This window comes from Deltaproteobacteria bacterium HGW-Deltaproteobacteria-2, assembly GCA_002840505.1.
GTDB lineage: Bacteria > Desulfobacterota > Syntrophia > Syntrophales > Smithellaceae > Smithella.
This window is the reverse complement of record PHBC01000002.1, coordinates 173,014-230,684: the sequence shown is the minus strand read 5'-3', so window position 1 is coordinate 230,684 and position 57,671 is coordinate 173,014. Positions and strand designations below refer to the sequence as shown.

Annotated in this window: 61 protein-coding genes and 1 tRNA gene (2 of these 62 only partly in view); 38 read left to right on the top strand and 24 right to left on the bottom strand. The window is 41.5% G+C overall.

The genetic code is table 11. The annotated features are described in order from the left end of the window. The 7 genes from CVU62_05370 to CVU62_05340 form a co-directional block, all read left to right on the top strand. A protein-coding gene (locus CVU62_05370; protein ID PKN38290.1) for a valine--tRNA ligase crosses the window boundary here: on the top strand, positions 1-1,826 show its 3' portion. Its footprint begins 832 nt before the window's first position; only the last 1,826 of its 2,658 coding nucleotides appear in the window; its start codon lies off the left edge, out of view; the stop codon is at positions 1,824-1,826. Positions 1,827-1,888: 62 nt separating this feature from the next. Next, on the top strand, positions 1,889-2,716 hold the full coding sequence (gene nadC / locus CVU62_05365) for a nicotinate-nucleotide diphosphorylase (carboxylating) (protein ID PKN38289.1): 828 nt from the start codon (positions 1,889-1,891) through the stop codon (positions 2,714-2,716). A gap of 70 nt (positions 2,717-2,786) precedes the next feature. After that, on the top strand, positions 2,787-3,575 hold the full coding sequence (locus CVU62_05360) for a biotin--[acetyl-CoA-carboxylase] ligase (protein ID PKN38288.1): 789 nt from the start codon (positions 2,787-2,789) through the stop codon (positions 3,573-3,575). A 5-nt stretch (positions 3,576-3,580) separates the two neighbouring features. Next, on the top strand, positions 3,581-4,363 hold the full coding sequence (locus tag CVU62_05355; GenBank protein PKN38287.1) for a pantothenate kinase: 783 nt from the start codon (positions 3,581-3,583) through the stop codon (positions 4,361-4,363). Then, complete coding sequence (locus CVU62_05350) at positions 4,357-4,974, top strand: dephospho-CoA kinase (GenBank protein ID PKN38286.1); 618 nt, start codon at positions 4,357-4,359, stop codon at positions 4,972-4,974. The genes CVU62_05355 and CVU62_05350 overlap by 7 nt, the downstream gene beginning before the upstream one ends. A gap of 43 nt (positions 4,975-5,017) precedes the next feature. Then, entirely contained in the window at positions 5,018-5,635 is a 618-nt protein-coding gene (locus CVU62_05345; protein PKN38285.1) for a carbonic anhydrase, read from the top strand. A gap of 10 nt (positions 5,636-5,645) precedes the next feature. Continuing rightward, positions 5,646-6,386 (top strand): molecular chaperone DnaJ, encoded by a 741-nt coding sequence (locus tag CVU62_05340; protein ID PKN38284.1) that lies wholly within the window; start codon positions 5,646-5,648, stop codon positions 6,384-6,386. A gap of 35 nt (positions 6,387-6,421) precedes the next feature. On the opposite strand, the gene CVU62_05335 is transcribed toward CVU62_05340, so the two are convergent. From CVU62_05335 to CVU62_05270, 14 genes are all read right to left on the bottom strand, one after another. Next, positions 6,422-7,837 carry a multidrug transporter gene (locus tag CVU62_05335; GenBank protein PKN38283.1) on the bottom strand — a complete coding sequence of 472 codons (1,416 nt, stop codon included), beginning with the start codon at positions 7,835-7,837 and terminating at the stop codon, positions 6,422-6,424. Between the two features lies 1 nt (position 7,838). Further along, positions 7,839-11,012, bottom strand: a complete 3,174-nt coding sequence (locus tag CVU62_05330) for a hydrophobe/amphiphile efflux-1 family RND transporter (protein ID PKN38282.1) — start codon at positions 11,010-11,012, stop codon at positions 7,839-7,841. Positions 11,013-11,024: 12 nt separating this feature from the next. Next, positions 11,025-12,224: an efflux transporter periplasmic adaptor subunit gene (locus CVU62_05325; protein PKN38281.1), complete on the bottom strand. Its 1,200-nt coding sequence runs from the start codon at positions 12,222-12,224 to the stop codon at positions 11,025-11,027. A 113-nt stretch (positions 12,225-12,337) separates the two neighbouring features. Further along, the gene (locus tag CVU62_05320; GenBank protein ID PKN38280.1) at positions 12,338-12,925 is read right to left on the bottom strand and encodes a TetR family transcriptional regulator; all 588 of its coding nucleotides are present in this window, start codon (positions 12,923-12,925) and stop codon (positions 12,338-12,340) included. 89 nt (positions 12,926-13,014) lie between these two features. Beyond that, positions 13,015-13,611, bottom strand: coding sequence for a molybdenum cofactor guanylyltransferase (locus tag CVU62_05315; GenBank protein ID PKN38279.1), 597 nt, complete (start codon positions 13,609-13,611; stop codon positions 13,015-13,017). A gap of 26 nt (positions 13,612-13,637) precedes the next feature. After that, positions 13,638-17,906, bottom strand: a complete 4,269-nt coding sequence (locus tag CVU62_05310) for an activase (GenBank protein PKN38278.1) — start codon at positions 17,904-17,906, stop codon at positions 13,638-13,640. Positions 17,907-18,147: 241 nt separating this feature from the next. Continuing rightward, positions 18,148-18,801 (bottom strand): ATP synthase F0 subunit A, encoded by a 654-nt coding sequence (gene atpB, locus CVU62_05305; protein PKN38277.1) that lies wholly within the window; start codon positions 18,799-18,801, stop codon positions 18,148-18,150. A 3-nt stretch (positions 18,802-18,804) separates the two neighbouring features. Continuing rightward, positions 18,805-19,203 carry a hypothetical protein gene (locus CVU62_05300; GenBank protein ID PKN38276.1) on the bottom strand — a complete coding sequence of 133 codons (399 nt, stop codon included), beginning with the start codon at positions 19,201-19,203 and terminating at the stop codon, positions 18,805-18,807. Beyond that, positions 19,163-19,447, bottom strand: a complete 285-nt coding sequence (locus tag CVU62_05295; GenBank protein ID PKN38275.1) for a F0F1 ATP synthase subunit — start codon at positions 19,445-19,447, stop codon at positions 19,163-19,165. Before CVU62_05295 ends, CVU62_05300 begins: the two co-directional genes overlap by 41 nt. A gap of 59 nt (positions 19,448-19,506) precedes the next feature. Continuing rightward, positions 19,507-20,454, bottom strand: coding sequence for a GDP-fucose synthetase (locus CVU62_05290; GenBank protein PKN38569.1), 948 nt, complete (start codon positions 20,452-20,454; stop codon positions 19,507-19,509). A gap of 19 nt (positions 20,455-20,473) precedes the next feature. After that, positions 20,474-21,505, bottom strand: a complete 1,032-nt coding sequence (gene gmd / locus CVU62_05285) for a GDP-mannose 4,6-dehydratase (protein PKN38274.1) — start codon at positions 21,503-21,505, stop codon at positions 20,474-20,476. A gap of 27 nt (positions 21,506-21,532) precedes the next feature. Then, positions 21,533-22,852, bottom strand: coding sequence for a nucleotide sugar dehydrogenase (locus tag CVU62_05280; GenBank protein PKN38273.1), 1,320 nt, complete (start codon positions 22,850-22,852; stop codon positions 21,533-21,535). Between the two features lie 78 nt (positions 22,853-22,930). Beyond that, positions 22,931-24,208, bottom strand: coding sequence for a glutamate-1-semialdehyde-2,1-aminomutase (gene hemL, locus CVU62_05275; GenBank protein PKN38272.1), 1,278 nt, complete (start codon positions 24,206-24,208; stop codon positions 22,931-22,933). Continuing rightward, positions 24,205-24,675, bottom strand: coding sequence for an Lrp/AsnC family transcriptional regulator (locus CVU62_05270; protein PKN38271.1), 471 nt, complete (start codon positions 24,673-24,675; stop codon positions 24,205-24,207). Before CVU62_05270 ends, hemL begins: the two co-directional genes overlap by 4 nt. A gap of 193 nt (positions 24,676-24,868) precedes the next feature. On the opposite strand from CVU62_05270, the gene CVU62_05265 reads away from it, so the two are divergent. Continuing rightward, positions 24,869-25,243, top strand: coding sequence for an ATP synthase F0 subunit C (locus tag CVU62_05265; protein PKN38270.1), 375 nt, complete (start codon positions 24,869-24,871; stop codon positions 25,241-25,243). Positions 25,244-25,479: 236 nt separating this feature from the next. Here the strand turns inward: CVU62_05265 and CVU62_05260 are convergent, their stop codons facing one another. The 7 genes from CVU62_05260 to CVU62_05230 all read right to left on the bottom strand — a co-directional run bounded on the left by CVU62_05260 (position 25,480) and on the right by CVU62_05230 (position 29,609). After that, positions 25,480-25,890 carry a peptide chain release factor-like protein gene (locus CVU62_05260; GenBank protein ID PKN38269.1) on the bottom strand — a complete coding sequence of 137 codons (411 nt, stop codon included), beginning with the start codon at positions 25,888-25,890 and terminating at the stop codon, positions 25,480-25,482. Positions 25,891-25,907: 17 nt separating this feature from the next. Then, complete coding sequence (locus tag CVU62_05255) at positions 25,908-26,339, bottom strand: hypothetical protein (protein ID PKN38268.1); 432 nt, start codon at positions 26,337-26,339, stop codon at positions 25,908-25,910. Positions 26,340-26,352: 13 nt separating this feature from the next. Then, positions 26,353-26,892: a 2-oxoacid:ferredoxin oxidoreductase subunit gamma gene (locus CVU62_05250; protein PKN38267.1), complete on the bottom strand. Its 540-nt coding sequence runs from the start codon at positions 26,890-26,892 to the stop codon at positions 26,353-26,355. Next, positions 26,889-27,662 (bottom strand): 2-oxoglutarate oxidoreductase, encoded by a 774-nt coding sequence (locus tag CVU62_05245; protein ID PKN38266.1) that lies wholly within the window; start codon positions 27,660-27,662, stop codon positions 26,889-26,891. Before CVU62_05245 ends, CVU62_05250 begins: the two co-directional genes overlap by 4 nt. Positions 27,663-27,678: 16 nt before the next feature. Further along, positions 27,679-28,740 carry a 3-methyl-2-oxobutanoate dehydrogenase subunit VorB gene (locus tag CVU62_05240; GenBank protein ID PKN38265.1) on the bottom strand — a complete coding sequence of 354 codons (1,062 nt, stop codon included), beginning with the start codon at positions 28,738-28,740 and terminating at the stop codon, positions 27,679-27,681. Next, a complete protein-coding gene (locus CVU62_05235) occupies positions 28,733-28,942 on the bottom strand; it encodes a tungsten formylmethanofuran dehydrogenase (GenBank protein PKN38264.1) in 210 nt (69 codons plus the stop codon). The genes CVU62_05240 and CVU62_05235 overlap by 8 nt, the downstream gene beginning before the upstream one ends. Before the next feature lie 163 nt (positions 28,943-29,105). Next, complete coding sequence (locus CVU62_05230) at positions 29,106-29,609, bottom strand: antitermination protein NusG (GenBank protein PKN38263.1); 504 nt, start codon at positions 29,607-29,609, stop codon at positions 29,106-29,108. Positions 29,610-29,683: 74 nt separating this feature from the next. On the opposite strand from CVU62_05230, the gene CVU62_05225 reads away from it, so the two are divergent. Beyond that, a complete protein-coding gene (locus CVU62_05225; protein PKN38262.1) occupies positions 29,684-31,279 on the top strand; it encodes a hypothetical protein in 1,596 nt (531 codons plus the stop codon). Positions 31,280-31,307: 28 nt separating this feature from the next. Here the strand turns inward: CVU62_05225 and ribD are convergent, their stop codons facing one another. Next, on the bottom strand, positions 31,308-32,393 hold the full coding sequence (ribD, locus tag CVU62_05220) for a riboflavin biosynthesis protein RibD (GenBank protein ID PKN38261.1): 1,086 nt from the start codon (positions 32,391-32,393) through the stop codon (positions 31,308-31,310). Between the two features lie 118 nt (positions 32,394-32,511). Here ribD and CVU62_05215 point away from each other — a divergent pair, with 118 nt between their 5' ends. The 20 genes from CVU62_05215 to CVU62_05120 all read left to right on the top strand — a co-directional run bounded on the left by CVU62_05215 (position 32,512) and on the right by CVU62_05120 (position 50,236). Next, positions 32,512-33,240 (top strand): spore coat protein, encoded by a 729-nt coding sequence (locus tag CVU62_05215; GenBank protein ID PKN38260.1) that lies wholly within the window; start codon positions 32,512-32,514, stop codon positions 33,238-33,240. Further along, positions 33,237-33,692 carry a dTDP-4-dehydrorhamnose 3,5-epimerase gene (locus CVU62_05210; GenBank protein ID PKN38259.1) on the top strand — a complete coding sequence of 152 codons (456 nt, stop codon included), beginning with the start codon at positions 33,237-33,239 and terminating at the stop codon, positions 33,690-33,692. Before CVU62_05215 ends, CVU62_05210 begins: the two co-directional genes overlap by 4 nt. Before the next feature lie 108 nt (positions 33,693-33,800). Next, positions 33,801-34,562: a prepilin peptidase gene (locus CVU62_05205; GenBank protein PKN38258.1), complete on the top strand. Its 762-nt coding sequence runs from the start codon at positions 33,801-33,803 to the stop codon at positions 34,560-34,562. 52 nt (positions 34,563-34,614) lie between these two features. Continuing rightward, positions 34,615-35,454 carry a hypothetical protein gene (locus CVU62_05200; GenBank protein ID PKN38257.1) on the top strand — a complete coding sequence of 280 codons (840 nt, stop codon included), beginning with the start codon at positions 34,615-34,617 and terminating at the stop codon, positions 35,452-35,454. Then, positions 35,441-35,977: a hypothetical protein gene (locus CVU62_05195; GenBank protein PKN38256.1), complete on the top strand. Its 537-nt coding sequence runs from the start codon at positions 35,441-35,443 to the stop codon at positions 35,975-35,977. The genes CVU62_05200 and CVU62_05195 overlap by 14 nt, the downstream gene beginning before the upstream one ends. After that, the gene (locus tag CVU62_05190) at positions 35,955-36,383 is read left to right on the top strand and encodes a hypothetical protein (protein ID PKN38255.1); all 429 of its coding nucleotides are present in this window, start codon (positions 35,955-35,957) and stop codon (positions 36,381-36,383) included. The genes CVU62_05195 and CVU62_05190 overlap by 23 nt, the downstream gene beginning before the upstream one ends. Positions 36,384-36,407: 24 nt before the next feature. Then, on the top strand, positions 36,408-37,130 hold the full coding sequence (locus CVU62_05185; GenBank protein PKN38254.1) for a hypothetical protein: 723 nt from the start codon (positions 36,408-36,410) through the stop codon (positions 37,128-37,130). Between the two features lie 16 nt (positions 37,131-37,146). Continuing rightward, positions 37,147-37,614, top strand: a complete 468-nt coding sequence (locus CVU62_05180) for a hypothetical protein (protein PKN38253.1) — start codon at positions 37,147-37,149, stop codon at positions 37,612-37,614. Beyond that, a complete protein-coding gene (locus CVU62_05175; GenBank protein PKN38252.1) occupies positions 37,520-41,668 on the top strand; it encodes a hypothetical protein in 4,149 nt (1,382 codons plus the stop codon). Before CVU62_05180 ends, CVU62_05175 begins: the two co-directional genes overlap by 95 nt. A gap of 437 nt (positions 41,669-42,105) precedes the next feature. Then, positions 42,106-43,770: an arginine--tRNA ligase gene (locus tag CVU62_05170; GenBank protein PKN38251.1), complete on the top strand. Its 1,665-nt coding sequence runs from the start codon at positions 42,106-42,108 to the stop codon at positions 43,768-43,770. A 308-nt stretch (positions 43,771-44,078) separates the two neighbouring features. Continuing rightward, positions 44,079-44,807, top strand: coding sequence for a hypothetical protein (locus CVU62_05165; GenBank protein ID PKN38250.1), 729 nt, complete (start codon positions 44,079-44,081; stop codon positions 44,805-44,807). 29 nt (positions 44,808-44,836) lie between these two features. Next, entirely contained in the window at positions 44,837-46,168 is a 1,332-nt protein-coding gene (locus CVU62_05160; GenBank protein ID PKN38249.1) for a signal recognition particle protein, read from the top strand. Between the two features lie 69 nt (positions 46,169-46,237). Next, positions 46,238-46,492 carry a 30S ribosomal protein S16 gene (locus CVU62_05155; protein PKN38248.1) on the top strand — a complete coding sequence of 85 codons (255 nt, stop codon included), beginning with the start codon at positions 46,238-46,240 and terminating at the stop codon, positions 46,490-46,492. A gap of 144 nt (positions 46,493-46,636) precedes the next feature. After that, positions 46,637-46,867, top strand: coding sequence for a KH domain-containing protein (locus CVU62_05150; GenBank protein PKN38247.1), 231 nt, complete (start codon positions 46,637-46,639; stop codon positions 46,865-46,867). A 7-nt stretch (positions 46,868-46,874) separates the two neighbouring features. Beyond that, on the top strand, positions 46,875-47,375 hold the full coding sequence (gene rimM / locus CVU62_05145; GenBank protein ID PKN38246.1) for a 16S rRNA processing protein RimM: 501 nt from the start codon (positions 46,875-46,877) through the stop codon (positions 47,373-47,375). Positions 47,376-47,378: 3 nt separating this feature from the next. After that, a complete protein-coding gene (locus CVU62_05140) occupies positions 47,379-48,116 on the top strand; it encodes a tRNA (guanosine(37)-N1)-methyltransferase TrmD (protein PKN38245.1) in 738 nt (245 codons plus the stop codon). 81 nt (positions 48,117-48,197) lie between these two features. Then, the gene (locus CVU62_05135) at positions 48,198-48,749 is read left to right on the top strand and encodes a hypothetical protein (GenBank protein PKN38244.1); all 552 of its coding nucleotides are present in this window, start codon (positions 48,198-48,200) and stop codon (positions 48,747-48,749) included. Positions 48,750-48,791: 42 nt separating this feature from the next. Continuing rightward, entirely contained in the window at positions 48,792-49,139 is a 348-nt protein-coding gene (locus CVU62_05130) for a 50S ribosomal protein L19 (protein PKN38243.1), read from the top strand. Positions 49,140-49,242: 103 nt separating this feature from the next. Beyond that, entirely contained in the window at positions 49,243-49,860 is a 618-nt protein-coding gene (locus tag CVU62_05125; GenBank protein PKN38242.1) for a ribonuclease HII, read from the top strand. A gap of 1 nt (position 49,861) precedes the next feature. Then, complete coding sequence (locus CVU62_05120; protein PKN38241.1) at positions 49,862-50,236, top strand: YraN family protein; 375 nt, start codon at positions 49,862-49,864, stop codon at positions 50,234-50,236. 5 nt (positions 50,237-50,241) lie between these two features. Here CVU62_05120 and CVU62_05115 read toward each other — a convergent pair whose 3' ends face one another. After that, positions 50,242-51,624: a nucleotide sugar dehydrogenase gene (locus tag CVU62_05115; GenBank protein ID PKN38240.1), complete on the bottom strand. Its 1,383-nt coding sequence runs from the start codon at positions 51,622-51,624 to the stop codon at positions 50,242-50,244. A gap of 24 nt (positions 51,625-51,648) precedes the next feature. Then, on the bottom strand, positions 51,649-52,590 hold the full coding sequence (locus tag CVU62_05110; GenBank protein PKN38239.1) for an NAD-dependent dehydratase: 942 nt from the start codon (positions 52,588-52,590) through the stop codon (positions 51,649-51,651). A 209-nt stretch (positions 52,591-52,799) separates the two neighbouring features. On the opposite strand from CVU62_05110, the gene CVU62_05105 reads away from it, so the two are divergent. The 9 genes from CVU62_05105 to CVU62_05065 form a co-directional block, all read left to right on the top strand. Further along, the gene (locus CVU62_05105) at positions 52,800-53,102 is read left to right on the top strand and encodes a hypothetical protein (GenBank protein PKN38238.1); all 303 of its coding nucleotides are present in this window, start codon (positions 52,800-52,802) and stop codon (positions 53,100-53,102) included. 16 nt (positions 53,103-53,118) lie between these two features. Then, positions 53,119-53,721, top strand: a complete 603-nt coding sequence (locus CVU62_05100; protein ID PKN38237.1) for a hypothetical protein — start codon at positions 53,119-53,121, stop codon at positions 53,719-53,721. Between the two features lie 76 nt (positions 53,722-53,797). Beyond that, complete coding sequence (pgsA, locus tag CVU62_05095) at positions 53,798-54,358, top strand: CDP-diacylglycerol--glycerol-3-phosphate 3-phosphatidyltransferase (protein ID PKN38236.1); 561 nt, start codon at positions 53,798-53,800, stop codon at positions 54,356-54,358. A gap of 18 nt (positions 54,359-54,376) precedes the next feature. Next, positions 54,377-54,451, top strand: a tRNA-Val gene (locus CVU62_05090). Between the two features lie 95 nt (positions 54,452-54,546). After that, on the top strand, positions 54,547-56,460 hold the full coding sequence (locus CVU62_05085) for a threonine--tRNA ligase (GenBank protein ID PKN38235.1): 1,914 nt from the start codon (positions 54,547-54,549) through the stop codon (positions 56,458-56,460). Between the two features lie 35 nt (positions 56,461-56,495). Next, positions 56,496-57,005, top strand: a complete 510-nt coding sequence (locus CVU62_05080) for a translation initiation factor IF-3 (GenBank protein PKN38234.1) — start codon at positions 56,496-56,498, stop codon at positions 57,003-57,005. 18 nt (positions 57,006-57,023) lie between these two features. Then, the gene (locus CVU62_05075) at positions 57,024-57,221 is read left to right on the top strand and encodes a 50S ribosomal protein L35 (protein PKN38233.1); all 198 of its coding nucleotides are present in this window, start codon (positions 57,024-57,026) and stop codon (positions 57,219-57,221) included. Positions 57,222-57,264: 43 nt separating this feature from the next. Continuing rightward, positions 57,265-57,615 carry a 50S ribosomal protein L20 gene (locus CVU62_05070; protein PKN38232.1) on the top strand — a complete coding sequence of 117 codons (351 nt, stop codon included), beginning with the start codon at positions 57,265-57,267 and terminating at the stop codon, positions 57,613-57,615. 5 nt (positions 57,616-57,620) lie between these two features. Then, on the top strand, positions 57,621-57,671 hold the beginning of the coding sequence (locus CVU62_05065) for a phenylalanine--tRNA ligase subunit alpha (GenBank protein PKN38231.1). The gene runs 966 nt beyond the window's last position; only the first 51 of its 1,017 coding nucleotides appear in the window; it begins with the start codon at positions 57,621-57,623; the stop codon falls past the right edge of the window.

Below are 57,671 nucleotides of genomic sequence, written 5' to 3'. Positions count from 1 at the left end.
CGGGTTCCGATCCCAACGACTTTGCCATGGCCCAGCGTCATCAGTTGGATATAATCTCCGTAATGGATGGTCACGGCATCATCAATGAATACGGCGGCAAATACAAAGGACAGGATCGCTATGAGGCGCGTAAGAACGTTTTGGCCGATCTGGAGAAGGGTGGTTATCTGGTCGGTACCGAAGCTTACGCACACAATGTCGGTCAGTGTTATCGCTGCAAAACAGATATAGAACCGATGGTATCCAAACAGTGGTTTGTCAAAATCAAGCCTCTGGCCAAGCAGGCCATTGCGGCTGTAGTGAAGGAGAAAACAAGAATTATACCCAAGACATGGGAAGCTACTTATTATGATTGGATGAACAATATTCGCGACTGGTGTATATCCCGGCAATTGTGGTGGGGGCATCGCATTCCAGTCTGGTATTGCGATGACTGCGGCAAAATTATTGTCGCTATGGTAGATCCTAAGGCGTGTCCTGATTGCGGTGGTGTGTCTCTGAAACAGGATGAAGATGTTCTGGATACCTGGTTTAGTTCCGCGCTCTGGCCTTTTTCCACTTTAGGTTGGCCCGATAGAACCGAAGCTCTTAAAACATTCTATCCCACATCACTTTTAATTACCGGTTTTGATATTCTTTTCTTCTGGGTGGCCCGCATGATGATGATGGGTCTTTATGTGATGAAAGACGTTCCCTTTAAAGATGTTTACCTGCATGCTTTGGTGCGCGATGAAAAAGGGGAGAAAATGAGTAAGTCAAAAGGCAACAGTATTGATCCGCTTTTGATGATCGATCAATACGGTACAGACGCGTTTCGTTTCACACTGGCCGCCTACACCGCGCAGGGACGCGACGTGCGCCTCTCTCCGGAACGCATAGAGGGCTACAAATTTTTTGTCAATAAAATCTGGAATGCGTCCAAGCTTACGCTCACTAATCTGGCGGATTTCGATGAATCAGCGCCGGTGAATGCTTCTGGTTCATTGCCCGATAAGTGGATCAAAACAAAGCTGAATGAAGCCATTGAAGGAGTCACCCGCAGTCTGGATGAATATCATTTCAACGATGCCTCCGCAGCTATTTACCACTTCATATGGCATGAATTCTGCGACTGGTATCTGGAATTAAGCAAGCCTGTGTTTTATGGTAAGGCAAGTCCGGAACAAAGGCAAGCAACCCAGCAAACTTTAAATGAAGTATTTAAGACAATGCTGCAACTCTTACATCCCTTTATGCCTTTTGTCACAGAAGAGCTTTGGCAGGCACTGAACGGAAGCGAAGAAAGTTCCATTATGGTCAGTAAATTCCCTGTTGTCAACGCGGAATGGGAAGACAAAGCGGCTGAAAAAGAGATGGAAATGATAATGGACATTATTACCTCTATACGAAACATACGCGGTGAAATGAGGATTCCGCCTTCGAATAAATTAAAGGTTTTAATCTCCGCTGCGGATGAGCAAACAAAAAAAATAATTGAGACCGAAAAAGGTTACGTTTTAAATCTGGCCAATCTTGAATCACTGACCGTCGAAGTAAACCTGGTTGAACCCAAAGGCGTGGCAACCGGTGTTATCGGTGCCACGAGAATTTTCGTTCCTCTGGCCGGTGTTGTGGATATCACCGGGGAGAAAGCCAGGTTAGAAAAGGAATTGGCAAAAGTGTCCAAAGATTTGGAGCAGAGTTCCAGAAAACTTGCCAATCGTGATTTCTGTGCCAAAGCCGCTTCGGAAATTATTCAGAAGGAAGAAGAAAAATTAAAAGACTTTCAGGAAAAATTCAACACTCTGGAAAAGGCGTTCAAGAAACTCAAAGAGATTTCCGGGTGATAATGCAGTTTTCTTTTTGCTCATGTTAAATAGAATATTTTCTGTAAAATAAGAGGAAATAAATGGTTTCGGAACCGATCAAAAAAATTATTAAATATGCGCTGGCCGAAGATATCGGCACCGGTGATATAACTACGCAGGCCACCGTCAGTCCCAAAAAAAAGGGCAGAGCGATTGCTATTGCCAAGGAAGATTTTATTATCGCCGGAATTGATGTTTTTGCTGAAACTTTTCAATTTTTGGATGAAAATACAAAGATTAAGAAATTAATGAATGACGGACGCCGGGCAAAGAAAGGTGATGTCATTGCCGAAGTCTCCGGCAGTTTGTCCAATATCTTACAGGCTGAGCGGGTTGCACTGAATTTGTTTCAACGCATGTGCGGCATTGCCACTCTCACGGCTAAATATGTAAAAGCGGTTCGCGGTACAAAAGTCAAAATTCTGGACACGCGTAAGACAGTGCCGGGATTGCGCATTCTGGATAAAATGGCTGTGCGTATTGGAGGCGGACGCAATCACCGCATCGGTCTGTACGATGGAGTATTGATTAAAGATAATCATATCGAAGCTGCGGGTGACATTACTTCCGCTGTAAAGGCACAAAGAAAAAATCCTTTCATGAAAATTGAAGTCGAAACTAAGAACATCAAAGAAGTAAAAGAAGCCCTGAAGTGCGATGTTGATGTCATCATGCTTGATAACATGGGTGTTCCGGCAATGAAAAAAGCCGTTGATTACGTGAATGGACGCACTCTTCTGGAAGCATCCGGCAATGTCAGCCTAAAGAATGTTGCCGATATCGCCGCCATCGGAGTAGATTTTATTTCGATAGGAGAACTCACTCATTCTGTCCGCGCCGCCGATATTTCACTAAAAATTATAGCGTAAAATAATCTGTGCAACCCAATTTTATTGTGCAACATTTTTTAGTCTTTGAGACCTTATATTCACTATTATTATGGATTGGAATTCAGAAATATTAGAAAAAAGCCTTGCCGGGAAATTTTTCGGCCATAAGTTTTATTATTATCCTGCAACAGGTTCAACCAATGAGGATGCTTTCAGGTTAGGCATTGCCGGCGCACCCGAAGGAACAGTAGTTATCGCTGATAGTCAGACCAAGGGCAGAGGACGATTACAGAGATCATGGCATTCACCCTCAGGCAGTAACATTCATACGACAGTTATTTTACGGCCGCAGATGGATCCAGCCAGAGCGACGCAGATTTCTATATTAGCAGGTGTTGCCGTAGCCGAAGTACTGGAGAGATATTGTCCTGGTAGGGTCAAACTTAAATGGCCCAATGACGTTCTTATTAATGAAAAGAAGGTTTGCGGTATTTTATCCCAGGCGAAAGCTGATGTAAAAGAAGTTGATTTTATCGTATTGGGCATCGGCATTAATGTGAATATCAACTACAATCAATTCCCCCAGGAAATACAAAAATTAGCGACTTCTTTATCCATAGAAACCGGCAGGGGAATTAACCGTCTGGAATTGATAATTAGCCTGTATGAAAATCTGACAAAATGGTATAAACAACTGATCCAGGACGGGTTTGACCGGATCAAAGAAAAATGGTTGAGTTTGTCGATTATGACCGGTAAACCTGTTGAGGTAATTTTTCAGGAAGAGATTGTCAGCGGAGAGGCAACAGGTCTTGATGAGGATGGTTCCCTGATTCTTCTTGCCGGAGATAGAGAAATTAAAGTATCCGCGGGAGACGCAACAATAGTAAAGAGGTGATAGATATGCTTTTAGTCATTGATGTCGGCAACACGAATACAGTTTTGGGGCTTTTTGATGGAGATCGCTTAATCCACGACTGGCGTATTCGGACGGAAAGTGATCACACCGTTGACGAATATGGGGTCCTGATTACCAATCTTTATCAGTCCAGCCGGATGGCCGCTAAAGAAATCAAAGCAGTAACAGCCGTTATAATCTCCTGCGTTGTGCCGCCGATGCTCAATATTCTGGAACCATTGTGTCAGAAATATTTCAAAATCAAACCGATGATTGTGGGACCAGGCATTAAGACAGGGATGCCGATTTTTTACGATAATCCCAAAGAAGTGGGTGCAGACAGAATAGTTAATGCTGTTGCAGCTTATGACAAGTATCGTAAGGAATCAATTATTGTCGATTTTGGTACGGCGACGACTTTTGACTATATTTCTCCGAGGGGTGAATATATGGGAGGTTGCATAGCACCGGGAATAGTGATTTCCACTGAGGCGCTCTTTGCTCGTGCGTCCAAGTTGCCGCGTGTCGAATTCAGCAAGCCTAAAAATATCATTACCAAGGACACTGTTAGTGCCATTCAGGCGGGCATTATGTTCGGTTATGCGGGATTAGTGGACGGTATTGTTGAAAGGATGAAAGCGGAAGCAAAAACAAAACCGTTGGTGATCGCGACTGGAGGGCTGGCGCGAGTTGTAGCACAGGAAGCAAAGAGCATTGATAAAATAGAAGAGATGCTGACGTTGGAAGGTTTGCGTCTTATTTATAACCTCAATAAAAAAACATGTTAAACGTCGGACTAACAGGCGGCATCGCCTGCGGGAAATCTACCGTAGCTCAAATGTTTGTTGCTCTGGGCGCTCATTTAATTGATTTTGACAGGCTTGCTCACTACGTTCAGGAACCGGGAAAACCGGCTTATAAAGAAGTTATTAATCGTTTCGGTAAAGACATTCTTCAACCGGATAAAAAAATAGACCGCATAAAACTGGGGAACATCGTCTTTGCTGATAAAAAGAAACTCCTTGAGCTCAACAACATTGTTCATCCTTTAGTTTATCAAGAGTGGCATATTCGATTGGAGAAAATTAAAAAAAAAGAAAAGCATGCCATTATTCTTTCTGATGTTCCTCTTCTGTTTGAAGGGAAAATGCAACATTTGTTTGATCTCACCATGCTGGTTGTTATTGCTCCGGAAGAACAACTTTGTCGTTTAATAAGACGCAATAAAATGAGCAGAGAAGAGGCGGAAGAAAGATTGAAAAGCCAGATGCCGATTACAGAGAAGATTGCGCTGGCCGATATTGTAATTAATAATGAGGATAGCGTTTCTGAAACCGAAAAGAAAGTTAAGCAAACATGGCAGGAACTGTTGCGGCGGGAAAACAAAATTAAAACTTAGATCGATACGGTCTTAATCAAAATACAAGAAACGGAGGAAGAAAATGATCGAAAAAAATGTGAAAACTGATTTCAGCGCAAAAATATCAGAGCCGGTTATCGGTTCGAACACTTATGTCCATCCGCTGGCGGCAGTGATTGGCAACGTTATTCTGGGCAATAATGTAATGGTAGCGCCGACAGCTTGTGTGCGCGGTGACGAAGGCCAGCCTCTTTATGTCGGCAATGAAACCAATGTGCAGGATGGAGTTGTCATTCATGCTCTGGAGACGGAGTTGGACGGCAAATCTGTGGAAAAAAATCTAATGGAAGTTGACGGCAAAAAATACGCGGTTTATGTGGGCAACCGTGTTTCCCTGGCGCATCAGGTGCAGATTCACGGACCGGCCGTGGTGATGGATGACACCTTTGTCGGAATGAAGGTGCTTGTGTTTAAATCTTTTGTCGGGAATAATTGCGTTATCGAGCCCGGCGTTATTTTAATGGGAGTTAAAGTTGCTGATGGCCGCTTTGTGCCTGTTGGATCGGTCATTAAAACTCAGGCTGAGGCGGATGCTCTGCCCGTGATTACAGCCGATTATCCGCTAAAGGATATGAACAAGGGCGTGCTGCATGTGAATAAAGCGCTGGCAAAGGGATATCTGGCATCTGCCGAAAAATAATGTGAACAGGATGTTATTTTTAAAAGATGTAATTAAAAGTGAATTATCCGCTGCCGATGGAAAACAAAAAGGATGTCTTTCCTGCGGATCAACGAAAAATATTAATAACCGAAAATATTGTTCGATCAGATGCCGCCAGAATCTCAGACAGAAACTCAATATGAGGAGCGGTTTGCTGCAGGCTTTAAACACGCGTTATGCGACTTTTTATTTTTCTGACACAAAAATAAGTCTGGATATTGTTCCTCATGGGATTAAAGAAGTATTCCGTTACGAAAGTAAGCGCACAACCGGAAATAATCCGGCAGCAGATTTCAGTATTATGGCCAATGCGTTGGGAAACGCATGGTGGAAGGAGTCGAAACGGACAAACAAGAATTATCTGGCATCACAGCATGTTTTGAAGTTAGCAAAACGCTGCGCTATTTCGGAAGGGTTGCAGCGTCCCCGATTAATGAGGATACCCAATATAAGAGGAGAAGTCCTGGATTATCTGGAAATAAAAAAGGCCGATCTTCATTCGCGTGAATTAGGAAGAATTATAAAAAATGCTTACCGGCGGCAGGTAAAAATTCACCATCCGGATGCCGGCGGTCAGGCGGTTACTTTTCGTAAAATTCACGATGCTTATAAAGAACTTTTACGCTGGGCAGATAATCCCGTTTTTATAAGACGCCGAGGCTATTTAGACAAATGGTATTATGATGGCGAAAATCAAAAATGGGTGCAGCCTATACCAGTCAGGAAATAACAGTTTTATCCCGGGTAAGTCAGATGCAGTCAATATTAATTTTCTTTACCCCCGCCCAGTGTTTTATAAAGAATGATTTGATTGTTAATTTTAGTCAGCCGCAGGATTGTTAACACCTGTTTTGCGCCATAGAGTGAACGCTGGGCGTCCAGAACAGATAGGTAACTGTCAATCCCCTTGGTATAGCGTGAGTTAGCAAGACGATGGGTTTCTGCAACTGCGTCAACCAATGATTGTTGAGCAGAGAGACGCTGATCAACCATACTTTTTTCTGCAAGAGCGTCGGCAACTTCCCGAAAAGCCGTTTGGATGGCTTTTTCGTATTGGGCTACTGAGATTTCCTTTTCAACTTTTGTTACATCGTATGCCGACCAGGTACGGGCATCGAATATCGGCATAACGATCTGCGGAGCAAAAGTCCATGTGCCCTGGCCTGCTTTAAAAAGGCCTGATAGTTCAGTGCTGGCCGTTCCTATAGTAGTTGTCAAAGCAATGCGGGGGAAAAAGGCCGCACGGGCAGCGCCGATATTGGCGTTAGCGGCTTTAAGCTGATGTTCTGCAGCGAGAATGTCCGGCCGGCGCAAGAGCAGTTCGGATGATAGTCCGGGAGAAATATCCTTGGGTATACCAACGCTTATAAGATCCTGCGGCAGAAATTCCTGTGGAACTGTAGATCCGGTTAGAAGATTCAAAAAGTTTTCATCCTGAACTGTAAGTTGTTTGTAACGAGCGACGTCTCCTCTGGCTGTATCGACCTGGCTTTGTGCCCGCTTCAGATCTATTTCGGAAGCAATTCCTGCATCGCAACGTTTGCGGATTAATTTGTAAGAAGCTTCCTGAGTCTCCAATGTGGAAATTACCATATTTAAATTTTCCTTATCCGCGGCCAGGGTAAGATATGCCTGTGCAACAACTGATATCAGTGAGATTTGCGCGCCGCGGTGTGCCTCTTGAGTAGCCAAATATTGTTCCAGTGCCTTGTCTTTCAGACTGCGTATACGACCGAAGAAATCAATTTCCCAGGAACTGATACCCATATTGACACTATATTTTTCAGTAGTCATGGCGCTTCCGGTTGATGAAAGATCGCCAGGCATTCTTTCTTTATACATACTTCCCGCGGCATTAACCGATGGCAAAAGCTCGGCTCGCGAAATACCATAATACGCTCTTGCTCTTTCGACATTCAAGGCCGCTATTCGCAAGTCACGATTATTTTTCAAGGCCGTTTCTACGATTTTTTGCATTTTTTTATCGGTAATGAATTCACGCCATGAAAGCTCCGCTGCCGTTGGGGCGGCCGTGCCGGTTCTTGTGTCCTGATAAGCAGGACTTTTTGGCAACTGATCAGGAACGGGAGATGCAGGTCTTGTGTATTTAGGAGCGAGTGTGCATCCACCCAGGAGGAAGAATATTATAACAACCGGTAGGAGAACCAATTTTTCTTTCATATTATTTAACCTCGGATGAATTTGTTTTGTCTGTTACAACCGGTTTCTGCTTCTGCTTTCTGCCGAATAATTTTTCAATCAAAACATAAAAAAGAGGAACAAACACGACTACAAGTATAGTAGCCGTAAACATACCACCCAACACACTTGTGCCGATGGCGTTCTGGGCTCCTGCGCCGGCACCGGATGTCAAAACAAGAGGCAGAACTCCGAAACCAAAAGCTAAAGATGTCATAACGATGGGACGGAAGCGCAGTTTTACTCCCTGCAGAGTCGACTCTATAAGCCCCATCCCTTTTTCCACGCCTGATTTGGCAAACTGGACGATAAGAATCGCGTTTTTGGTGGTCAGACCCAGTGTTGTCAGAAGACCTATTTGAAAATATACGTCATTAGCCAGTCCTCTCATGCTTGAAGCGATAATACCACCGATGACACCCAGCGGAAGCACCAGAAGAACGGATATTGGTATGGTCCAGCTTTCATAAAGCGCGGCTAAGCAAAGAAAAATAACGAAAATTGAAAAAGCGTATAGAAGGGGAGCCTGCGTACTGGACATTCGTTCCTGATAAGAGAGTCCGGTCCAGTCAAAACCAAATCCCTTGGGGAGCTTTTCCACAGCTTCCTCCATGGCCTTCATCGCTTCTCCGGAGCTTTTCCCCGGTGCTGGTTCTCCCCATATGTTGATAGAAGGAAAACCGTTGAAGCGTGCAAGTTGTGGAGGACCGGAAGTCCAACGTCCGGTAGCAAATGAAGAGAAGGGGACCATTTTACCCTGCATATTGCGAACATAAAGTTTCTCCAGATTGTTGGGCAGCATCCTATAAGGAGCGTCAGCCTGAATGTAAACGCGTTTAATCCGGCCTCCCTGCATGAAGTCGTTGGCATAAGCACTGCCGAAAGAGGCGGAGATGGTTCTGTGAATGGATGAGATTGGTACGCCAAAAGCGCCGGCCTTCTCCCAGTCCACGTCGATGCGGTACTGTGGCACATCCATCATGCTGTTGGGACGCACCGAGCTAACCCGCGGGTCTTTGGACACAATACCTAAAAGCTGATATTGGGCATTCATCAGCGCCTGATGGCCCAATCCACCTCTGTCCAGTAGCTGGAAGTCAAAACCCTTAGCCATACCCAGTTCCGGAACAGCAGGAGGAGGAAAGGTAAAGATCATGGCGTTGCGGATGCCGGAAAGAGCGCCCATGGCGCGGCCGGCGACGGCTTTGGCAGTAAGATCTTTACGCTTGCGCAAATCCCAGTCTTTGAGTTTTATAAACACCATTCCATTATTTTGGGACCGACCGGAGAACCCGATACCGGAAATGGTCATGGTTGATGCCACTGCTTCTTTTTCATGCTCATTGAAATAAAGCTCTATTTTTTTTGATATCTCTTTGGTCTGCTCCAGCGTGGAGCCGGTAGGCATCATCACTTGAGCGAGCAAAATACCCTGATCTTCATCCGGCAGGTAAGCAGTCGGCATGCGCATAAAAAGTGCCCCCATGACTGCGGAGATTACAAGGAATATAATTATGTAACGTAATTTTCGGGATAAGGAGTGATCAACCAATCCCACACACCAATCTCTGATTTTAAAGAATACGCGGTCAAACCACAGGAAAAAAGGACGAAGAAAAACTATCGCGCTTTCCGCCGGTTCATGTCCTGCCTTGACAGGTTTGAGAAGAGATGCGCAGAGTACTGGTGTAAGAATCAAAGCCACAAAGACAGAAAGAAGCATGGCAGAAATGATGGTAACGGAAAACTGCCGGTAGATGACTCCGGTGGAACCGGGGAAAAATGCCATCGGTCCGAACACTGCCGAAAGAACCAATCCGATACCTATCAGAGCGCTTGTAATTTGTTCCATTGATTTTGCGGTAGCCTCTTTGGGATGGAGACCTTCCTCTGACATTATTCGTTCCACGTTTTCCACGACGACAATGGCATCATCAACCAGAAGACCAATGGCCAAAACCATGGCAAACATGGTCAGCATGTTGATGGAATAACCAAGAAGTCCAAGTATTCCGAATGTTCCAAGAATAACCACCGGAACCGCTATAGTGGGGATAAGAGTCGCTCTGATATTACCCAGAAAAAGCCACATAACCAGAAAGACAAGTAATATGGCTTCAAAAAGTGTTTTTACAACTTCACCGATCGCCACCCTGATAAATGGAGTAGTGTCATGCGGATAGATAATCTTTAAACCGGCGGGAAAGAAGCGGCTCATCTCCTCCAATTTCGCTTTGACGGCATCTGCAGTGTCCAGTGCATTGGCGCCGGCAGCCTGACGGATAGCAATTCCTCCGGCAGCTTTACCATTATATGCGACTTCGATGTCGTATATTTCGCTTCCCAGTTCCGAACGTCCAACATCTCTGAGACGCACAGAGGAACCGTCTGGATTAATGCGCACAGGGATGGCCGCAAACTCTTCGGGAGTTGAAAGCATGTTTTGGACAACGATGGAAGCATTCAAGCGCTGTCCTTTTACAGCCGGTGAACCGCCGAACTGACCGGCGGAAACTTCCACATTGTATGACTTAAGCGCAGCTATCACATCATCCACAGTGAGGTAATAAGCCGTTAATTTATCCGGATCAAGCCAAATACGCATAGAATAGCCACTACCGAAAACTTCCACTTCTCCCACACCGGGTACACGAGCGAGGACTTTTTCCAGATTGGATTTGGCAAAATCTCTCAGGTCCGTGCCGTCCATGCTGCCGTCTTCTGAAATCATGCCCACAATCATAAGATAGTTGCGGGTGGATTTAACTACCTGTACACCCTGGTTCTTTACGACATCGGGAAGGCTGGGCATGGCCGATTGAAGTTTGTTTTGGACTTGTGACCAGGCAAAATCAGGATCTGTTCCCGGAGCAAATGTAAGCTCGAGGCGCGAACCGCCTGCCGAATCGCTGGAGGAGGACATATATATCATGTTTTCCAGGCCGGTCATTTTCTGTTCGATCAGCTGGGTTACGCTGTTTTCCACAGTTTCAGCCGAAGATCCCGGATAGGAGGAGGCAATAGCGATCGAAGGCGGAGCCATCTGCGGATACTGGGAAATGGGCAGATTGTATATGGCAAGAGTTCCGGCAGCCATGATGATAATTGCAATGACCCACGCGAAGACCGGACGTTTGAGAAAAAATTTAGATAACATCAGCTGCCTCCATCATTTTGCTTTTACGGGAGAGACCGAGTTATTATTTTTAGTGCTGTTTTTTTCAACGTTTTCCCAAGGGACAGCTTTGACAGGTATTCCAGGCTTTACCTTTAGCAATCCCTCAACAATCACACGGTCGCCCGGTTCCAGGCCTGATGTAACCAGCCATTCACTACCTATGGCACGATCAAGAGTAAGCTGCTTCTGTTGCACAAATCCGCTTTTGTCTACGATTAACGTGACAGGATTCCCTTTGGGATCTCGTGACACTGCCTGTTGCGGAACCAGAACAGCCTTTTTGTGAATACCTTCCTGTACAACTGCGCGGACAAACATTCCCGGCATCAGAATATCCTTCGGATTGGGAAATACAATTCGTAAAATAACCGATCCTGTTGTGGGATCAACTGTTACATCGCGGAATTTGAGTTCTCCTTTTAAAGGGTATTCAGTTCCGTCGTCTAAAAGTAGTTTTACCTTTTGCTGATCTTTACCATTTTGATCCAGTTGACCTTCCTGTAGTTGACGACGCAAACGAAGGATATCTGCAGTGGACTGGGTTACATCTACATACATCGGATCCATTTTTTGAATGGTAGCTAAAGCTATTGGCTGATGAGCCGTGACCAGAGCACCCTTCGTGATGGTGGATCTGCCAATTCTGCCGGCAATTGGTGCCGTAATAGTAGTGTATTTAAGGTTAATGCGGGCAGTTTCTACAGTAGCCTTGCCATACTGGATGTCAGCCTGAACCTGTTTTAATGCGGCCGAAGCATCATCATAGTCCTGTTGGCTGACTGCTTTTTCGATCAGCAATTCCCGTAATCGATTTACCTTTAACTGGATGGCCGGTAAATTAGCCTCAGATCTGGCAAGCGCAGCCTTGGCGTTATCAAGAGCAGACCAATAAAGGGCAGGGTCAATCTTAAAGAGCATCTGGCCGGCTTTAACATTAGCACCTTCCGTAAATAAACGTTCTTGGATAATACCACTAATCTGGGGTCGAACTTCAGCGATTAAATTGGCAGATGTCCGACCAGTAAGTTCTGTTGTCGTCACAACAGGTTCCGTCTTTATAACAATAAAGGCGACTTCTGGTATGGGTGGAGGACCGCCTGTGTTCTGCTTTCCGCAACCGCTGACGATAAAGACCGCTGCAAAAATAATCGCAACAGTAACCGACCATCTTTTTATGTCATTCTTTTTCATTATATACCTCTGCAATTTATCTTTTTGAATTTAATTACTCATACTCGCTCTTGACTTGTTAAGACGAAAATAACTTTATTGAAAGAAAATATTTTTCATGTACCAAAGTCTTTTTAGATATTTGCACTATTTCTGATTCCATCCCAGCAGGCTTCAGTGGCTTGTTTGATCAGGTTTTCATCCAGATTCACAAAACCCAGAATATGGTCGCGCATCAGTGAGATCAAAGGGCCGAAAGCAAGAGAAAATAACGCGGCTTTCGGGAGCTCTTTGAGAACCTGCTGTTCAATTCCCTCCGCAAAAATATCCATCAGGATATCATGGTTTCCCGACCTGCCCAAAAGTCTGTCCCTGTGAAGAGATATACCGTATGGAGAGTTGAAGTACTGCTCCATGTAACGAAAATGAAGAGGATGTGCTATAAAGTACCGGAGAAGTTCCCTGATCAAATAGAGAAATCTTTCCTTAAGAGGTTGATCTTCAGAATACCCCTGGCGAAGAGATGCACTGATTTTAGCTTCCAGTTCCTGATGCAACTCTGTAATAAGGGCATCTTTGCTTTTGAAATAGCGATAAATAGTTCCAGCTCCCACACCGGCTTTTTTGGCAATCATGGACATGGGCACGCCATGAAAGCCATGTTCCGCAATAAGTTCCAGGGACGCTCGAACTATATCGTCATGCTTGTCTGTTTTTTCCATTGCTCAACTCTTAAACAGATCGGAGTGAATGTTCATTCCTCGCATAATCGTGATTACTTAGTCAAGAACTTTCTACTATAAAGATAAAGCTAGAAAGGTCCTTTTTGTTCCTTTTTTAAATCTTCCGGAGTGTTAATATTGAGGAAAAGGCGTCCGTCTTTATTAAATGGTTTAATGCTTTCTTCAGCAACAGGAAAAAGCCGTACTTCTTTGTAAAAGCCGGCAATTTTGAGTTTGTTCACACTTAACAGTTTATTTATGTGAGAAAGACAATTTTTAGAATAGATGGCGTGCAGAGGCTGAAACCCTTCAGGGAGTTGAGGAACTATAATATCATGTTTGTTATTCGCTTGTCCCGTTAGATAAATAATAAAATCTTCATTTAAAAAAGGCATGTCGCATGCAGCAACAAAAGAGTAATCATATGTAGCATAAAATAAACCGGTGTAAATTCCACCTAAAGCGCCTTTTTCTTTGTAAATATCGGTAACAATAATCGTATCAGAGAATTCTGTGTATGATAAGGGATCATTGGTAACAATAATTATTTCAGAAAATATATTTTGATAGATAGCTAAAATATTATCAATCAGGCGGATTCCATTAATTTCAAGAAAAGCTTTGTTGGTTCCCATGCGGGAATTCTTGCCGCCGGCTAAAATGATTCCAGTCATATCTTTTTTCATACTGAAGCTTTTATCCTTGCTGATTATTATTCTAGCATTGTTTTTGTATCTTCGTTAACTTTAAATCTCTGAACGTTGAGCATAAATATTTCCAGCTTGTTCAGGACATTGGGAGGCAAAAGATTACCATCAATTTCAATGGAGATAATAGGATATTTTTGTTCTCTGGCCCAGGGGGTCAGAACCCCTTCGATAACACGACCGATAAGACAGGCAAAAGGCGAAATATTTACTATCCCGGAATACCCGTCCATCATTGCCGTGGCAGCAACACCGCTGGATATGCTTATTTCTGAATAAAGCTCATGACTAACAAAATGCTTTCCGGTATTTTTCATAATCTCTTCCATATTATGCGGAGAATCCGGAATCAAGTGGGTTACAGCAAGTGTCTCGCGGATATTTTTTCCTACATTATGTTTGTAAGCCTGTTCGATATTCCATTTGATCAGATCCATAAACTCTTGTGAAAAAAAACGACGATACCAGGGAAGCAAATCAAGTCTTTTTTTAAGTTCATGACGCCGTACAAAATCGCAGTAGTAAAACCATTCTGCAACGCTGGATACCTTGCCGATAATTCCGCGTCTGCTCAGATGCTGAATTAATTCACCCACGGCAAAATCGTCGCGACGCACGTATATCTCTCCGACTATGAGCACCTTGGGACATTTCTCCATTTTGTTCTTTAAAGGGATATTGGCAACATCGTGGGATATTTCCTTTAAAACGGGAAGAATCTTAGTTACATCTCTTTCGGCTACGCTGATCATTTTGCGCCAAAGTTTATCGTAATCCGTGATCGCTTTTTCCGGATCAGCCGCGCAGGTTATTAAGGAAGTTTCCAAATCTTTCATATAATCGCCAATAAGAATTCCCCACCAGGTAAATTTGGAAAATTCAGGACCTAGCTCATTGTAGGAGTTGTCTGAGTCCAAGGAAAAGATAACAACATTTTCCAGCCGCAAATCTTTAAAAATATTTTCAAAGAAAACGGAATATTGGCCTGTACGGCATGGTCCTGATGTAGTAGGAACAAATAAAAGATAGATTTCGTCTTTGCGATATTTATCGGAGAAAAAATATTTGAGGGCGCTTCCCAGAACCAGATGCGAAGGCACACATTCCTTGCCGGACGCATGATTACGTGCCAATTGCAGGGTATTTATATCAGGAATGGGCATTGCTTCTGTATTAATTCCTGATGATCTGGCAATTGCCGCCATAAGTTCAGCGGATAGCCTGCCCATACTGGAGAGCAGAACTTTGACGCGCTGATTGTTTTTAATAGGAATCTTTTCTCCAGTAAGAATGTTTTTAATATGAATCTCTTCGCCACGTTTATTAACGAATCGCAGATTGTTGTCATATCTTTCTTCATGAATATCTTTAAATTTTGATCTGTATCCTTCGATAATATCCAGAAAAGCTTCAATGCGCGTATCAACGCCGGCATCGGCCGTGTGTGAGTCCAATTCTAGAATCAAGAAAGGTTTGGTGCCCATTATCCATTTCAGGTAATGCAGCAGGAAAGAATCAGGAGCGCATGAAAAATTGGAAATATAAGTTATATAAATATTATCTTCATTTTTTAAAAGTGCACTGGCTTTCATATCCTCCTGACCGTAATACCAGTACATGTTAGGATAAATTGATGCATCGGTAAAAGGGAGAATGTCAAAGGGAATAACTGAATAACCGCCGGTAGTATATTTTCTGGGAATGTCCATATTGGCATCTGTTGTAAAAGCATTGTAAGGACGGCCCAGAATAGCAATAACCGGTTTTTTAGCGCTTCGTGCTTCAGCCAGTGCTGTTTTCCCGAGATCGGCTGCCTTGGTAAAATATTCCATTTGCTTTCTATATGCGATGGTAAACGCTTTTTTGGAGTCATGTTCGTTAAAACCCAGTTTACAACCCATCTCAATAAATGATTCGCTGGCCTTTTCCACACCGTACATAAAACTGATCACTGGAGCCAAATATTTATCTTCTGGAATTTCTGGAAAAGCCTTCTTAATATAGTAAGGTAAACTTTGAGTGATAGGACAAAAATTTGCCGGATAATTCTTTTCATAACTTTTCATATCCTTGAAGTGGGGCAGAAAGATATAATCCAGATTTCGTTCGAATATATCCTGAACTGCCCCGTGAGCGATTTCCGCGGGAAAACAATAGGCGCTTTCCACTCGTGCTATTCCCTCAGTTGGTATATTCTTTGAGACAAAAATTTCGACTCCTAGAGAATGAAAGAACCAGGAGTAAAGAGGCCAAAGAGTGTAAATGGAAAAACAACGGGGAATACCAATGATGCATTCTTTTTTCTTGATAAAAGTATTGTAATCGGGAGCACATTCATTAAAGAGAAGGTTGTTGCGCTGTTCTATGTAGTCAGATACTTCAGCTTCATTAACGACTTTTTTCTTTCTGATATTGGCATATTTGTTACATCTGCCGCCGAACATATACTTATTATTATTAACTCTGAGCATGCGAATCGAGCAGAAATTATCGCAAGACTTACACTGAAACTCCTTTTCATAAATAATGTCGGTAGCAAGGATTTGATCAAGATTATAGGAAGTCTTGGTCAGAAAGCCTTCCTTTAATTTTTGCAGGGCCAGTAGGGCGACACCGAAACAACCCATGAGTTCGGGATCGGGAGGAACAATTATATTTTTATCGAGTAACATAGCAAAAGCCAAAGGCACCGCTTTATTTTTAGCTACGCCTCCCTGCAGGACGATATTGTTGCCGATGGTTCTGTTGCCGACGACTCTGTTGAGATAGTTGGAGACAATAGAAATGACTATTCCGGCTGTAATGTCTTCACGGGGGGCGCCTTGTTGAATGGCCTTGCGAACGTCAGAATTGATAAACGCCGAACAATGTTCGCCGAACTTAAGCGGTTCCTGTGCCAGAAGGGCTATATCGCCAATTTCCCAGGCATTAGCGATATTCAAATCACCCTGCGCCGATTCTTCTAAAAACGAGCCGGTTCCGGCGGAGCAGGCTTCGTTCATGGCATAGTCTATTGGAACTTTATTTTTTAGAAAAACATACTTGGCGTCTTGTCCGCCGATTTCGAATATTGTATCAATGTTGCGGTTGTAAAAAGTAGTTCCCACGGTATGAGCGATAATCTCATTATATACGGCTGGAGTTTCTAAGAACACTCCAAGAAGTTCTCGCGAAGATCCGGTTGTTGCGGCAATTGTTATATTGATTTTGCCATCATTACCGACATCTTTATTGATTTGTTGTTTCATCTCGGTCAGACAATTCTTTAACGACGTAACCGGATCGCCATATGTACGGCCATAGAAAGATGCTGTAATTTCATTTGTTTCTATATCAATTAAGCAGGCCTTGGTTGTAGTTGATCCTCCATCAACGCCCAGAATATATTCTTTTCCAGCTATAACTTTGGCTTTGGGGGAGGGAAGGTAGGTTACCTTGCCTTCTGCCGTCCGTAAGCTTTTAAATCGATTAAATTGAATTTTGTTGGGTAAAAAAAGATTACTTAGCGAATGTAATGTGCTTCCTGAATTTCTGGCCATAAGCGCGGCCCCGTAAGCCTCAAAATATGATGCCTGATCAGGAATTATGAATTTTATTTCCGGCATACGCTCACGGATAAAGTGAACTATATACTGATTTTGTGTAACACCGCCGACAAGAAGTACCTTGCCCCTCGTTATTTTTGCCCGCTTGACAAAGTCAACCACTTTAGTGGCCATCACATCGGACAATGACAGAACAATATCACCCTTATCAGCTTCGCCTTTATTCAGGCGATGGGTGCAGTCACTTTTCATAAAAACGGAACACCGTGAAGAAAGCTTCAACACTCGTCTCTGTTCCGAGATGGAATTAATATCATTGAGGCTCATATTCATTCGAGCAAGCTGCTGTTTAAAAAATTCGCCGGTGCCCGAAGCGCATTTGTTTCCTGAAAAGCTCTTTATTATCTTGTTATTTTTTCCGATGGTATAAACAACGAAATCTTCGCCGCCAAGGGAGACTATCGCATCAACTTTATAGTGAAGGTGTTGGAGAGCTTCCTCAATACAAAGAGGTTCAATAACGCTGTTAACATTTAAAAGGTGTCTGCCTTCAGTGCCCGTAGCCAGAACGGCGATATCCCTTGGTATATTATGGGACGATAAAATATTTTCGAGAGAATGAAGAAAGTCACCTTCGTGAGGTTCTACTTCACTCCATGAAATATTATTCTCCTCCAGCATGCTGACTTTAACACTGGAGGAACCTATGTTTATACCTAAGCTATACATATAAAATCCGAATGCTGTTAAGATAAATAATAATTTTTACAATTTATAAATATTACTATTAAAGTCTATCGTCAAGAGTAAGATGATGCTCAAAAAATATGTTTCGATGAATTTAAACTTAAAATATTGTGTTAAAGTTTTATTAAAAGGAAATGCTTAATCGATAAAAGAATAACCGCAGCAAGAAATCTTAATTAATATTTCTTGCTGCGGTCTAGATGGTAGATTTATTATTGTAATATTAATGACCTTCTTCCATGGCCCCGGCGATATACATCATAGCCAAGAGCATAAAAACAAGCGTCTGGACTAAAGACGTAAAAATCATCAACACAAAAACAGGTAGTGGAACAAAATACGGAACAAGGAAAAGAACAACCAGCAGAACGATGTCTTCACCTTTGATATTACCGAATAATCGGAAAGTCAAAGAGAGAGGTCGTGACAAATGGCTTATAATTTCAATCGGCAGCATAAGAGGTATAAGCCACCAGACTGGTCCGCAAAATTGCTTAAAGTATTTAAATCCATGTTCCTTAACTCCAACAACATGCGTGGAGAAAAAAACAATCAGAGCCATGGCAAGGTTGGTGTTAATGTTTGCCGTGGGAGATTCAAAGCCGGGGACAATGCCTATAAGATTAGAGGCAAGAATAAATAGTCCCAGGGTCGCAATCAAAGGAAAAAATTTTCTTCCGTTATGTCCCATTATTTCATTAAGCAGAGAATCAAATCCTCCGATAATCACTTCCATTACATTTTGGAACTTGCCGGGATAAACTGCCAAACTTCTTGTGGCCAGTAAAGAAAGCGTAGCCAAAAGGATCCCGACAAACAATGCATACATGACTTGTTCAGGAACATAATGATTTTCTAGGAAAAGCAGTGGATGCATATTCTACTTAATAACCTCCTCAATTAATTTTTTTTTTGCCATAGTGGTGATCAGCGTAATGATAATGTTGATTACTACCACGGAAAGTCCAATAAGTAATCCAATAACATTTACCGTGTCATTGGCAATCAGGAAATATAAAACAACAGCGGTCAGCGCCAGACGAATGTAATATTTAACCATTACAGGAGCTTTTACATTTTTAGAAGTGTTGCTGAAAAGGTCGCGCAAACCGCGTTCCATCCAGAAGAAATTGATAATGCTGATGAATCCGCCCAGAAGTATGCCCAAGGCAAACTTAAAAGGAGTTAAAATTAATGCAGGAATAAAAAGAATAGCCAGAAGAATCCAGTTGACAAATTCAATCTTTTTTTGGAGCGGGTCTTTGACGATGAGGTTCACTTTTTAAACTCTTTATTATCGGTTCTTCATCCGTAAAATTTTTTTTAATCAAAACGTATATGTTTCGAAAACCGGCCGCAATTCCTATCATCATAAAAACAACTGTGAAAACATGACCGGAATCGAATTTACGATCTAAATAACTTCCCAGTAAAAGGCAACCAAAAATAGCCAAGACCATGGCTATACCTATGCTACTGGCTAATGCCATTTGCATAGCATACTTTTGGAGGTCTTTATCCATTTTACGGAGCGCTCCTTAACATGAATTAGACTGCAAGTCAATAAAAATATGACCGGCGTTCATTTTTTCAATAGATGGCGGTTTTCACTATACCATTTAATTGTTTTCATTAGTCCTGTATTAAGGTCAGTGCTCGCCTTAAATCCAAATTCTTTCAATGCCTTGGAAGTATCCAATAAGCGTTTGGGCTGACCATCCGGTTTGGATTTATCCCAAACAATATTTCCTGTAAAACCGGTTAATTTCACAATAAGATTTGTCAGTTCTTTAATGGATATTTCAGAGCCGGTACCGATATTAACAGGTTCACTTTTATTGTACGACAAAGCGGCCAGATAAATGGCTTGGGCCGCATCTTCCACATAAAAAAATTCACGGGTGGCCAAACCTGTTCCCCAGACTTCTATTTTATCATCATGGGCATCGATTGCATCAAAACATTTTTTAATTAAAGCGGGGATAACATGGGATGAACTGGAATCGAAATTATCTCCCGGGCCATAAAGGTTTACCGGAAGTAAAAAGATAGAATTGAAACCATATTGCCGGCGGTAAGCTTGCGATTGTACCAGCATCATTTTCTTGGCTAATCCATAAGGAGCATTGGTTTCTTCCGGATAGCCATTCCAGATATCTTCTTCTTTAAACGGCACGGATGTAAATTTAGGATAGGCACAAATTGTTCCCAAAGCGACAAATTTTTCAATATTACGGAGATAGGCTTCATGAAGTAATTGCGCGCCCATGATTAAATTATCGTAAAAAAGTTCGGCTGGTTTTTCCTGATTAAAACCTATACCGCCAACCTTGGCGGCAAGATGAATAACTATTTGGGGGTTAGTTTCTTCATACATCCGGCGAATATCGGTGATATTGGTCAGATTGTATTCGGGAAGATCAGCAATTTTAATATTAATGCAACCGTGATCTTTTAATTTCTTTAATAAGTGGTGTCCCAAAAATCCTTTGCCGCCGGTAACGGTTATACGTTTATTTTTTAGCAAGATTAATTCCTCTTTGTTTAAATTAAGCAGGATGTCGGTTGTTGGTGCAGGAAAAACCTGCATCCAATAAAGTTTTTTCTTTTTTTGCCAGTTCCATGTCGTTTGCGACCATCATATCAATAAGGCCATCAAAGGTGACCTTCGGTTTCCAACTTAGCATTTTTTTCGCTTTGGATGCGTCTCCCAGTAAGACATCAACTTCTGTAGGACGAAAATAGCGTGGATCAATGAAAACATATTTTTCATAATCCAAGTCAAGCTTGCTAAAAACTTTTTGTGTAAATTCACGAACCGAATGAGTTTCGCCGGTGGCAATTACAAAATCATCCGGTTTATCCTCTTGTAGCATAAGCCACATGGCTTCTACAAAATCTCCTGCAAAACCCCAGTCTCTCTTTGCGTCCAGATTACCGAGATAAAGCTTCTCTTTTAATCCTAATTTAATTTGCGTAGCTGCACGCGTTATCTTTCGAGTTACGAATGTTTCTCCCCGACGCGGTGATTCGTGATTGAAAAGAATACCATTAGTAGCGAAAAGTCCGTATGCATCGCGATAGTTTTGCACAATATGATATGCATAAACTTTAGCAGCAGCATAGGGACTGCGAGGCTGAAAGATGGTTTTTTCATTTTGCGGCGGTGTTGCCGCCCCAAACATTTCACTTGATGATGCCTGATAAAATTTAGCTTTAATTCCGATTTTGCGTATTGCCTCTAAAATCCTCAAAGTTCCTAATCCCGTGACGTCACCGGTGTATTCAGGCATATCAAAACTTACGCGCACATGACTTTGGGCTCCCAAATGGTAAATTTCGGAAGGTTGAATGGAGTGAAGTAGATCCATTAATTGACCGGAAACGCTCAAATCGCCATAGTGAAGGAATAATTTTGTATCCGGTGTATGGAAATCACGATAAAGGTGATTGATGCGTTCGGTATTGAAAGAGCTCGAACGGCGAATCAAACCGTGAACTTCATAGCCTTTATTTAGTAAAAACTCCGTTAAATAAGAACCGTCCTGCCCGGTAATACCGGTAATGAAAGCTTTTTTCATTTCATATCCTTAAGAAGATTAAGTTTGTTATAAGCGCCAGTAATTAATTCCTGATGATCTTGCCTTTTCCGGTTCAAATATAGCCTTGATATCGAGTAAAATAGGAAAGTTTTTACGACAAAGTCCGGCAATACGGGAAAGCCCTATTTCTTTGTAATTGTTATGTGCCACAGCCAGAACAACAGCATCAACATTTTTAATCTTTCTCAGCGAAGTGAGCTCAATGTTATAATGTTGACGAGCTTCATCAGGGTCAGCCAGAGGATCGTGAACTAAAACCTCTACGCCGTAATCATTTAATTCCTTTATTATGTCGATAACCCGCGTGTTACGCAAATCAGGCACGTTTTCTTTAAATGATAGTCCCAAAACAGCTACGCGTGCTTTATTTACCTGAATATCGGATGCAATCATCATCTTAATTGCTTTTTGGGCCACATATTTGCCCATATTGTCGTTGATTCTGCGTCCGGCTAGAATGACTTCCGGACGATAGCCGATACTTTCCGCTTTATAGGTCAGGTAATATGGATCAACTCCGATGCAATGACCGCCGACAAGGCCGGGGCGGAAGGAAAGAAAATTCCATTTTGTTCCGGCTGCCTCTAAAACTTCAAGTGTGTCTATTCCCATTCGATTAAAGATAATGGCCAGTTCGTTCATCAGCGCTATGTTAATATCACGTTGCGTATTTTCAATAACTTTTGCCGCTTCGGCAACCTTTATTGACGAGACACGATGCAGATTGACTTTGACAACAGCGCTATAGATGCCTTCCAGTAAATTCAATGTGGCTGCGTCAGAGGCAGAGATAATCTTTGTGGTGTTGCTAATGGTGTGGATTTTATCACCGGGATTGATACGCTCCGGGGAATAGCCTACCGTAAAATCTCTGCCAAATTTCAATTTGGATTCTCTCTCCAGTATCGGAACGCAAATATCTTCAGTTACACCCGGATATACTGTAGATTCGTAAACCACACAGGAACCGGAGGACATTTGCCTTCCGATGATAGCCGATGCATTTTCGATCGCGCCGAGGTCGGGAACATGAAAATGATCAACCGGTGTCGGAACAGCAACGATAAAAAGCTTACTTGAGGAAAGATCGGATTGTCTTGACGTAAAAATAATTTTTGATTTTTTTAATTCGGTATCGGACAACTCCATCGTACGGTCGTGACTCTTTTTTAATTCCAAAACTATTTCTTCATTAATATCAAATCCGATAACTTTGAAATGTCGCGATAAATGCGCCGCCAAGGGCAATCCCACATATCCAAGACCGATGACAGCGATTTTGTTTTTACCCGCGAAAAAAGTCTGGGCGGTTAAAGTTTGTTTCATAACTGATTCCTTATAAGAATGTTTTTGGAAATTTTAAAAAACTATTACAAAATCGACAGACAGTTGTCAATGAACTGTTCATAGATTCCTTAATGTTTTGGAACAGCCATCAATCGTCTTTTCTATATCTTTCTGCGTATGAGCGAAAGAAAGAAATCCTGACTCAAATTGAGATGGCGCCAACCAGATGCTGTTTTTCAGCATGCCATGGAAAAAACGGGCAAACATTGCTGTATCTGATTTTTGAGCAGTGTTAAAATCGTAAACAGGACCATGATGGAAGAAGATAGTAAACATAGAATGAACTCTGTTTATACAAACGTCAATGCCTTTGGCCGTAAACAGGCGTTGTATCTCCTGACAAAGAATGTTGGTTTTTTCATCCAATAAAGAGTATTTTTTCGTTTTAAGGATGTTTAACGTAGCTAAACCGGCGCTCATGGCCAAAGGATTTCCGGAAAGAGTTCCGGCTTGATAAATATCTCCAAGGGGGGCAAGTTTTTCCATGATTTCTTTTTTCCCGCCAACGGCGCCGACGGGCATTCCTCCGCCGATGATTTTACCCAGGCAAGTCAGGTCCGGTTTAACATCTGTTAAATTCTGATAACCGCCGAAGGTAAAGCGAAAGCCGGTGATGACTTCGTCAAAGATTAAAACTATGCCGTATTTTGCTGTAAGCTTTCTAAGTTTATCCAGGAATCCATTCCGCGGTGGAACAACACCCATGTTGCCCGCCACAGGTTCAACGACTATTGCCGCGAGCCGCGAGCCATAGGTCTCTATTGCTTTTTGAAGTGTACCAACATCATTGTACGGTAAACTTAGCGTCAATCTGGCGAGGTCTACCGGAATTCCCGGAGAACCGGGAATTCCGAAAGTTGCCACACCTGATCCGGCTTTAATCAAAAGTGAGTCACTATGTCCGTGGTAACAGCCGTCAAATTTGGCGATAATATTCCGGCCGGTAAAGCCACGCGCCAGACGGATTGCGGTCATAGTTGCTTCAGTACCGGAGGAGGTCATACGTATAAGTTCCATCGAGGGAATGGCCTCGGAAATTAATTTTGCCATTTGCGTTTCTGCGGGAGTCGGAGCGCCGAAACTGGTTCCCTTTTTGGCTTTGTTACAAACAGCTGTGGTTACTTTCGAATGGGCGTGTCCCAGAATCATCGGCCCCCAGGAAAGAACATAATCAATATATTCTTTACCCGATACGTCAAAAATTTTGCTGCCTTTTGCATGGCTTACAAAAATAGGTCTGCCGCCCACCGATTTCCAGGCTCGAACCGGAGAATTAACTCCGCCGGGGATTACCTTACATGCCTGGGGAAAATAATTTGATCTGTTTTTACTCACGAGAAGTACTCCGGAGATTTTTTTTTGTATTCCTTAATGCTTTCCAATATTAGATATTCATCAATGCCTGTTGCAACTGCCATATCACGGATTAGCGGTAAAATGTTTTCATCCCTAAAATGAAGCATAGTAAAAAGGTTATATTTTCCTTTGAAGGCTGGATTTCTTTCATAACAATGAGAGACAAAGCTATAGGAGGATAAAATATTACCGGATTGTTCTACCTGCCCAGGAGGTATTGACCATACTACTAATGCGTTTTTTGCGTATCCTGCCTTTTGATGACGAAGCAGGGCACCGAACCTGCGAATGATATTTTCATTCAAAAGTTCTTTTGTAATATTCAGGACTTCTTGGCCGCTTAATCCGCAAGATTCACCTGTTTCATCAAATGGGTATTTAACCACGGCCATATCTTTTTGGATCAAACGTGCAACTTTAATTTGTTTTTCTGTCAGTTTTTCCATTTAATAAAGTTTATCCTGCCTGAGAAATAAAATCAAGATGCCTGTTGTATGTGGAAATTTTTCTTGACAATTCCCTCTTGCATCGTTAGAAGTAAACAACTCAAAGTCCAAAAGGCTTTAATAAAAAAGGAGGTGGATAATAAATAATTAAGCAAGAGGTTTTTGAGTATTAATTAAACAAGGAGATTTTTAAATGAAAAAAAGTTTAGTTTATGTTTTGTCGGCGATGGTAATGGTTATAATTAGTGCTTCCTTTGCTTTTGCAGCGCCGGAAGCGGCAGCGGCAGCAGCAGCGGGAACTGTTGATTACACAAAAGCTATTATAATCGGTTGCTCAATAATTGGAGCAGGTCTTGCTATCGCTTTTGGTACAATTGGAACAGGTAATGGTATGGGCGCAGGTTTGAATGGCGCAACCAATGCTGTTGGTAGAAATCCTGAAGCTCAGGGTAAAATTCTTTTAACTATGATGGTCGGTCTTGCTATGATTGAATCTCTGGCCATTTACGCGCTGGTTGTTGCGTTGATCCTGCTTTACGCCAATCCGCTTTTGAAGTTGATTGCCTAAAAGAAGTTATTGCTATTATTATAGGGAGGGGGAGCGTACATCGACTTTCTCTCCCTTTTTTTTTAGTGAGACAAGCTGAAAACGAGCGTAGCGAAGTTTGTCCCTGCCACTTAAAAGAAGCGAGATAATTCGCTCTGAGATTTTTCGATCACTACGTTTCGAAAAATCAAGGCTCATTAAAGCGTAAGACGAACTAACCCGAAACGAAGCGTAGGGGTTAACGAAGCCACCCAAATCTATTCTTCCCCTATAACAACTTTGCCGCGTAAAACTTTTTTTTCTGCTTGCTGATGTTTTGCTGTAAGAATTTTCTCTTTAGCCCGTTTGCTGCGTTTTCTTTTTTGACGACGAATTTTTTCCAGTTTTTCTTTTTCTTGGGCAATAAAACGTATTTGCTGTTTTTCGATTTTATCCAGCAATAATCTTCGGGCCAGAAAACGATTTAACGATTGGGAGCGTTCCCTCTGACATTTGACTGAAAGGCCGGTCGGAATGTGAATTAAATAAACACAGGAAGAACTTTTATTGACTTTTTGTCCGCCGGGACCTGAAGAACGGATAAAAGATTCCTCAAAATCACTTTCCGCTACACCAAGTGTAAGCATCCTGTCCGCAAGTGATTTTGTTTTGTCGGAAGAAACGGGCATGATTTTTTACAAGTAATTTACGGGATAGAGTAAATTTCGTCGCCGATTAAGTGTACCCAGTGTTCCATAAGTATTTCTTTGGCTTCTTCAATCTTATCAACGCCGATAATAACTATAGTTTCTCTGCCAATACGATTGATAGTGGTGTAAAGATAATGAATATTAATTTCTGATTTGGCTAAAGGCTTTAATATGGCGTTCATACCACCGGAATGCAAGGGAACTTCTGCCGCCAAAACGGGAGTTACTTCAATATTTAAATTATAGCTTTCCAAAAGAGCAGCAGCACGGTCAGGATCATTGACTACAAGACGAACTCTGCTGTCTTCAGCGATGCTGGCCGCTGATACCGCTTTTACACTGATATCTTCCGAATCAAGAATATGGGTAAGCGCGGCAAAAGAACCGGGCACATTACCTAAAAGTACGGAAATTTGTTTGACAGACATAAAATCAACCTTATTAATTTTTCAGGTAATCGAATCCGGCAGTAAAAGCTTTGCGGTTAATTTCCGCAAGAGATTTTTTACGGCTGCCCATAATAGATTCCAGAGAGTTTAAATAAATTTCGGGAGAAACAATGCCTGATACTTTTATAAATGCTCCCATCATGATGATATTAACAACTTTGATGTTTCCAAGTTCCTGAGCGATATCGGCGCAAGGAACGCAAATGACATTGACGTCGTGCCGGTGGGGACGATCATTGATTATGGATGAATTCAAAAAAATCGTTCCGTCCGCGATAACTTTATTTTGAAAAGTGAAAAGGGAAGGGGAATTCAAAACTACAAGATAGTTAGGTTCCGAAGCGACGGGAGAAGCGATTTCTTCATCAGCTATCGCTACAGTGCAGTTAGCTGTTCCACCGCGCATTTCCGCGCCGTATGCCGGAAGATAGGTTACGTGAAATCCTTTATTCATCCCGCTGTTGGCCAAACTAATTCCCATCATCATGACTCCCTGGCCGCCAAATCCGGAAAATATCGTTTTGACAATCATGATTCCACCTCCGCAGTTTTTGTTGCCGCGGGAATGTCATCTTTAAAAACGCCGGGGGAAAATTCCTTGCTCATTACTTCGTCAATCCATTTGCAGGAATTGACAGAGCTCATTTTCCAGTTAGTCGGACAAGGCGAAAGAATTTCAATGAGTGAAAAACCATGCCCGTTAATCTGACATTGAAAGGCTTTCTTGATGGCTTTCTTTGTCTTAATTATATTGGCTGGAGAATTTACCATGCATCGCTCCAAATACGTCACGCCTTTTAACTGGGAGAAAATTTCACTTACCTTTATCGGATAACCATCTAATTTATTATTTCTGCCTAAAGGAGAGGTTGTTGTCTTTTGTTCCAGCATTGTTGTCGGTGCCATCTGCCCGCCGGTCATTCCGTAGACTGCGTTATTGATGAATATGATAGTAATATTTTCGCCGCGGTTTGCCGCATGAAAACTTTCCGCGATTCCAATCGCAGCCAGATCACCGTCTCCCTGATATGAGAAGACAACGCGATCCGGTAGAGAACGTTTAATTGCCGAAGCCATTGCCGGACCACGTCCGTGCGGTGCTTCAATCATATCCACATCAAAATAATTATAAGCCAGAACTGCGCAGCCTGCCGGAGGAACACCTATCGTAATACCTCTAATTCCCAACTCATCAATAACTTCAGCCGCAATACGATGAACAATACTATGTCCACAACCGGGGCAATAATGGAAGATCGCTTCTTTTAAGCTTTTCGGCCGTTGGTAAACGATTTTTGACATATCTTAATTACCTTAATTATTTAACCGTTCTTTCGTAAATTCTTGCTATAACATTGGCAAGCTCGGCCGGAGTAGGCACCGCGCCACCGGGTCGGCCGTGAAATCTAATATCAGCATACCCTTGCAGGGCCAGCCGTACATCTTCCAGCATTTGTCCCGTGCTCATTTCAAAAACAAGGAAGTGTTTAATATCTGCCGACAATAATCTCAGTTGTTGTTCAGGGAAAGGCCAGAGGGTTATTGGACGAAAAAGTCCTATATTCAGTCCGTTGCTCTGCAATCGTTTGATAGCTCCTTTAGCTATACGAGCTGCTGTTCCATATGCTACGATGACCATTTTGGCATCGTCAATGTTATATTCTTCATAAAGAGTTTCTTTCTTGGAAATGACTTCATATTTACGTGCCAGTTTCCAGTTATGTTCTTCCATGTCAATAGGATCCAGCAGCAAACCGCGAATGAATTTGCTTTTACCGTTACCGGCTCCTTGAAGCATAAATTTTTTATTGTAAACGCGGGGCTTGGGTTTTTTAAAAATAACAGGTTCCATCATCTGACCCATCATGCCGTCAGCAAGAATCATAACGGGATTACGATATTTATCGGCAAGGTCAAAAGCTTCCATTGTTAAATCAGCTAACTCCTGACAGGTTGCCGGAGCTAAAACAATGGTACGATAGTCTCCGTGTCCGCCGCCGCGCGTTGCCTGAAAATAATCACCTTGCGAAGGACGGATATTACCCAAGCCGGGTCCACCGCGCATAATATTGACAATAACGCCGGGAAGTTCACAGGCAGCCATGGAAGAAATACCTTCCTGTTTCAGGGAAATGCCGGGACTGGATGAAGATGTCATTACTCTAAGACCGGTGGCACTGGCTCCGGCAATCATGTTAATTGCGGCAATTTCGCTTTCCGATTGAATAAAAATGCCGCCTTCGGTTTTGCGTATATGCTCGGCCATATATTCGGGGATCTCATTCTGAGGCGTAATCGGATAGCCTGCATAAAAACGGCATCCAGCCCTTATCGCCGCCTCACAGATGATAAAATTTCCGGACATTAGTACTTTATTCACGGTAAACCTCGATAGCTACCTCCGGACACATGGTAGCGCATATGCCGCAACCGGTGCATTCCTTTTCTTCATTTGTACCGACAGGATGGTAACTATAGAAATTGTATTCTTTAGTGGGAACAATATGACCTTTTGGACAAAAATGGATGCAAAGAAGGCATTCCTTGCAGATTTCTTTATTAATTTTAATATATCCCTTCAAAATCAAACCTCATAAAATTCTCGGACACGGTATCTTGCTCATAATTGTCAGAAAGTCAAGTATTTTTAGCCTCACAACTCTTTTAGAGAAAAAATTTTGACCATTCAAGTGTACGATTTGCGGACAATTGCTCCGCTTAGCTTGTAGGAGCAGAGCCGATTGATCAAATTTTGCTTATTTGAAATCCTTTTAATTGTATTGCCACATATCTTTGTAAAATTTCTATAGAAACAACAAAAAGCTCTTTTTTGACATTACTTTTGACAACTATTCCCTCTATTCCGGCAAGCGGCCCGTCAATTATGCGAGCCGGCTCTCCCTCTCGGGGAAATTGAATTGTAAAAATTTCCGTTTTGGTATTCACAAAACAACGTATAGCGTCAATCTTATTGTCTGGCACCGGAATTGGTTCTGAATTTTCTTTTTTACCTAAGATACACACCACGCCGGCTGTTTTTAAAATGGCCAGTTTTGTTTCATTATCTAAAATAGTGGTTTCGGCAAAAACATATCCGGGAAAAAGGGGAGTAAGTATTTTCTTTCTCCTGTCTTTTTGCTTGCTCCATGATTCTATCTCAGGTAAAAAAGTAGTTAAATTCTTTTGAATAAGGCGGGTGTTTACCTTATATTCATGTCTGCTTCTTGTGTGTACGACGTACCATGGCATGATAATAAACCTTTAAAGAGCTATTCTTAATAAAAAAATTATAATATTTATCAACATTATGCAACGGAGAAATGATGAAATATTTGCGTATCAACGGAATTGAATTAGCTTTGGATGAGAGCGAAGAATTGCTGGCAGCAAAAGTTGCGACGGTTCTGGATATATCCATGGATGATATTGTCGCTATAGACGTCGTTAAGAAAGCATTGGATGCCCGTCGCCACAGATTGCCTCGTTTCGTTTATGCCCTTAGAATCAGCGTTTCCGAATATACGAAGTTACCTACTGAATTTAAGGAGGAAATTCAATCGACGGGAGAGGAATATAAATCGGGAATCCCGACTCTTTCCTTGGTTTCCCCACAGAAACTTCCTGTAGTAGTTATCGGCAGTGGTCCGGCTGGTCTTTTTGCTGCTTATGTTCTTGCCTTAAGAAATATTCCGGTGATCATTTTGGAAAGAGGAGCGCCAATAGAAGAACGCGTTAAAGATGTGAGGATATTCTGGGAACAGGGTATTCTTAATCCCCGGAGCAATGTTCTTTTTGGTGAAGGAGGTGCGGGAACTTTTTCCGATGGAAAACTTACCAGTCGAACAAAGAATCCCTATGCCTTGTGGGTAAAAAAGGTTTTAGTGCAAATGGGTGCATCATCAGAAATTATTGTTGAAGCCAAACCGCACATCGGTACTGATAAACTCCGGCAAATAATTGTGAATTTGAGAAAAACTCTCCTGGAGAGGGGTTGCAAAATTGAATTTAAAGCGCGGGCAACCGACTTATTAATCCATCAAAAAACTATATCGGCGGTTGTGATTAATGAAAAAGAAGAAATCAAAACGGATAATGTTATTTTAGCGATTGGTCAAAGCGCCGATGATACTTATTGGAAACTTTTTGAGCGTGGTGTCAAAATGGAATCCAAACCATTTGCCATGGGATTACGTGTAGAGCATCCTCAGGAATTAATTAATTCCATCCAGTATGGTAAATGGCGTAATCATCCGCAATTACCACCCGCAGAATATTTTTTGACAGCTTCAATTTCTGATTTACATCGTTCTGTATATACTTTTTGCATGTGTCCGGGCGGATCAGTTATTGGCTGCGGCGCTTCTCCCGGTTTTGTTATAACCAATGGCATGAGCAATGCCCGGCGCTCCGGTGAATTTGCCAATAGCGCCATAGTTGTCAATATCCGTGTCGATGACTTTGCATCCGATGATCGGCACCTTAGCGGACTTGATTTTCGTCAAATTTGGGAAAAGAAAGCTTTTATCTCAGGAGGCAGCAATTATCATGCGCCGGCACAGAAGATAACTGATTTTTTGCAGGAGAATCCTGCAGGTGCCGTCGGTAAGACAAGTTTTCTTCCCGGTGTAAAGCCCTCCGCGCTTGAGGATGTGCTGCCGGAATTCGTAACAGTTTCTTTAAGGCAGGGCATCAAGAAATTCGATAAAAAAATGCCCGGATTTATTACCGAAGATGCCCATTTGATCGGAGTAGAAACGAGGACTTCTTCGCCTTTGCGAATTTGTCGCCGCAGTGATGGTCAAAGCGAAAGTATCGGAGGCATTTATCCTTGCGGTGAAGGAGCCGGATATGCCGGAGGAATTGTCAGCTCAGCACTCGACGGAATTAAGGCTGCGCAAAAGCTAATCGATAATTTATAAAGTTAGACATCATCCCCTTTATCGGGGGTCATTTTAATCGGCTGTCGATGATAATATCATTTACGCACCTCGATACCTTTTGGATAGATAATATTTTTGCCAAGCCCAGGTTTCTAATATTGAGATCGCCCACTGCTTCAATGCCTTTGCCGATGATTTTCGGCGCAATAACAGTTACTATCCGGTTGGCTAAATTATTTTTTAATACTGAAGTAATTATCTGAGCGCCGCCTTCAACCAAAACAGATGATATTTTTCTTTCGGCAAGAAATTTAAATAATGCTCTTAAATCAACCCGTCCATCTTTATCGGCTTTGACAGATAAGATTTCCGCACCGGAAGAGGAAAGTTTTTTAAATTTTGGTTCGTCTGATTTTTTAATTGTCGCGATAACGGTTGGAACTCGAGAGGTATTTTGCAAAACTTTAGCCTTGGGAGAAATTTTTAATTCGGAATCAACAATAACGCGCAGAGGATTGCGGCCTTTTACAAGACGTACCGTTAATTCGGGGTTGTCTTTGTCCACTGTTTTCCGGCCGACTAAAATGGCGTCATGTTCCGCTCTTAGCTGGTGAGCGAATTTTAGAGAAGCTGCCGAGCTTATCCATTGGGATTCGCCAGTTGCTGTAGCTATGCGGCCATCCAATGTCTGGGCGTATTTTACTGTGACAAAAGGCAGGCCTGTTTCCATATAATGGAAAAATTTTTCATTGAGTTTACGGCATTCATTCTCCAGAACGCCGGTTTTAACCTCTATGCCACAGCTTTGCAAATAGTTGATGCCCTGGCACGAGACAAGAGGATTAGAATCTATTGCGCCGATAACAACGCGAGCAATTTTATGTTTGATGATGCTGTCTGTGCACGGAGGTGTTTTTCCCTCATGGCAGCAAGGTTCTAAAGTAACATAGAGTGTCGAACCGGCGATATTATTTCCGGCATCGTGGATAGCATTTATCTCGGCATGATTCCTGCCATATCGTTGATGGTAACCTCGTCCAATAATCCTGCCGTTTTTGACTATTACAGCGCCAACCATGGGATTAGGACCAACGTAAAAAAGTCCTTTCCGGGCAAGCGCAATAGCCAGTTTCATAAAATGTTCGTCATTCATAACTTTAAATTAATACCTCATTACCTTTTAAGTTGCAAAGAAATTTATTGTCGACAAAGACTAAGATATGATAAGAAAAAAATCAGTATTCAAAATAAATGCGACTTAAGGAGAAATCATGAAAGGAGTTGTTCTTGCCGGTGGATTAGGCAGCAGGCTTTATCCTCTGACAAAGGTAACTAATAAACATTTGCTTCCGGTTTATAATGAGCCGATGATTTATTATCCCATCAGAATTTTGGTTAATGCCGGAATTGAAGAAATATTAATTGTTACCGGAGGAAATAATGCCGGTGATTTTTTACGTCTGCTGGAAAATGGCAAAGAATTTGGTCTTAAGCATATTAACTATACATATCAGCAAGGTGAAGGTGGCATTGCTGCGGCTTTGAGTCTGGCCGAACATTTTGCCGATAAGGACAAAATAGTCGTAGTATTAGGAGATAATATTATTGAGACAAATATCCGGGCTGCGGCAGAAGAATTTCTTAAGCAGAAAGAGGGCGCCAGAATATTATTGAAGGAAGTGTCCGATCCTCAGAGGTTTGGCGTCCCTGTCTTTGAGGGAAAGAAAATTATTAGTGTGGAAGAAAAACCAGCCAATCCTGCTTCCAACTATGCCGTAATCGGTATCTACATGTATGATTACCGGGTATTTGAATTTATCCGGTCGCTAAAACCTTCAGAGCGCGGAGAGTTGGAGATTACCGATGTGAATAATTTTTACATTAGAGAAGGAAAGATGCAATGGGATGTGCTGGATGGCTGGTGGTCGGATGCAGGAACTTTTGAATCCTTGCAATCCGCCGGTAATATGGTTGCAAAAACAGGAGCGAACAAAATATGATCGATGGCGTAATAGTAAAAAAACTGAAAGTAATTCCTGATGAGCGTGGCCGGTTGATGGAAATCATGCGCGCGGATGATAATTTTTTTCAAAAATTCGGTCAGGTGTATATGACCACAGCCTATCCTGGAGTTGTCAAAGGTTGGCATTATCACAAAAAACAGGCTGATAATATGGCGGTAGTCAAAGGAATGATGAAGATAGTCCTCTACGATAGCCGCAAAGATTCGGCTACGTTTGGTGAGATTAATGAAATATTTGCAGGATGCCATAATCCCGTTTTGGTGCATATTCCGGCTTTTGTTTATCATGGTTTCAAATGCATTTCCGAAGAAGAAGCCATAGTTATTAATACACCGACAGAAGTTTATAATTATAATGAGCCGGATGAGTATCGGCTACCTGCGCATGGCAGTGAAATAAAGTATGATTGGGGGAGAAAAGACGGATAGATTTTAAAAGTAGAATAATGTACCAGAGCCGATTGGCAATTTTCAGCAAATCTGCTTTAAAAAAAATTATAAGTAACAAATTTAACAAGAGGGAATAGGGATAAAACTATGTTCTTAAATGTTTTTGTTTTCATTTTTGGCGCGGCCATTGGAAGCTTTTTAAATGTTTGTATCTTTCGACTACCGGCCAAAATGTCGATTGTAAAACCACGTTCCCAATGTCCCCACTGTCATCATCCTCTTCGTTTCTATGACAACATCCCTATAATCAGTTTCATTTTTCTACAGGGTATATGCCGCTATTGTGATAAACCCATATCCTGGCGTTACCCGCTGGTGGAATTAATTACAGCGCTGCTGGCGGTGCTAATATTTATAAAATTCGGTTTGACATTAAAATTTCTAGTTTTTTTCATTTTTATTGCAGTTTTAATTGTTATTACCTTTATAGATTTGGATCATCAGATTATCCCCGATATTTTAACATTACCGGGAATACCAATATTTACTCTGGCGGCAATTTTTTTAGTAAAGATACCCTGGCTGGAAGCTTTACTTGGCATATTAATCGGCGGCGGCATTCTTTTTGGGATTGCCGTTGTGTATGAATTTATTTCCAAACGTGAAGGAATGGGCGGGGGAGACATTAAGCTCTTGGCTATGATTGGCGGATTTTTAGGATGGAAATCCATAATCTTTATTCTTTTATTCAGTTCTTTTGCCGGAGCATTAATCGGTATATCCGTAATGATTATCAAGAAACAAGACATGAAATATGCGGTACCTTTTGGTCCTTTTTTGGCGGCAGCTGTAGTCGCTTATGTTTTTTGGGGGGAAGCAATTACCAGAACATTCTTTATAAGTTATTAAATTTACGGATGTAAATATTGATGTTTGATTTTAGCAAAAAGATTGTGATGTATTGCCAAAGCAAGAAAAAAAAGAAAGGAGATTTTTTATAAAAAAATCTGAAATTTTCAATATTATTTTTTCGTGTATTTTTCTTTTTGTTTCTATTTATTCAGAAAACTGTCTTGCTGCAGAAAAACCGGAGAATAAAGTAAACAGGGAATGCATCTTCCCGAACATTCAAGAAATTAAAGATATTATCGCAACGAAATTGAATGCTCCGGAAGGAAAATTACTGGACATCAATGAAACACCGGTTAAAGGGCTTTGTGAGATAGTTTTTGACAATAGGGGAAGGACAGGTGTTTTTTATCTTTCCTCCGATAAAAATTATCTGATTTCCGGACCTATGTGGAAAACCACAGACATGTACAATATGACAATGGAGAGAATAACGGCAGTTAAAGATAAAAAGAGAATTGACGTATATAAAATACCTATTGAAAAAAGTATCATCCTTGGGGAAAGTAACGCCAAAAAGAAGGTTATTATCTTTGCCGATCCGGATTGTCCCTATTGCTTTCAGCTTCATCAAACCATGAAGCAAATTGTTGTGAAAAGAAAAGATATCGCCTTTTATATTAATTTTTCCCCACTGAATATACATAAAGATGCTTATTGGAAATCAAAGAGCATATTGTGCAACAAGTCTTTGCAAATGCTGGAAGATAACTTTGCAAGAAAAGTGATATCAAGAACAGACTGCAAGACTGATGAGATCGATAATTCAATAAAACTTGCCGTGTCACTCGGTATTTCGGGAACCCCTGCCATCATATTGCCGGATGGAAGATTAAGAGACGGAGCAATCCCTGAAATTGAGTTGACGGAACTGATAGATGGGAAAAGGTGACATGCAAAGATCAAGAGGTTTTTCACTTTTGGAATTGGTAATTATAATGGGCATTATAGCCATACTGACTTCAATTGCAGTTTTTTCGTGGAGTCGTTATACAGCTAATAATAATTTAAAAGCCGCAACGGCCGAAATGCAAGCGGACTTTTTGCTGATGAGAAAAAAAGCGATGTCCGATTCGGGAATAGGTGGCAGTGTTTATACGATTACCTTTGATATAGATCACAATAATTATACTATGTCAGTCACGACGATGGACACTGCCGGCAATGTTACGGTTAATACAATCGGACCCAAAACACCCGCCTCGTTTGCACCGGATATCAAAATTAAAGAAATAAGTCTTTTTTCTCCTTCTGTTGGGACAATCACCTCCGGTGCGGCAACAATAAATTGTGAGAGAAGAGGTACAATAGACCCTGTAAGTGGACATATACAATTGGGCAACGGATTAAGCTCTGCGTCAAACATAACCTTCAATGTTACGGGAAGAACCTATGTTAAACATTATTTTCGATAAACGCGGCATAACCATTGTCGAGATGCTGGTAGCCGTTCTATTGACAACTACAGCAGTGATTTCAATTACTTTTCTTCAGGATACGTCATGGAAAACAGTGGCCAAATCTGACTATCTGGGCAGAGCGGCAGGAATCTTGTACAGCGAACTGGAGAGACGAGAAGCGATCATCATGAATCCATCAGCTTTAGTCACTGAAGGCACAATGGAAAAAACAGTTTATCCTAGCGGGCAGGAAACGGCCATTGAAGGAGATATACCATTTTTAGTGAATACGACCATTGCCAGCCTGGGAACAGGAACCAATGCCTGGCGGGTGACAATTAATGTCAAGTGGCCGCCCTTGAACAGCACGGGAATAACCGAGAACATGATAGTAACAAGACAGGATAGATATAAATTTTAGTATAAGCAAGGCGGCAGATACTTTATGGGTGATAAAAAGGGCTTTACTCTGATTGAACTGTTGGTAACGATGATTATAGGAACAGTCTTGATTGCGGCAATATATTCAATGATTAACTTAACCCAGAAGTCCAGCGCGGGTATAGAAAGAAGAATAGCCGCCCAGCAGGATGAAAAAACCGCTCTGGACCTGATGGCTATGGAAATACGCATGGCATCTTTTAACCCGTTATACATTCCTGATAGTCAGCTCTGGCTTAATACATATTGCAATGCGGTAGCTGATCATTCTGATTACAGGGGAATTCAGGAAGCAACTAAAAATTCCATAACGATCCAGATGGATATTAATGAAAATGGAAGTGTTGCAGATTCTAACGAAGTTATTAAATACGAATATATTCCTGGTTCCCTTTATATTAGACGGGGAACGAGATGCGGATACGGCTATTCTTTTCTTGGTGCTCCGGCATACAGTGGAACAACAAGAAATGTAAGGGTAATAAATAACAACTTCAATCCGGCTGTTCCCGTATTCAGGTACTATAACGGAGCCGGAGCGGAAATAACTGAAGCGATGGCCAGTGATTACAGCAGTCCCACAACCGGAATACCGGCTATCCGGAGGATTATGATTACACTCGTCGTAGAAGCAGAAAACCCCGATCTTACAACAGGAAAACGGAAAGTAATGGTTTACTCGACAAGTGTAATTGTCCGGAACCATGCACCGAAAGTTAAAATTTAATCAAAGAGAGCTTTTTATGCTGATATCCAACAAAAGATTAATTAAATCTGAAAAAGGATTTGCCCTTGTTCTTGCCCTAATTGCCATCTCTATCCTGATCGCTCTGGGAGCTCTGGTTATCTCGTTGTCCACAGGAGACATCTTGGAAAGTTCGCGGATGCTCGGTGACAAAAAAGCGCTGATCGCGGCGGAAAAAGGCATTAACCGTTTGACACAGAGATTTGATCCCCTCAATCTCGGGGTCATCAATACTATATCTGATGATTCGATTATCGACGCATATTCTAAATATACCGTATATACACCGGGGCCGGCGTCCAAAGGTCCTGAGTTTGTCCCGATAGAAGGCATGGAAGTTATGGGCAGTCAACAACTTGGCTTGGCCAGGTATGATACGAACGTGGTCGGTGAAAACACACAGAGTCGTACGAGAGTCACTATTGGAGTCGGACTCGGTTACGGGCCGGTCCAAATGGGTCCCTAAAATTTTTACATCTCCGGATATTAGAGGTATTATGAAAAATCATAAGTTTTATCTGTTGCTGTTCATGTTTCTGATCACATTTCTTTGTTTCTTTAACGGAGGGATATACGCAACAACAGGCGAGGAAGAACTGCTCAGCTCAACCAATGATCCGGATGCCTTGATTCTTTTAGATCTTTCCGGCTCTATGCTCGCGGATCCGACGAACATTGCAAACTCAAGTGGTACCAAGATAAGATATGGGACCACCAGTTGTTCCGGAACGACTTTTTATAACGATACGAGCCATTCCGGATATACCACGGATTGCCGCAAGGTAACCATTGCCAAGCGCGTGATTCAAGATATTCTAGACGATACCAATAACAGCGTTATTAATTCCGACGACAGAGCCACTCTGGGCGTTAGATTCGGCTACATGAGGTTCTATAACTGCGCGCAAACTTCTGCGGAAGGAACGAAGGTATACGGAGCGACAAGTGATTGTGTACCGAACAAGTCTGCGTGTACCGGCACCGGTTGCGGACGCACCGATGGATTTTGCAACAGCGCTATTACCACAGGAATAAACTACTACTCGGCCAATACAAACTGTACCGCGGACGCCATAAACTGTGCCGGTAGCTCCTGCGGACGCGATGACGGCTTTTGTGACAGTTCCACCGCAGCATTTACCTATTACTCGTCCAGTGCAGCCTGCACTTCAGACACGGTACATTGCACCGGCACCGGTTGCGGAAGAACTGACGGCTTTTGCGACAGCGCCGTCAGCGGCCCGACTTTTTATGCTGCTTCCTCGTGCTCTACCCCCAATCAGGCTTATGGCAACTGTACTGGCGGATACCCAGGCGACTGCAAAGACGGATTCTGCAATAGTTATCATTCTGCCGATACTTATTTTGCCCACGAAGACTGCAGTGTTCCTGACGACGTTCCGTTCGGGTGTAAAGATTTGTTGGGCTTTTGCCGCGGCGGATTCTGCTCCATAGCTATCCCCGGATGCTCAAAAAGATGCCAGTCCCTGGGCTGCACGGTAGCCTGCGCGATTCCCTGCAACAACCCCTGTTACACAACCGGCTGCACCAATTTATGCACGTCACCCAGTTGTGCTGAAGATTGCGGCAGCACCACTACCACGAATGAAAGCTGGCAGACAGGCTGTAATACTCTGATCGCTCCTATCAATACCCTTTACAGTTGTATTTACTGCCGGGATAAAAACTCCTGTCCTTACTCATCTCTTTCGGCGTGCACCAATACTGCCGCCGTGGGCAACGAAACTGCTGTAGGCGGCACGCATCTGGCGGCTGGTCTCAATGAGGCAAAATTGTATCTGGATTACCATAAATCAACGGAAACTGCCCAGCAGCAGCTCTGCCGCAAGAAATTTGTCATTCTGATTTCCGACGGAGACGATACCTTTGGATGTACTGGAACCGGCTATGAAACTCAAAAAGATCAGTATAAGAGAAGAAGGGAATCCGTTGCCAAAGCCAAACTGCTGGCCGACGCCGGCTATAAAGTGTTTGTTATCGGTTTTGGACAAAATATGCAGAGCTGGAGCAAGAATACTCTCAACTGGATGGCTTACTACGGAGGAACGGACAATCCCGATGAAACTAATTCAGGCACGACAACTGGCTACTCTATTGCTTCCGGTTCGTTTTATCCATCAGGAATAACAAGTTGTCAAGCTTCAACGACAAGCCCGGCTTCCAGCTACCCCTGTGATAATAAAACCATCGGTTGTCTTGCCGCGGCGAATGATCCCGGTGGAAACTCACTTGGCGGATATGCCTTTATCGCGGCAGATACCTCCGCCCTGACCGCTGCTATAAAAACGGCTCTGAATATCATTCGCGAATCAACATACTCCTTTACGCAGTCCTCCGTTCAGTTATCAAGAACTGCGGACGAAAATTATATTTATGAGGCTTCCTTTCAACCCATAGCCGATGATCCCTTCTGGCACGGGCATTTAAAAAAGTATGCTATAAACACCGACGGCTCGGTGGGAAGCATGGTAACAAACGGAGATGCCGGTTTAAATCTTCAAATGAAAGACGGCTCCACCCGGACGATTAAAACAATGGCCGGCGGCAACTCACTTATATCTTTCAGTACGAGTATCGATCCCTCATATTTTGGCTATTCGGATACTGCCTCAAGAGATGCCGTGGTTGGCTATATTCAGGGTCTTTCAGCCTACAATCCCGACAGCGAGGCCGGGATGGGCATTTTTAAACTGGGAGATGTTTTTCGTTCCACACCTGTTGCCGTAACAACCCCTTCTGCCTATTTCTTCGACACCCGCGACATTTATAGTTCGGGATGTACTGAGCGAAAATCAACATCGGCATTCACCGAATTTCGCGGCAGCCACTGCCGGGCATCATCATGCAGTTCTTCTGACGATCAGGGTAGACGCCTGATTGTCGTCGGGGCCAATGACGGTCAGCTGCACGCCTTTAAAACCAAGGATATGTCGGAGGCCTGGAGTTTTGTTCCGCCGAATCTTTTGCCTAAATTGAGAATGATCGTCCATAGCAACGATCCTTCCACACTATCCCATCAGCTTTTTGTTGATGGACAAGTGAATGTGCAGAATGTCTGGCTGGGTTCCGGTAACGGAACTTGCAAAAGTTCTTCAGATTGGAAGACAGTGCTGGTATTCGGAGAAGGCAGAGGAACAAACCCCTATACCTGGAGCAACTCTCAGTACTGCGATTCAACTTTTAATTCCGAATACGACAGCACCTATTACCCTTATTATTGCGGATACTATGCTCTCAACATGACGGATCCCTTAAGCCCGTCATTTATGTGGCATCTCACCGGAAGCGGAACTAACGGTGCCATAGAATCATCGCGCGGTCCTTATCTGGGTGACGCCTGGAGCAAAATGGTCATCGGCAAGATAATCGATCACTGGGATACTTCCAAAACACCGGCCACAGCGGTGGAAAAATGGGTTGGTTTTATCGGCGGCGGTTACAATGGTTCGAGCTGTTCGACGACAAGTTGCGCGACATGTGACTGCCGGGGCAAGGGATTCTTCGTCGTCGATTTAAGTAACGGGCAGATTCTCTGGAGCTTCACGTTGGGCAGCAGTGATGCCAACACCACAAACACGAATATGAAATACAGTATTCCCGCCGACCCGGGCATTGCCGACACCGATAACGACGGTTTTATCGACACGGCCTATATTGGTGATCTCGGCGGCAATATGTGGAGATTTAAATTCTGCAAATATTCATCTTCTGCCAGTTGCACCAGCAGTAATTGGAGCGGAGCGCGAATGTTTGACGGAAGCACTATTTCTCCAAGAAAGCCGATTTACTCTTCTCCGTCCGGGGCCTGGGATGGAAAAGAAAATTTCTGGGTTTACTGGGGCACGGGCGATAAAAATGATCCCATGAGTATCCCCAGTGACTCTTCTTTCGATAGATTTTTTGCCGTAAAGGACGACTTCACCACAATGAACACTCTCAGTGGATTGAAAAATGTTACTAATCCGGGTACTAAATATTGCAATTCAGTTACCGATTGTAGCGGAACGATTAGTAGTGAAAAAGGATATTACATTAATTTTAGAGCAGACGGAGAAAAGTCGTTGTCGGAAGCCCTTGTATACGGAGGTGTAGTATATTTCACGACTTACGTGCCGACAAGCAGTTCGGAAACAGCATCCTGCAATCAACAGGGACATGCACTTCTCTATGGAATAAATTTTACAACTGCAGCTCCCGCTTTAAATGGTGGGGCGGCAAGCAGCATGGTAATCGGAACAGGAATTCCTTCCGCGCCTGTCGTTTCCATGAGACCGGGGGGAGTTTCGGCTGCCGATCTTTATATAACAGTAAGCAGCGGATTTTCCCCGGGTGATTATGGTGGCGTAGAAGGAGTTGATACTGACCGCCGTAAAGGAGGAACCCCTGCCGGTGGTGTATGTACAGGTGCGGATTGTAAAAATTCAGGCAAAGCCTTTTCACCCCTCGGACTGGCAAATAAAAATAATGTCCTGTTTTGGAAGGATCGAAGACTGGAATAGTTATTTTTGTAAATATTTATCAAAATTACGGATAATGAAATTTTTAAAAACCGGTTTTGAGAGAAGAAAAGTGAAATTTCTTGACATAAGGATTATATCTCTATAGATATTTTTAAAGAAGTCCGAAAGCCTGACAACTTGATTTTGATTACTTTTTAAGAAAAGGATTTGTTCATGGGTACGGAAAGAAAATATTGCGCTATTTGCGCCTGGAGAGGCAATTGTCAGAAAAGATTCAGTGTCTCGACGGATGCTCAGGGATTTGTTCATTGTCCCGATTATTCCCGCGATATGTCCATTAAGGACAACCAAATCGACGACGCTGTAAGAAAAGACCAGCAAGTTTCATAAATGTTTAACAGTTCAACTTGCAGTGACAAGCAGTAAATGATATTTATAACTGCTTGTCATTTTTTTTATAAGGTGTAAGAAAAATTATGAAAAATGTAATTATTAATATACTGGAAAACGCCCTGAATATTTCCTTCCAAAAAGGACAGCTTCCCGAATTTTCCCTGCCGTATCTGGAAGTGGAACCGACCGGAAATCCCGAACATGGAGATTACGCTACAAATACAGCTATGATTCTGGCGGCGCAAATCAAACAGAATCCGCGTAAAATCGCGCAGATAATTCAGGAAAATCTTCTCGATAAGGGAAGTATTATTGAAAAAACGCAAATAGCCGGTCCCGGCTTTATAAACTTTTTCATCAAAGACGATGTCTGGCAGCAAGCTTTAAAAAATATTGACGATCAAAAAGAAAAATATGGATTTCTCAATTATGGCGCCGGTAAAAAAGTACAGGTGGAATTTGTCAGCGCCAATCCTACCGGACCTTTGCATATCGGTCATGCCCGCGGTGCTGTTGTCGGCGATGTCATTACTAATCTGCTGACAACCGTCGGTTATCGAATTTCCAAAGAATATTATATCAATGATGCCGGCAACCAGATGAATAATTTAGGTAAATCAGTCCTGTTGCGTTATCGGGAATTGCTGGGCGAAAAAATTGAATTTCCGGAGACATGTTATCGCGGCGATTATATCAAAGATATTGCCGGTAAAATTATTAAAGAAGAAGGTGAGAAATATCTGCACTCCACCGAAGAAGCAGCAATAAGCTATTTTACTTCTATTGCCGGACAGATAATTCTGGAAGAAATTAAAATTGATTTGAGAGATTTTGGCGTAGTCTTCGATGAGTATTTCAGCGAAAAAGAATTATATAAAAACGATGGAGTGACTAAACTACTGGATAAATTGAAAAAGCAGGGATTTGTTTATTCCGACGGCGAGACATTGTGGTTTAAAACAACTGATTTCGGTGATGAAAAAGACAGGGTTGTCATCCGTAAAAACGGTGAACCGACATATTTTGCCGCTGACATTGCCTATCATCAGAATAAATTTGCCCGCGGTTTTGATACGGTTATTGATATCTGGGGCGCGGATCATCATGGTTATATGCCGCGTATGTGGGCGGGAATTCAGGCACTGGGTTACAGTAAAGAATCTTTAAAAATAATTCTTGTTCAATTAGTAAATCTTCTTCGGAGCGGAGTGCCTGTGGCAATGTCCACGCGTTCCGGCGAATTTGTAACTCTGCGGGAAGTGCTTGATGAAGTTGGCAGGGACGCCGCCCGCTATAATTTTCTCATGCGCAGATCCGACAGCCATCTTGATTTCGATCTGGAAGTGGCCAAAAAGCAATCCAATGAAAATCCCGTATATTATGTGCAATACGCCCACGCGCGAATTTGCAGCATCTTGAAAATGGCGCAGGAGCGTGGCATTGCTATGCCGGTTTACGCTGATACCGATCTTTCTTTTTTGAGAGAACCGGAAGAAAAAACATTGATCAAAATGCTGGTGCGTTATCCTGAAACTATCTATGGAACCGCTAAATCTTTAGAGCCTCACCGCATTCCTTTTTATTTAAATGAGTTAGCCGGAGTTTTCCATAGCTATTATAACAAAAATAAAGTAATTTCAGAAAATGATGGACTGACCGCGGCGAGATTGTTCCTGATAATGGAAATAAAAATTGTCTTACAGAATGCTTTGAATATTTTAGGTGTGAGCGCACCGGAAAAAATGTAGTGAGCCAAGCTGATAATGAGACCCAAGCTTCAGAAACGTAGTGCGCTGAAGATTGCTGGACGAATTATACCAGGCGCATAGCGCCGTGGTAAAACTAATCCCGATGAGTCGAAATGAAGTTTGAAGCGTAAGGCGTAGTGAGATTCTCTGAAGACAAGCGAAGCGAAGTATGAAGAGTAAGTCGAACTATCCAATCCCGATAACATCGAGATTGGGAACAATCCCCGAAGTGGAGAGGGATACTGAACAGGCGAAGCAATGTGGGGTTTATACTCTTTATTTATTAAAATATATTTAAAGTAGAATCGATGGCTTCCGGAAATATTAAGAACTTTGAATTAAAAGTAGGAAAAGCAGGATTAATCATCATCGTTGTCGGTATGTCCGCTCTTTTATGTACGGCTTTTTTATTCGGCATTGAAGTCGGTAAAAACATTGATGTTTACCCGGAGAAAATCGCTGCCTTTCCTCAAACGGTTTTATCATTGGTTTGGCGACCGGCTAAAATCAAGGCTGCCCCAGGCACATCAGATAATAAAAGCGCGCAGAAGCAGCCTCAATCGCAGGAAAATATTGATCTAACTTTTTACAGCACCCTTACCAATAAAAAAGGTGTTTTAAATGAAGAATCGATTACCGATAAGCAAGCAACATTTTCAGAATCTCAAGTTGGCGATTATAAATTAGATGTTCAGAAACAGGCAGAGGTTGTCGGCGAGAAAAATAAAGAGAAAAGTGAGCCCAAAGGAAAAGAAGTAACTCCTGCTATGGTTTACAGTAAGCAGAAATTCATGATTCAAGTAGTCTCTTTAAAGGAAAAAAATAAAGCCAATAAGATAGGCAAAAAAATAGACTCGTTAGGTTTTACATCACAAGTGGTTAAGATTGAAAATAAGAAAAAAGGAATTTTGTTTCGCGTATTTGTTCCCGGTTTCGAAAATAAAGTTCAGGCACAGGAAGCAGCGCAAAAAATATTTCAAAAAACCGGGCTAAATTGTATCATCAAATCTGTTGATGATGAAGAAAAGAAAAACTAAAATAAATATCAGGTTATGGTTATTTGATTATGTTCGAAAATCTTTCTGAAAAATTAGAGAATATTTTTAAAAAATTAAAAGGCCGCGGAATTCTAAACGAAGAGAATGTGAATGTATCGCTTAAAGAAATCCGTATGGCGCTTTTGGAAGCTGATGTTAATTTTAAGGTAGCTAAAGATTTTATAGAAGACATCCGAATACGGGCAATCGGAAAAGAAGTTCTCGATAGTATTACTCCCGGACAGCAAATAGTCAAAATTGTTCATGAACGTTTGGTTGATCTTATGGGAGGGGTTAGCGCTAATATCAAATTCGGATCCCGAATTCCTGCTCCAATCATGCTCGTTGGATTGCAGGGCTGCGGCAAAACCACAACTGCAGCAAAGCTGGCCCTTTTGCTATCAAAAGAACAAAAAAAGGTTTATCTTGTATCGGCAGATGTTTATCGACCCGCCGCCATTGAACAACTGGCCATGCTGGGCAAACAGATAAATACAGGCGTTTTTGATTCACATGGTCTTAAAGATCCTGTGGAGATTTGCGTTCAGGCAGTCGAACAAGCGAGAAAAAATGGTTATGAAGTAATCATTATTGATACAGCAGGAAGGTTGCATATTGATGAGCTCTTGATGAAAGAACTCACGAAAATTAAAGAAAAAGTAAATCCGGCGGAAATTATTTATGTGGCGGATGCGATGACCGGACAGGACGCCGTAAATGTCGGAGTAAAATTTAATGAGCTAATCGGTATTGACGGCGTCATTATGACAAAAATGGACGGCGACGCACGCGGCGGAAGTGCTTTGTCTCTCAAATCAGTTATCGGAAAACCAATAAAGTTTGTAGGCATAGGTGAGAAAATCGATAACCTTGAGGTGTTTCACCCGGAAAGAATGGCCTCCCGAATACTGGGAATGGGCGATATTCTTACTCTGGTGGAAAAAGCACAGGCCAATATTGACAATAAGACGGCTCTTGAGTTGCAAAAAAGCATCAGGAAAAATAATTTTTCGCTGGAAGACTTTCGCAATCAACTAGCCCAAATCAAGAAAATGGGATCAATGAAAGATATATTAGGAATGGTTCCGGGTTTGGGAAAAATGAAGGCGCTTAAAGATATTGAGCCCGACGACAAAGAATTGGTTAAAATTACCGCTATAATCGATTCCATGACAAAAAAAGAGCGTTATGATTACTTGATCATCGACGGACGACGGCGTAAAAGAATCGCCTTAGGTAGCGGAACAACGGTTCAGGATGTAAATCTTTTATTGAAAAATTATATGGAAATTAAAAAAATGATGAAAAAATTTAACCAAAAAAAAGGTGTTAAATCATTGATGCGTAATTTCCCCTTTTAAAATAGAAAAAACTATGCTAAGAAAAGATATAAAATAATTATCATTTTAAGGAGGTATTATTTAAGATCAATGGCTGTTAAAATTAGACTTACTCGTATGGGTGCGAAAAGTAAACCTTTTTATAGAATTGTGGCAACTGATACAGATTCCCCTCGAGACGGAAAATTTTTAGAAATATTAGGTAATTACGATCCCAAAAAGAATCCCGCGGAAATCGTGGTAAAGGAAGAGAGGATTCGGGAGTGGTTGTCAAAGGGTGCAAAAGCAACCCTGACAGTAGCTAATTTACTGAAAACAAAAGGCATTGAAGCTGGAATTAAATAAGATGAATGTTTGTTTTTTTATAATTTACAAGGCGGAATATCTGGAGTTTTTATATGGCCACGTGTCGTTTAAGCGTTGAAATTATTATTGATATAATAATGGTTTTTCAAAAAGAATTTAATTAAATCAGCGGAGGTTATAACGATGAAGGAATTGGTCAAGTATATAGCTCAGGCATTGGTAGATGTTCCAGACAAGGTTGAAGTAAAAGAAACAATTGGTGAACAAACATCTGTGATTGAATTGCGCGTGGCAAAAGAAGATTTAGGTAAAGTAATCGGGAAACAGGGTAAAACTGCCCAGGCTATTCGAATGATTCTAAGCGCTGCTTCTGCTAAAATGCATAAAAGGGCGGTTTTAGAAATTATTGAATAGGTCAGAAATGAATCTCTTTGCAATAGGAGAGATTGTAAAAACTCGTGGTCTCCATGGTTGTCTAAAAATTTTATGTTATGTGGAGAAAGAAAATAGTTTTGCCCAGCTTAAATTTATTTATATTGAAGAAAGTTCAGGTGAAAAAAATCGTTTTAATTTGAGAAAAATTTCTTTATCCGGTAAAATGTTATTTGTCGAATTGGAAGGCATACCGGATGTGGAATCGGCACAGAAGTTAGTTGGCTGTAAAGTATTTTTGCCGAAGGATATGCTGGAAACACTGCACGAAGGAGAGTATTACTGGCAGGATATTATCGGGCTTGATGTTTATAATGAAGAAAATGAATATATTGGCCGGATAGTATCGGTTTTTCCCACAGGAAGTAATGATGTTTATGTTTGCGAGGGAGCAGCAAGAGAAATCCTTCTCCCTGCAATTTCCGAGGTAATCCGTAAGATAGATATAACTCGTCGGGTTATGACAGTCAGATTGCTGGAAGGGCTGTAAAAAGTGGTCAAGTTTGATGTCCTCTCCATTTTCCCCGAGATGTTTTCATCTCCACTCAATTTTAGTTTGATCAAGAAAGCTCAGGAGAAACGTATTTTAAGTATTTCCCTGCACGATATACGTAATTGGGCGGATGACAAACATAAAATGACTGATGACGCTCCATATGGAGGCGGTTGCGGAATGGTCATGAAAGTTGAGCCGGTGGAAAAGGCTCTCCATGAAATCAGGCATCCTGAAGATGATTCCATTGTGGTATTAATGACTCCGCAGGGAGAGGTTTTGAATCAAAAAATAGCAGCTGAATTAGCCGGTAAGAAAAGTATAATAATTATTTGCGGACGTTATGAGGGTATTGATGAAAGGATCAGGGAACATTTAGTTGACCGCGAAATTTCCATCGGTGATTATATATTGACCGGTGGAGAACTTCCTGCAATGGTTTTAATTGATGCCGTCTCCCGCTATATTCCCGATGTCCTGGGAAACCCTGACTCAACGAACAACGAATCTTTTTGCGCGAACCTTTTGGAATATCCGCAATATACAAGGCCGGCAGAATATAAAAACTGGGTAGTTCCCGAAGTTTTATTATCCGGAAATCACGCCGAAATAGAACTGTGGCGTAAAAGAAAATCGCTGAAAAGGACATATCAACGTCGTCCGGATTTACTTGAAAAAATAAAACTTTCGGCTGAAGATGAAAAATTTCTGGATGAAATTAAACAGGAAGATATATAAAGTCTTGATTTTGAGAAGTTTATAATGTATGGGTTTCCCGCTGTTAATTAGGACAATTTAATCCTAAATGGAAAAGCATTGATGCTTTACATAGTTCTTTTACATTATCCTGTTTACAATAAAGAAGGCCAAATTGTAACGACGGCCATTGCCAATATGGATATTCACGATATTGCGAGACTTACAAAAACATATGCGGCAAACTGTTTTTACATAGTAAACCCGATATCGGAGCAAAGAAATCTGGCACAGCAAATTATCGATCACTGGAAGAAAGGATACGGAGCCACTTTCAATAAATTCCGCCAGGCCGCTTTTGAATTGATAAAGATAGAAAATAGTCTACATGATGTTTTAACCGATATTTCCCATGAAACGGGATATGCTCCGAAAGTTGTTGTTACCGGAGCTAATTTTTCAGGTGATCTTTTAAAATTTGCCGAACTTAGAGAAATGCTGAAAAATGATCATATACCGTATCTTCTTGTTTTCGGCACAGGATCGGGAATCGCCGCGGAAGTGGTAAATACGGCAGATTATCTTTTAGAGCCTATAAGAGGCAAAGATAATTATAATCACCTTGCCGTGCGGTCGGCAGTAGCAATTGTTTTAGATCGAGTAATAAGTATTTAATATATTTTATATATAATGCAATGATTGCAGGAGGAAATATAAATGAATGTTATAGAAATGCTGGAAAAAGAATATATGAGAGGCGATATCCCCGGTTTCAAAACCGGTGATACGGTAAAAGTACATGTGCGCATCATCGAAGGCCAAAAGCAGAGAATCCAGGCTTTTGAAGGGGTTGTAATTCGTAAGAAACGCGGTAGTAGCAGAGCCAATTTTACAGTGAGAAAAATTTCTTATGGCGTTGGTGTAGAAAGAACATTTCCTTTGCATTCTCCGATTATTGACCAGATTGAAGTGATTACCAGAGGGAAAGTAGCCAGATCACGTCTTTACTATTTAAGAGAATTAAGAGGTAAAAAAGCAAGGATTAAGGAAGCTACAAAGAACTAATACTAGTTTGTATTAAATTAAGATTAAACCAATTTCGTTTGATTTTTTAACTTGGTATGGCTGTCTTGCGGAAAGGAAAAGGATTTATTCCATTAATTTTTCAATGGATACTTTTGAGAAAATTGCCTATCAAGAAGGTTATCAGATTATAGCCGGTATTGATGAAGCGGGCAGGGGACCTCTGGCCGGGCCGGTTGTCGCCGCTGCGGTAATTCTTCCACCCGGTTATCTGAATGCTGAAATAAAAGATTCCAAAAAACTTTCCGCCCGCAAGAGAGAAGAATTATACGAAATCATCAACAAAGAAGCCGTTGCGATCGGCATGATGGTTGTTGATGCGGATATAATCGATCGTGTTAACATTTTACAAGCTACCCTTCAGGCCATGCGCGACGCTGTTTTAGAACTTCCCGCTTCTCCAGATTTTCTTTTGATTGACGGCAATCAACGTATTCCCATCCTGACGCCGCAAAAGCCAATTGTTAAGGGAGATTCTCTTAGTATTTCCATCGCGGCAGCGTCAATTATCGCCAAAGTATCCCGCGATCGGATCATGGAAATGTATCATCGCCAATTTCCTCAGTATAATTTTCAGCAAAACAAAGGCTATGGGACTAAAGAGCACCTTGACGCCATTAAACAATTCGGCATTTGTAAAATTCATCGCAAATCATTTCATGTAAAATATTTAAATCAAACCAAGCTGGAATTCAACGTTTAAGATGAAAGATTCGGCAAAAATTCAAACAGGACAAGAAGGTGAAAAAATAGCGGCTGATTTTCTTAAAAAGAACGGTTATCGGATAATTGAAGTGAATTTCCGCTGCGCTATCGGAGAAATAGATATCATCGCGCGGGAGAAAGAATTCCTTGTTTTCATTGAAGTCAAAACAAGAAAATCCAGAGAACTGGGATTCCCGGAACAGGCAGTAGGAATAAAAAAGCAGAAAAAGATGTCTCAGCTGGCGCTATGGTATCTTCAAAAGAATAATATTAATAATACCGCATCGCGATTTGATGTTTTGGCGATAATAATGCTTCCTGCAGGCAATGAAATAAAACTGATAAAAAATGCTTTTGACTTCATTGCTGCTTGATAATATCAGACCTTAAAATGGCTTAAAGCAGGCTTGCCGACGGGATAAACGTTAAAACCAATAGAAAAACATTTTTTATGGTCAATTATGTTACGTCCATCGAATATAAATGCAGGCTTTACCATTGATTTATATATTTTGTGGAAATCCAGTTTCCGATATAAATCCCAGTCGGTAAGTATGACCAAAGCATGACAGCCGGCTGCAGCCTGGTAAGGGTCTTCAATATATTTTACTTTGCCTTTGATTCCCGAAAGATCAACAACAGCATTTTTTAGAGCTTTGGGATCGGAAATAATCAATTCGGCATGTTCCACGAGTAGTTTTTGTGAAATATAAATTGCCGGGCTTTCTCTGGTATCCCCGGTATCTGCTTTAAAAGCAAAACCAAGTATACAAATCTTTTTACCAGCCAATGTGCCAAACATGCTGTGCAGGATATTAGAGACAAAACGTTCCTGTTGATATTCATTGATCCTTACAACGTTTTCCCAATAAGAAGCAACTTCTTTCAAATCATAGAAACGGCAAAGATAAACAAGATTTAAAATATCTTTTTTAAAACACGATCCGCCAAAACCGATGCCGGCTTTAAGAAATTTGTCGCCAATCCGTTTATCCATTCCCACGGCTTTGGCTACTTCGGAAACATCAGCATCGGTTTTCTCACATAAAGCAGATATGGAATTAATCGATGATACCCGCTGAGCCAGGAAGGCATTGGCTACCAATTTGGATAATTCGCTGCTCCAGATATTGGATGTAATAATATTTTCTTTTGGAACCCAACGGGAGTAAAGTTTAATCAATTCCGCACGGGCTTTTAATCCGTTTTTTGTTTCATGAGAACCAATCAGAACGCGGTCGGGATTTTCCAGATCGCTAATAGCAGTACCTTCTGCCATAAATTCCGGATTAGAGAGAACCTCAAATTTAAATTTGCTTTTTGCCGAAGATAAAATTTTTTCCATGGCCAGGGCGGTTTTCACGGGTAGAGTGCTTTTTTCGATTACAATTTTCGATGACCGCGAATACTTGAGAATCTGACGAGCTGTTTTTTCCCAGTACTGCAAATCAGCAGTCATATCCGCACCGGTACCGTAAGTTTTTGTGGGCGTATGCACGCTGACAAAAATAATATCATTTTCTTTTATCTGATTTTCAATATCTTTGTCAAAAAACAGATTTTTGCCGCGCGTTTTTTTAACAATTTGCTCCAATCCCGGTTCATAAATGGGAAGCTCTGACGAATTCCAGGCGTCAATGCGATCAGGATTGATATCCACCACTGTTATTCGATAATCGGGACACTTATAAGCAATCATTGCCATGGAAGGACCGCCGACATAACCGGCCCCGATGCAAAGGATTTTTTTCTTTGATTTCATTAGTATTGGATCTCCTTCGATTGATTACAATGTTTTTAATACTTCACGAAAATAATCAATTGTACTTAATAAACCTTGTTCCAATTCTACTTGCGGTTTCCAGTCGATTTTCTCTCCGGCCAGCGTTATATCAGGTTTACGTTGAACAGGGTCATCCGCAGGAAGAGGCTGAAAATCAATTTCGGAATTGCTTTTTGTTAATTTGATGATTAGTTGCGCCAATTGCATAATAGTAAATTCTCCGGGATTACCGATATTAACAGGCCCATAAAAATCATCGGCCGAATTCATCATACTGACTAATCCTGTGATCATATCATCTACATAACAAAAAGATCTGGTGTGAGAACCGTCTCCGTAAATCGTGAGTTTTTTATTTAGCAGGGCTTGAATTATAAAATTGCTTACCACACGGCCGTCATTGATTGCCATGCGCGGACCGTATGTATTAAAAATTCTAACTATTTTTGTATTGACAGAGTTTTGTCGCCGATAGTCCATCATCAGACATTCCGCTGCTCTTTTCCCCTCGTCATAGCAACTGCGGATTCCAATGGGATTAACTTTTCCCCAGTAGGATTCCTTTTGCGGGTGCACTTCAGGATCGCCGTATACTTCCGAGGTGGAAGCCTGAAGAACTTTTGCTTTTGTCCTTTTCGCAATGCCTAAAACGTTTATTACTCCCATAACATTCGTTTTGATAGTTTTGATCGGATTGAACTGATAATGCACCGGAGAAGCAGGGCAGGCCAGATTGTATATTTCATCAACTTCAAGATAGATGGGATTGATAATGTCGTGGCGGATCAATTCAAAATGGGGAAGACCCATAAGATGGGCGATATTCTTTTTATTGCCGGTAAAAAAATTATCCAGACAAATGATGTCATTGCCTTCTTGCAATAATCGGTCACAAAGATGTGATCCTAAAAATCCGGCGCCTCCGGTTATTAATATACGCTTCATTATTTTAACTTGTCGGTTATGGAAGTATTTGTTTAATGTTTTGCTATTAAACCTGAAAGACAGTGGAGATGTCAACTATTAAAATATTTATCCATTTGTTGGGTAAATATATATTACCTCAATAATAAGACATTTTATATATTCCTTGAACTGTTTCTTGCATTATGATAGCTGTCTTCCTTGATTAAAATGATCTGAAGGAGACAACTATGGATTCAGATTCCATGGCAATGGCAGATAAAAAAAATCATGAACAGAACAATGGCAGCAATCAGGAAATAATTGTAGTTGATGGCCGTGGCTATGAGAATAATGTAAATAACAAAAGAGAAATATATACTCTTGTTGATGTAATTGAAGATTCGCAAAATGCAAACAACCTTAATGAAGAAATTATAAAACGGGCAGCAGAAATTATCGAAAGAATTGCCAGGGAACTGGTTCCGGAAATCGCAGAAAAAGTCATAAAAGAAGAAATTGAAAAACTAAAGAAATTGAGTAGCAACGAATAAAGGAAGAGGGAAAACTTTGAAGATTTTAAAAATTTATCTGTATACAATAATTATTGGAAGTTTAGCTGTAAGTGGATGTTCCTCTAATTCACCATATGGCTTAAAACCTAATTATGATCAAAATTCGGCAAAGATAATTGCATTGCTTCCTGTACAAAATAAAACTTTTGATGATAAAACTTCCCAATTATTTCGTTCCAGACTGTTTGAAGAACTTTACTTTAAGGGTTATTCAAAACTGCCGTTGGATGTAATCGACAAAAAGCTGGAATATTTATATATAGAAAAAAAATTAAAGAAAAGTTCATCCATCATTGACCCTCAAGTATTAAAAGATTTACTAGGCGCTGATGCGGGAATGTATTGCACATTAACCGAAGACAATAAATCGAAAAAAATATTTTATTCTCCAATATCCATAGCGGTTCGTTGTGAATTGCGAAGTACTCAGACTGGTGAAGTTCTATGGAATGCCGAATGCAAATCCACAAGTAGAAATTTTGATTTAACTCACAAAGGGCTGGAAAGAAAATCTAAAGAGACCTATGAAACTGTAATTGAAGAAGTTGTCAATAAAGTAATCAAAACTCTGCCGGACGGACCTAATTTGCGTGGGTAGGAAGACCACGATATCTGGTAACTCTAAACAGAGGTAGAGACAAAATAAATTGAAGGAAATTAATACAGAACTATAAATGAATATCCCCAATTTATTGTCCTTAACTCGGATCATACTCGTTCCCATATTTGTTATTTTCCTGATTCAGGACAAATATTACAATGCGTTGATTATATTCATTATTGCCGGTTTAACTGACGCACTTGACGGTACAATGGCGCGTTTGTTAAACGCTCAAACTAAACTTGGTTCTTATTTGGATCCCATTGCCGACAAGTTACTCCTGACTACCAGTTTTGTGACTCTGGCAATTTTAGGAATTGTACCGAGCTGGCTGACTGTAATAGTAATCAGCAGAGACTTCATGATACTTCTTGGCATAGCAATTCTTACCTTGATGTCGATTACTTTCGAAATTAAACCGGCTTTAATCGGTAAAGTTACTACTACTTTGCAAATAGGAACAGTTTTCCTGGTACTTCTTTATAAGGCTTTTAGTCATAATTTAAGTTATGAATGCATTTTAACTCTTTTCTTTTGGTTAACGGCATCATTTACTGTTTTTTCCGGATTGGTTTACATAATCAGAGGAATCAAAATAGTCAATAAGACCAATATAAAAGAGACTGGGAAATAAGATATTTACTTGATTTGTAGGCAAGTAGCTCAGGGGGAGAGCGCCATCCTGACGCGGTGGATGTCCAGGGTTCAAATCCCTGCTTGCCTACCATTTAATACAAAGAATGTCTTTAGATGAGTACTTCAAGGGCATCAGCAAGTTGTGGTGCCCTTTTAAAATGAATCAAAACAGTTTTATTATAAGTTATGAATATTAAAGTTACATTTCCTGATAATAAAGAAATTTCTTTTAACGAAGGAATATCCGCCGCTAAAGCTCTGGAGAACTGGAAAAAAGAATCCTTAGCCTATACGATAGCTGTTAAGATCAATAATATACCTGCGGATTTAAGCTCACCGATAAAAGGAGATTCGACGATTGGTCTAATAGATATATCTTCCGTTGAAGGTTTGTCCATACTTCGTCATAGTATATCTCACGTAATGGCTCAAGCCGTTCAGGAAATTTTTCCGGGTGCTAAAGTAAGCATTGGACCTTCCATTGAAGACGGGTTTTATTATGATTTTGAATATAAAGAGCCGTTTACCATGGATGATTTCCCTAAAATCGAAAAGCGCATGAAGAAAATTGTCGCCGCTGATCATCCTTTCATCCGCGAAGAGCTTTCCCGTGCGGCGGCAGTAAAATTATTTGACGAAAGAAATGAAAATTACAAGGTTGAATTAATCAATGATTTGCCCGGAGATGTTCAAGAAGTCAGCATTTACAAACAGGGAGATTACATCGATTTATGCCGCGGTCCGCACATACCTTCAACAGGTGTGATAAAAGCATTCAAACTATTGAGCGTCGCCGGCGCCTACTGGCGAGGCAATGAAAATAATAAAATGTTACAGCGTATTTACGGTACCGGTTTTGCCAATGAGAACGAACTGGCTGATTATTTGAATTTACTGGAAGAAGCGAAAAAAAGGGATCATCGCCGTTTGGGCAAAGAACTGGATCTCTTTCAGATAAACGAAGAGGCTGGGCCTGGTCTGGTTATCTTTCATCCTAAAGGCATGCTTTTGCGTTACCTAATTGAAGATTGGGAAAAGAAAGAACATTTAAAACGCGGTTATGATATGGTTATGGGACCTCAGATTCTCAAGGTTGATCTCTGGAAAAAGTCCGGGCATTTTGATCATTATCGAGACAACATGTATTTTACCGAAATAGATGAACAAGTTTACGGTATCAAGCCGATGAATTGTCTTTCGCATATGTTGATTTATAAATCAAAAATCAGAAGTTATCGAGATTTGCCTCTGCGTTATTTTGAATTAGGCACAGTTCATCGCCACGAGAAGACCGGCGTTTTACACGGTTTGATGAGAGTAAGGCAATTCACCCAGGATGACGCACACATACTGTGCACACCTCAGCAGTTAAATTCAGAAATTCGAGCTATTGCTGATTTCGTCAATTATGCTATGGGGATTTTCGGATTTGAATATGAAGTAGAATTAAGCACCAGACCGGAAAATTCTATCGGTTCTGATGAAGATTGGGAACTTGCTACTACAGCCTTAGAGAATGCTCTTCAGGACAACAAAATAAGCTATGAAGTAAACGCCGGAGATGGTGCTTTTTACGGGCCCAAAATTGATTTCAAACTTAAAGACGCTTTAAAGAGAAAATGGCAATGCGCTACAATTCAATGCGATTTTACATTACCGGAAAGATTCGATTTGAGTTATATAGGCGCAGACGGAGAAAAACACCGGCCGGTTATGCTGCACAGAGTCATTTTAGGGGCTATTGAACGTTTCATGGGAGTACTTATCGAACATTACGCCGGAGCATTTCCAGTCTGGCTGTCACCGGTACAATGCGTTTTATTGACAGTCACCGATAAACATATACCTTATGCCCAAACAGTTTATGACAAATTGATTCAAGCGGGTATTCGTTGTGAGAAATATTTTGAAAATGAGAAATTAGGCTATAAAATTCGTCAGGCACAGATGCAAAAAGTGCCTTATATGCTTGTTATTGGAGATAAAGAAGTGGAGGCCCAGTCAGTTGCTCCGCGAACACGTGACGGTCAGAATCTCGGATCGTTACCTATTGACGAATTTATTGCTTTATTGCAGGAAATATGTGAGAAAAAACAATAGATTTATTTAAACTATATAGTTTCAGGAGGTGACATATAGTAAAGGATTTAAGGGTTAATAGAGAAATAAAATCGGCCTCAGTTCGAGTTATCAGCGAGGAGGGAAAGCAACTGGGTGTAATTACGTTGGAGGAAGCCCTGGCCAATGCGGAGAGTGTCGGGTTGGATTTAGTTGAGGTGTCTGCTACCGATCCACCAGTCTGCAAAATAATGGATTATGGCAAATACCGTTACAAACAGAGTAAAAAACTCCATGACGCTAAAAAGAGCCAGACAATTATTCAAGTTAAGGAGATTAAATTAAAACCTAAGACAGAAGAACACGATGTGCAGGTTAAGCTTAACCACATTAAAAAGTTTTTGAAAAACCATGATAAAGTTAAAGTATCCATGATGTTCAGAGGGCGGGAAATCGCTTTTACCGATATAGGCAAAAAGTTGATGGAAAGAGTAAAGGATGAACTGGCAAATGAAGGTATTATCGATCAAGAGCCCAGACTCGAAGGACGTAACATGGTTATGATAGTTTCACCAAAAAAACAATAAGGATAAAGAGGTGATTAGATGCCAAAACTAAAAACTCACAGGGGAGCGGCAAAACGCTTTTCTCTTACCGCCAAAGGTAAAGTTAAACGCAGTAAGGCTTTTGCCAGCCACATCCTGACAAAGAAAACAACAAAAAGAAAAAGATCTTTAAGGAAATCAACGTTGGTTGATCATGCAAATCAAAAAGCTATTAAAAGGCTTATTCCTTATCTATAGATCTCAGACGGTTATATTAGTTATTATTTAGGAGAATAGAAAAATGTCTAGAGTAAAGAGGGGCGTCAATGCTCGTAAGAAAAGAAGAAAGGTATTAAAACAGGCGAAGGGTTTTTTCGGCGCACGCAGCCGCCTGCTTAGAACAGCTACCGAAGCCGTAAATAAAGCGATGAAATACGCTTTTCGCGATCGTCGCGCGAGAAAAAGAGAATTTCGTCAATTATGGATTGCGCGCATCAATGCGGCTGCCGGTGAAAATAATATATCCTATAGCCGGCTAATTAACGGTATGAAAAAAACCGGTATCGAATTAGACCGCAAAATACTGGCGGAACTCGCTGTTAACGATCCTCAGGGGTTCGCTCAAGTTGTGGTAATGGCTAAAGGCAATTAGGCTGCATGATTAATGAGCTCAAACAGCTAGAGAAAAATGCCCTTGCCGAATTGCAG

What these genes read in the sequence shown, in the direction of transcription:
- nadC (PKN38289.1), top strand. Translation starts at nt 1,889, where the DNA reads ATGGTTTCGGAACCGATCAAAAAAATTATTAAATATGCGCTGGCCGAA.
- CVU62_05360 (PKN38288.1), top strand. Translation starts at nt 2,787, where the DNA reads ATGGATTGGAATTCAGAAATATTAGAAAAAAGCCTTGCCGGGAAATTT.
- CVU62_05355 (PKN38287.1), top strand. Translation starts at nt 3,581, where the DNA reads ATGCTTTTAGTCATTGATGTCGGCAACACGAATACAGTTTTGGGGCTT.
- CVU62_05350 (PKN38286.1), top strand. Translation starts at nt 4,357, where the DNA reads ATGTTAAACGTCGGACTAACAGGCGGCATCGCCTGCGGGAAATCTACC.
- CVU62_05345 (PKN38285.1), top strand. Translation starts at nt 5,018, where the DNA reads ATGATCGAAAAAAATGTGAAAACTGATTTCAGCGCAAAAATATCAGAG.
- CVU62_05340 (PKN38284.1), top strand. Translation starts at nt 5,646, where the DNA reads ATGTTATTTTTAAAAGATGTAATTAAAAGTGAATTATCCGCTGCCGAT.
- CVU62_05335 (PKN38283.1), bottom strand. Translation starts at nt 7,837, where the DNA reads ATGAAAGAAAAATTGGTTCTCCTACCGGTTGTTATAATATTCTTCCTC.
- CVU62_05330 (PKN38282.1), bottom strand. Translation starts at nt 11,012, where the DNA reads ATGTTATCTAAATTTTTTCTCAAACGTCCGGTCTTCGCGTGGGTCATT.
- CVU62_05325 (PKN38281.1), bottom strand. Translation starts at nt 12,224, where the DNA reads ATGAAAAAGAATGACATAAAAAGATGGTCGGTTACTGTTGCGATTATT.
- CVU62_05320 (PKN38280.1), bottom strand. Translation starts at nt 12,925, where the DNA reads ATGGAAAAAACAGACAAGCATGACGATATAGTTCGAGCGTCCCTGGAA.
- CVU62_05315 (PKN38279.1), bottom strand. Translation starts at nt 13,611, where the DNA reads ATGAAAAAAGATATGACTGGAATCATTTTAGCCGGCGGCAAGAATTCC.
- CVU62_05310 (PKN38278.1), bottom strand. Translation starts at nt 17,906, where the DNA reads ATGTATAGCTTAGGTATAAACATAGGTTCCTCCAGTGTTAAAGTCAGC.
- atpB (PKN38277.1), bottom strand. Translation starts at nt 18,801, where the DNA reads ATGCATCCACTGCTTTTCCTAGAAAATCATTATGTTCCTGAACAAGTC.
- CVU62_05295 (PKN38275.1), bottom strand. Translation starts at nt 19,447, where the DNA reads ATGGATAAAGACCTCCAAAAGTATGCTATGCAAATGGCATTAGCCAGT.
- gmd (PKN38274.1), bottom strand. Translation starts at nt 21,505, where the DNA reads ATGAAAAAAGCTTTCATTACCGGTATTACCGGGCAGGACGGTTCTTAT.
- CVU62_05280 (PKN38273.1), bottom strand. Translation starts at nt 22,852, where the DNA reads ATGAAACAAACTTTAACCGCCCAGACTTTTTTCGCGGGTAAAAACAAA.
- CVU62_05270 (PKN38271.1), bottom strand. Translation starts at nt 24,675, where the DNA reads ATGGAAAAACTGACAGAAAAACAAATTAAAGTTGCACGTTTGATCCAA.
- CVU62_05265 (PKN38270.1), top strand. Translation starts at nt 24,869, where the DNA reads ATGAAAAAAAGTTTAGTTTATGTTTTGTCGGCGATGGTAATGGTTATA.
- CVU62_05260 (PKN38269.1), bottom strand. Translation starts at nt 25,890, where the DNA reads ATGCCCGTTTCTTCCGACAAAACAAAATCACTTGCGGACAGGATGCTT.
- CVU62_05255 (PKN38268.1), bottom strand. Translation starts at nt 26,339, where the DNA reads ATGTCTGTCAAACAAATTTCCGTACTTTTAGGTAATGTGCCCGGTTCT.
- CVU62_05250 (PKN38267.1), bottom strand. Translation starts at nt 26,892, where the DNA reads ATGATTGTCAAAACGATATTTTCCGGATTTGGCGGCCAGGGAGTCATG.
- CVU62_05245 (PKN38266.1), bottom strand. Translation starts at nt 27,662, where the DNA reads ATGTCAAAAATCGTTTACCAACGGCCGAAAAGCTTAAAAGAAGCGATC.
- CVU62_05230 (PKN38263.1), bottom strand. Translation starts at nt 29,609, where the DNA reads ATGCCATGGTACGTCGTACACACAAGAAGCAGACATGAATATAAGGTA.
- CVU62_05225 (PKN38262.1), top strand. Translation starts at nt 29,684, where the DNA reads ATGAAATATTTGCGTATCAACGGAATTGAATTAGCTTTGGATGAGAGC.
- ribD (PKN38261.1), bottom strand. Translation starts at nt 32,393, where the DNA reads ATGAATGACGAACATTTTATGAAACTGGCTATTGCGCTTGCCCGGAAA.
- CVU62_05215 (PKN38260.1), top strand. Translation starts at nt 32,512, where the DNA reads ATGAAAGGAGTTGTTCTTGCCGGTGGATTAGGCAGCAGGCTTTATCCT.
- CVU62_05210 (PKN38259.1), top strand. Translation starts at nt 33,237, where the DNA reads ATGATCGATGGCGTAATAGTAAAAAAACTGAAAGTAATTCCTGATGAG.
- CVU62_05205 (PKN38258.1), top strand. Translation starts at nt 33,801, where the DNA reads ATGTTCTTAAATGTTTTTGTTTTCATTTTTGGCGCGGCCATTGGAAGC.
- CVU62_05195 (PKN38256.1), top strand. Translation starts at nt 35,441, where the DNA reads ATGGGAAAAGGTGACATGCAAAGATCAAGAGGTTTTTCACTTTTGGAA.
- CVU62_05190 (PKN38255.1), top strand. Translation starts at nt 35,955, where the DNA reads ATGTTAAACATTATTTTCGATAAACGCGGCATAACCATTGTCGAGATG.
- CVU62_05185 (PKN38254.1), top strand. Translation starts at nt 36,408, where the DNA reads ATGGGTGATAAAAAGGGCTTTACTCTGATTGAACTGTTGGTAACGATG.
- CVU62_05180 (PKN38253.1), top strand. Translation starts at nt 37,147, where the DNA reads ATGCTGATATCCAACAAAAGATTAATTAAATCTGAAAAAGGATTTGCC.
- CVU62_05175 (PKN38252.1), top strand. Translation starts at nt 37,520, where the DNA reads ATGATACGAACGTGGTCGGTGAAAACACACAGAGTCGTACGAGAGTCA.
- CVU62_05170 (PKN38251.1), top strand. Translation starts at nt 42,106, where the DNA reads ATGAAAAATGTAATTATTAATATACTGGAAAACGCCCTGAATATTTCC.
- CVU62_05165 (PKN38250.1), top strand. Translation starts at nt 44,079, where the DNA reads ATGGCTTCCGGAAATATTAAGAACTTTGAATTAAAAGTAGGAAAAGCA.
- CVU62_05160 (PKN38249.1), top strand. Translation starts at nt 44,837, where the DNA reads ATGTTCGAAAATCTTTCTGAAAAATTAGAGAATATTTTTAAAAAATTA.
- CVU62_05155 (PKN38248.1), top strand. Translation starts at nt 46,238, where the DNA reads ATGGCTGTTAAAATTAGACTTACTCGTATGGGTGCGAAAAGTAAACCT.
- CVU62_05150 (PKN38247.1), top strand. Translation starts at nt 46,637, where the DNA reads ATGAAGGAATTGGTCAAGTATATAGCTCAGGCATTGGTAGATGTTCCA.
- rimM (PKN38246.1), top strand. Translation starts at nt 46,875, where the DNA reads ATGAATCTCTTTGCAATAGGAGAGATTGTAAAAACTCGTGGTCTCCAT.
- CVU62_05135 (PKN38244.1), top strand. Translation starts at nt 48,198, where the DNA reads ATGCTTTACATAGTTCTTTTACATTATCCTGTTTACAATAAAGAAGGC.
- CVU62_05130 (PKN38243.1), top strand. Translation starts at nt 48,792, where the DNA reads ATGAATGTTATAGAAATGCTGGAAAAAGAATATATGAGAGGCGATATC.
- CVU62_05125 (PKN38242.1), top strand. Translation starts at nt 49,243, where the DNA reads ATGGATACTTTTGAGAAAATTGCCTATCAAGAAGGTTATCAGATTATA.
- CVU62_05120 (PKN38241.1), top strand. Translation starts at nt 49,862, where the DNA reads ATGAAAGATTCGGCAAAAATTCAAACAGGACAAGAAGGTGAAAAAATA.
- CVU62_05115 (PKN38240.1), bottom strand. Translation starts at nt 51,624, where the DNA reads ATGAAATCAAAGAAAAAAATCCTTTGCATCGGGGCCGGTTATGTCGGC.
- CVU62_05110 (PKN38239.1), bottom strand. Translation starts at nt 52,590, where the DNA reads ATGAAGCGTATATTAATAACCGGAGGCGCCGGATTTTTAGGATCACAT.
- CVU62_05105 (PKN38238.1), top strand. Translation starts at nt 52,800, where the DNA reads ATGGATTCAGATTCCATGGCAATGGCAGATAAAAAAAATCATGAACAG.
- pgsA (PKN38236.1), top strand. Translation starts at nt 53,798, where the DNA reads ATGAATATCCCCAATTTATTGTCCTTAACTCGGATCATACTCGTTCCC.
- CVU62_05085 (PKN38235.1), top strand. Translation starts at nt 54,547, where the DNA reads ATGAATATTAAAGTTACATTTCCTGATAATAAAGAAATTTCTTTTAAC.
- CVU62_05075 (PKN38233.1), top strand. Translation starts at nt 57,024, where the DNA reads ATGCCAAAACTAAAAACTCACAGGGGAGCGGCAAAACGCTTTTCTCTT.
- CVU62_05070 (PKN38232.1), top strand. Translation starts at nt 57,265, where the DNA reads ATGTCTAGAGTAAAGAGGGGCGTCAATGCTCGTAAGAAAAGAAGAAAG.